Source organism: Ruminiclostridium cellobioparum subsp. termitidis CT1112 (assembly GCF_000350485.1).
In the GTDB taxonomy this organism is placed as follows: Bacteria; Bacillota; Clostridia; order Acetivibrionales; family DSM-1351; genus Ruminiclostridium; species Ruminiclostridium termitidis.
In genome coordinates this window covers 1-57,671 of the sequence record NZ_AORV01000052.1, presented here as the reverse complement: position 1 = coordinate 57,671, position 57,671 = coordinate 1, and the positions used below count along the sequence as shown (strand labels likewise).

Genomic DNA, 57,671 nt, shown 5'->3' with positions numbered 1-57,671 from the left:
CATAATATTTTTTCCTTAATTTTCTTTATCATAACTCCGATAATATAATAGGAGCTTAAAATTTTTTAGGGAAATTTTAGTCTTCGTCCATCTGTTCGGAGCTTTAATGAAAAGAAATTCGTCTTTTATATATTATCATAGGAGGCAGATATTATAACATACTGAATCTAATATATATAATATCTGAAGTTTTAATATGGAGTTAACAGGTTGTTATTCCGAACTGAAAGCTTCTCTTGAAGCATTGAGTAAGGAAAATATTAATGATTTATCATATTTGTATGACAGGGTCATGGTCAAGCTGCAGCTGTTCATGTACACTTACAGGATTGAATTGGACGATCATGACAAGTTAAAAATCACCCTGTCGTCTGAAATAGATAATCTGGATACGAGTGATTCTATAGCCAGGGTGAGCGGAGTATCCTCATTAACTATTTCCGGACTGGCTTTGATGTTTATTTTGATAGCTCTTATGCAAATTGGGATAAGCACTATTTTTATTTATCTTTTATTTTGCGGAGTTGTGATATATATATTATGTCTATTGGATATTTTTTCGACGTCACAACAATATGATAAAAGAAAAAAAATAATTTTTAAAATGTGTATTGAAATACTTGATAAGGAAAAAGAGAAATTAGATATGTTGATATGACCCTTTTATCACTGATTTTGATTGAAGTGGGGTAACGGGTAATGGACAGGAGAGAACAGATTCAAATGAAAGAGCGGTTGGCCGGGGCTATCAAGCAATGCATGAAAACAACCGCCATAGAAAAAATCACTGTGCAGCAAATTGTGGAAGTATGCGGTACTACAAGGCAGACCTTTTACCGTTATTTTCAGGACAAGTATGATTTGATAAACCGGTATTTTGAAATGCTGCTGCTTGAATCCTTTGCTCAAATGGGCAAAGGCGCTACAATCTATGAGGGGCTCGTCAAAAAGTTCAGGTTTATAAAGCAGGAGCAGGAATTCTTTAAAAAAGCCTTCAAGCTGGACGAACAAAACTGTCTTAAAGAATATGATTTCCACCTGATATTGCAGTTCTATACAGATAGAATCCGGGAAAGAACCGGGAAACCTCTGGAGGAGGATATGCAGTTCCTGCTGGAGATGTACTGCCAGGGCTCCATTTACATGACTGTGAAATGGGTGATGGAGGGCATGAAAGCGTCGCCGGAAGAACTGTCAGGACACCTTATCGGTGCAGTTCCTGAAAAATTGGCCCGGCTGTTTAAAACCCTGGGACTCATTGAAAATTAAGCAATTGTAATATGTTACAACTCGGCTGTTTTGTAACTTTATAATTAATATGATTATGGATATAATGATGGCGTATATAGCAGCTGCTGTAAAGTAAATATAGCGAGGTGGAATATATCATGCCATATAGAATTATGTTAAATGAAACATCCTACCATGGGTCAGGTGCGGTTAATGAAATTGTAAATGAAGTTAAAATAAGGGGCTTTTCCAAAGCCTTTATATGCAGTGACCCGGATTTGGTCAAATTGAATATAACATCAAGAGTTACTGGTTTAATGGAAGCAGCAGGCTTGAAATACGAAATCTATTCCAACATTAAACCAAACCCCACAATTGAAAATGTACAGAGCGGTGTGGCGGCATTTAAGGCTTCCAAGGCAGATTATATAATTGCAATAGGCGGAGGGTCTTCCATGGATACCGCCAAAGCTATCGGTATAATCATAGCCAATCCTGAATTTGAAGATGTGAGAAGCCTGGAGGGAGTGGCTCCAACTAAAAAGCCGAGCATACCTATTATTGCGGTCCCTACCACTGCAGGTACTGCAGCCGAGGTTACAATAAATTATGTTATTACCGATATTGAGAGGAAAAGAAAGTTTGTCTGTGTTGACCCGCATGATATGCCGGTCATAGCAATCATCGATCCCGATATGATGTCCTCCATGCCCAGGGGGCTTACCGCTGCAACAGGTATGGATGCGCTGACCCATGCCATAGAAGGTTATATTACCAAAGCTGCATGGGAAATGACCGACATGTTCCATATCAAGGCAATCGAAATTATAGCAGGGAATTTAAGAGGTGCTGTTGAGAACACCAAAGAAGGCCGCGAAGGTATGGCATTGGGACAGTACATAGCCGGAATGGGCTTTTCCAATGTGGGCCTGGGTATAGCCCACTCCATGGCACATACACTGGGTGCTACATATGACACACCTCATGGAGTTGCCTGTGCCATGATGCTGCCTTTAGTTATGGAATACAATGCCGAGTGCACCGGTGAAAAATATAAGGCAATAGCAGCGGCCATGGGAGTTGAAGGTACCGGCTCCATGACCCGGGATGATTACCGCAGGGCTGCAATTGAGGCAGTGAAGAAGCTGTCTGCCGATGTAGGCATTCCGGCAAAACTGGACGCCATCAAGGAAGCTGATCTCCAGTTCCTTGCAGAGTCGGCATATGCGGATGCATGTCGTCCGGGCAATCCGAAGGATACCTGTGTGGAAGATTTGATCGGCTTATTCAGAAAGCTGATGTGAAGCTGATATAAATTTAATGTAATGAAAACTTTATATGGATAATTTTAAGGAGTTTACATATGTAGACTCCTTATTCATTTTTCCGACCTCTAATTCTTTCGGTGCATGGCAAATACAAACCTGTGGGATATATTGTTTTCCTATATGGTAATATTTAACAAAATATGATATAATTATCAAATAAAATGCATTTTATTAATAAGCTAAAGAAAGGAGGTGTGAAAAATGAAACGGAAAATGACGGTAACCACACGGATCATAATGTGTTTTGCCATTTTACTTTCCATGTTTGTATTGAATGTACATGCGGCAATAACAATCACCTCAAATCAAACCGGCACAATTGACGGGTACAACTATGAACTGTGGAAGGACAGCGGGACAACCAGCATGACTCTCAACGGCGGCGGGACATTCAGCTGCCAGTGGAGCAATATCAATAATGCACTGTTCCGGACAGGCAAGAAATACAATGAGACCCAGACGCACCAGCAGCTTGGTAATATAACAATGAACTATGCCTGCAACTACCAGCCCTCCGGCAATTCATACCTGGCTGTCTATGGGTGGACCACCAGTCCCCTTGTAGAATATTACATAGTAGAGAGCTGGGGCAGCTGGAGACCGCCTGGAGCAACGTCAAAGGGCACCATTATAGTTGATGGCGCAACATATGACTTATACGAGACCACGCGGGTCAACCAGCCATCCATTAAAGGCACTGCAACTTTCCAGCAGTATTGGAGTGTCCGGACATCAAAACGCACCAGCGGAACCATATCTGTCAGCGATCACTTTAAGACATGGGAAAGCCGGGGAATGCAAATGGGGAAGATGTATGAAGTCTCGCTTGTGGTTGAGGGATATCAAAGCAGCGGAAGAGCTGATGTAACCAGCATGTCGATTAATATCGGCAACCCTCAGACAAAAGGTGATTTAAACGGGGATGGAAATGTCAATTCGCTTGACTTCGCAGCACTTCGGGCACATTTGATGGGCGCCGCTCCGCTTACCGGAACAAATCTTGCCAATGCAGATGTCAACGGGGATGGGCAGGTAGATGCACTGGACTTTGCAGTTATGAAAAAATATTTGTTGGGCATGATAACTAATTTCCCGGGCTAAGTACGGCATAGAAGCCGTATGATGAAAATCCGCAGGTAATGTTCTTTAAAGCGTATTGACGGACTATGGTTAAAAAATGATAGGCAATTTGATTTTTTTTACTGCATACTTTTGAAGGGTATGCAGTATTATTATGCTGTCGGGGGATTTTTTGAAGTGTTGTTAAAAACAGAAAATTATGACTTTGCACGTCTCCAGACAACAATTTAATAATTCAGGGCAGATCCATATATAATGGGGCTTTAACTCCAATAATGGCATTTGACACAATATTATAAATTCTCTTATAATTATTATTTTGTAGGATATTTTTTTCAGGACAGTTTAAAAATGGGGTTAATGATGAAGAAAAAATGGTACAAACTAAACGCTAAAGCGGATAAAGAAATCATATCTATGGCCTGGCCTTCAATAACAGAACAAATACTTGAAATGATGGTTGGAATGGTTTCCACAATATTCATGGGCCGTATAGGCACATATGCAGTTGCCGCGGTCGGCATGGTTAATATGCTGATGGGGTTCATGCAGACGGTTTTCTCGGGCTTATCAATAGGTACAACGGTGGTTATCGCCAGAGTCACAGGTGAAGGCAACAGGGAAGATGCCAAGAGAGCACTTATACAATCGGGCTACATGGCAATTCTTGTGGGATTGATAATGGTAATCCCGGGCAGGTTGTTTTCATTTAATATTCTGGGTTTGTTTTTCGGGGGAGCCGAAAAGGAAGTTTTAAAAGCAGGAATGAGCTATTTTAATATTGTGCTTTTCAATTTGCCGTTTCTTGTGCTTGATATCATAATATCAGGAGCCATGAGAGGGGCCGGGGATACAAAAACTCCAATGGTCATTACAGGCGGAGTCAACATTTTGAACATAATATTAAATACCGTACTTATATTTGGCGTTCCGGCACTTCATATACCTGCCTACGGGATAGTCGGCTCGGCTATAGCCGTAACAGTTTCAAGAATTGTAGGTGTTACGGTGCGAGTGCTGGTTTTGTACAACCGTAAAAAGCTCAAACTCAACCTGAGTTTGAAGGATGACTACACAATCAGGCCCGAAATGATGAAGAGGATAGTCAGTATAGGCGTTCCGGGCTTTATAGAGCAAGCCGTCATGCAGGGAGGATTTCTTGTGCTCCAGATCATAATCGTCTCCCTTGGAACGGTTGCTATGGCTGCATACCAGATAGGATTAAACATAAATGCCCTTGCTTTCTTCCCCATATTCGGGTTTGCCATTGCCAACACTACCCTTGTGGGACAAAGCCTTGGGGCAAGGGATTATGAAAAGGCAGAAACCTACGCTTATGACAGCTTGAAGATAACAATGGCTGTGGGTTTTGTCATAGGCATACTCATGGTCATATTTTCAAAACAGCTGGCGGCCATGTACTCCAATGATCATCTCGTAATAGAGGAGTCGGTGGCCATAGTTTGCACATTTGGCTTAATAGAGCCGCTACTTGCGGTTTTGAATCTGTGCTCGGCAACCTTGAAGGCGGCGGGTGACATCAAGTATGTTATGGTCACTTCCTTCGTAGGACTCTGGACGTTCAGGGTGGGTTTGTCCTTTGTACTCATCCACTTTTTCGGAATGGGCTTGTTTGGAGTTATGGTCGGTATATTCTTTGACTTTTGCATAAGATCGGTCATGTATCTGGTAAGGATGAACAGGGGCAGATGGAAGTATATGAATGTATAGGTTATAAAAATAATAATAACTGCAAAAAAACATTGGTATAATCTTTGAAGAAAGCACATTACAAATAATTTGGAGATGCGACATGAAACATGCTGTACTTATTGGAATAGCCGGCGGTACCGGCTCCGGCAAGACCACTCTTGCAAAAAGGCTGAAGACTACTTTTGGCGACGATGTAGTTCTGCTGTGCCAGGATTTTTATTATAATTCCTTTGACCACCTTTCCTATGAGGAAAGAAAACTGCTTAATTTCGACCATCCCGGCGCTTTCGACTCAAAGCTCCTGATAGAACAGTTAAAACAGCTTAAGAGGTTTGAGTCTGTGGAAAGACCCACCTATTCTTTTGTGGAATACAGAAGGCTGGATGAGACCGTCAGGGAGGAGCCCAAACGTGTCATTATACTGGAAGGGATTTTGATTTTTGAGAACCCTGAATTGGCCGATATTATGGACATCAAGGTATTTGTAGATACCGATGCCGATATCAGGCTGGCCAGAAGGCTCATGCGGGATATTCACGAAAGGGGCAGAAATCTGGATTCGGTGATCAACCAGTACCTGAATACGGTAAAACCCATGCACGAGGCCTTTATTGAGCCCAGCAAAAAAAATGCCGACGTTATTATTCCTGAGGGCGGTATGAACAATGTGGCTTTTTCAATGCTGGTGGACAGGATCAATAACATTATCTGTAACTGGGAAAAACAAGCTGAATAATATTTCATTTCCATATTTGTATTCTACTGGTTTATATATTATACTATTGTTGGGAACAACACCTAAATGTTTAAAAACGACGGAATATTCCGGCTGAATGGATGTTTGAATGAAACTGAAAAACTTATTTTTTTTCAGATGAGGAGAAATCTATGAAGCAGACCGCCAAAGCTGCCATAGCTGAAGCATTTAAACAAATTATTAAAACCAGATCCATAGATAAGATCACGGTAAAGGGGATTTGCGAACATTGTGACTTAAACAGGCAAACCTTTTACAATCATTTCAACGATATTTTTGATATCTTTAAATTTGTGTTCTATGGAGAAATCACAAAGGAAATTGCCCAGAACAGGACGTTTGATACATGGAGCGGCGGATTTCTGGCTACAATGAATTATCTGAAAAGAAATTCAAAAATGATACTGCATGTGTATTATTCTTCCTACAGGTCAGAGGCAAATACCTTTTTTATAAACATCTCCAACAGGCTGCTGGATGACGTAGTGGAGGAATGCATCGTCAAACTCAAAGTAGAATTAAAGGACAATGACAGAAGGTTTATCGTGAATTTTTACAGGCATGTGTTCAACGGCTTGATGATGGAATGGGTAAATGAAGGAATGGAAGAAGAGCCCGAGCTCATACTCAGGAAGCTGCTTGTCATGATAACGGGGAGTATCCCCCGTTCGGTTGCCGCCTTTGCGGAAGAGGGAAAAATGGGATAAAGCCTGATATAAAAGTATTGGTCTAACGATTGATCTAGAAGCGTATGCAAAAAGAAAGTGTGAAATAGACACTTTCTTTTTTTTGTCTATTGAACAGTATTTGGATGAAATTATACAATGAATTTGAAATAATACTAAAAATTAATAAAATTGGGGGTTGTAGTATGTTTGTGTTCAACTATGCGGACGGTGCAACGGCATTAGGCGTATGGGGTGTCTGGATAATCGTCTTTGCGGTACTTTTTGGCTTCAATGAAGCAGCACGGAGATGGAAATATGTTGGATTTGCAAGTTTTGTTATTTTACCTCTGATCCTGTCAATACTTTGGTTTACAGTATTAAGTGATACGACCTATACAGACTGGTTCCACCTGGCCAAGGTATACTCTTCCACAGCCGGTTGTATAGGCTTCTGGTGCATCAGACATGTCAGCTTCAAAAACAAGCATACCGGCAGGGAATGGAGATTATCCGACAAGAAATGGGCCTTGTGCTTTCCGCCCCTGATTCTTGCCATAAATATTCTTGAGGCGGTACTGCGGGATTTCCAGGTGGGGATCCAATACCGCGGGGGCGGAACACTGGCTGACGAAGCCATGTATGTTCTGGGCGGACCCTGGAATTTCATGAACGGTATTGCCGGAATCCTGAATATCATAACCATAACCGGCTGGTTGGGGATATGCATCAGGAAGAAGACTGCAAAGGACGGCAGCAGGGACATGCTGTGGCCCGACATGCTGTGGTTCTGGATAATAGCCTATGACCTGTGGAATTTTGACTATACATACAACTGCCTGCCGGGCCACTCCTGGTATTGCGGTTTCGCTCTCCTTCTGGCAGCCACACTTTGCTCCTTTACCGTCGGAAAGGGAGCTTGGCTCCAGCACCGTGCCCAGACGCTTGCCATCTGGTGCATGTTTGCACAGACTTTCCCAGCATTTATTGATAAAGGTGCCTTTGCCGTGGCGTCCTCTTATAGTGAAGTGCCGTTGTACGCCTTCAGCATAGCCGCATTGGCTTCAAATATAGCAGTATTTGCCTACATGATTTACAAAGTGTTCAGGACAAGGAGAAATCCATATCTTGGAGAGCTCTATACCGATTTGAAGCAGTATAAGGAAATAAAGGCACTCGCGGAGGCAAACCTGCCCCAGGCCGTGAAACTGCCGGCAGAGCAGGTTTAATGAGGTGGTGATGCAATGGAACAATATAAGGTTATAGAGATAAAGAAAAGTATTTTTGAAGACAACAACCGTCAGGCCGATCTGTTCCGGGAGGAATTGAAAAAGAGAAAGACCTTTTTGCTGAATTTAATGTCGTCTCCCGGTTCAGGCAAGACAACGACAATTCTCAGAACTATAGAAGCACTGAGGGAGGAAATGAAAATAGGAGTGCTGGAGGCCGATATTGACTCCGATGTGGATGCCGGTACCGTGGCCGGTGCAGGCACAAAGGTCATACAGCTGCACACCGGAGGGATGTGCCACCTGGATGCCGATATGACCAGACAGGGCCTTAACGGGCTTGAAGCAGAGGGGCTGGACCTTGTGATACTGGAGAATATAGGTAATTTGATCTGTCCTGCCGAATTTGACACCGGAGCCGTAAAAAATGCCATGATTTTGAGTGTGCCCGAAGGGGACGACAAACCTCTAAAATATCCTTTGATGTTTTCTGTTGTGGATGTTTTATTGATCAATAAAATAGATGCAAAAGACTATTTCAATTTTGATTTTGAGGCAGTGAAGGAACGTGTAAAAAAGTTGAACCCGGATATCCGGGTCATACCCGTCTCGGCAAAGACAGGAGAGGGTATGGACGAATGGGCAGCCTGGTTGCGTGAACAGGTGGAGAATTGGAAAGACAGGGGGAATTGACATGGTAAAACCAAAAGTTTTGGAGCTGGCGAACAAGATTGCCGGAGGTGTTACAGGCGGGCTGGTAAAAGTCAAGCCCACAGACCCGGAATATAAAATCCTCGAGCCGGTTACCACCGATGAAATGGCAGAAGTGGCACTATGCCTTGAAATACGGAAACCCAGGAGCATCGGGGAAGTGGCTGCGCTCTGCCGGAGACCTGAAGCCGGGGTGGAAAAAATATTATACAGGATGGCTGTGGACGGCTCGGTAAAGTTTGAAAAAGAAAACGGTGAGGATAAGTATTTTCTGGAGCTTTACGTTCCGGGTGTAATGGAATATATGGTTGCAAACAAGGAAAATGTTGCAAAGTATCCTGTGATTGCAGAGTGCTTTGAGGAATACACAAGAAAACTGGGTGTGGTGCTGGCTGGAAACCTCCCGGTGGGGATGGGAGTTATGAGGGTTATTCCCATTGACAGTGCCATTGAAGCCGACACAAGAAAAGCCTCCTATGAGGAAATTACCGAGCTGCTCAATAAACATGAGATATTCTCGGTTACCGACTGTGCCTGCCGCACCTCCATGAGGGTCATGGGACAGGGCTGCGGCCATACCATTGAAGAAATGTGCATCCAGCTGGGACCTGCCGCCGATTTCTATATCCGCACAGGAAGGGGCAGGCAAATCACAAGGGAAGAGGCAATCGCCATCTGCAGGCAGGCTGAAAGAGAAGGCCTGGCCCATCAGATACCAAATCTCTCAGGTCCGGGAAAGGCTCTTGCCATTTGCAACTGCTGCGGCTGCTCCTGTTTTGGGCTGAGAAATGCCAACCTGTACAGAAACCCTGATTTTTCAAGGTCAAATTATGCTGCGAAGGTGGACAGGGACAAGTGCGTCGCCTGCGGTGAATGCGTAGAAAACTGTCCGGTAAATGCATTGAAGCTGGGTGAAAATCTGTGCAAAGAGCAGAAGCCTGCCGGGGCCCGGGAAAAAGACACACCGTATGATACGGCCTGGGGGCCCGACAGGTGGGATCCTGATTACCGGCACAGGAAGGTGGTCACCGAGGACGGCACCAGCCCCTGCAAATCGGAATGTCCGGCACATATAGCCATCCAGGGCTATATCAAAATGGCATCCCAGGGCAGATACCGGGAGGCTCTGGAGCTCATAAAGAAGGAAAATCCCTTTCCTGCCGTCTGCGGGCGCATCTGCCCCAGAAACTGCGAGTCGGCCTGTACAAGAGCAGGTGTTGATGAGCCTCTGGCCGTGGATGAAATCAAAAAATTTATCGCAGACCAGGATCTGAAGGCAGAGCACCGGTATATTCCCGAAAAGAGACCCGGCAGGCAGATAAAGATAGCCGTGATAGGAGCCGGGCCTGCCGGACTGTCCTGCGCCTATTTCCTGGCGGTGGAGGGTTATCAGGTCACTGTATTTGAAAAGGAGATAATACCGGGGGGAATGCTGACACTGGGGATTCCTTCCTTCAGGCTGGGAAAAGAAGTAGTTAATGCCGAGATAGACATTTTGAAGCAAATAGGAGTTGAATTCAGGACCGGTGTCGAGGTGGGCCGGGATGTTACCATACCCGAACTCAGGAGTCAGGGCTATAAAGCATTCTATGCCGCCATAGGAGCCGGGGCCGGCAGAGGCCTGAACCTGGAGGGGGAGACTGCCGAAGGGGCCATGACCGGAGTTGAATTCTTGCGGAGGGTAAATCTTGGCGATGCTCTGAAGCTGGAGGGACCAACCATAGTTATCGGCGGAGGGAATGTTGCCGTCGACGTGGCAAGAACTGCTGCCAGAACCGGAGCAGCCCGGGTGGATATGTACTGCCTTGAAGGCCGCAGTGAGATGCCTGCCCTTGACGAAGAAATCCAGGAGGCCCTGTCGGAAGGAATTATCATAAACAATTCCTGGGGGCCAAAGAGAATTCTTACAGAAAACGGGCGGGTTTCAGGTGTGGAATTCAAGAAATGCACATCAGTTTTTGACAAAGACGGGAAATTCAATCCCTCTTTTGATGAAAATGAAACCACTGTAGTCCAGGCCGGAAATGTTTTGATTTCAATAGGTCAAGCCATCGAATGGGGAGATTTGCTGAAAGACTCAGCAGTGGAACTGAAACCCAATAAAACGGTCAAAGCCCATCCCGTGACTTTCCAGACAGGCCAGCCCGACATGTTTGCGGGAGGAGATGCTCTGACCGGTCCCAAATTTGCCATAGATGCAATAGCCTTGGGCAAGCAGGGTGCCGTTTCCATTCACCGCTATGTCAACGGGGACAATTTGACCATAGGCCGGGAGAGGGAATATCATGCACTGGACAGGGAGCAGTTAAACCTTGAGGGCTACGACCGTTTGCCAAGGCAAAGGGCTCTGCACATAGACGGCAGTGAAGCCAGAGAGACCTTTGAGGACTTGCGGCGGACCTTTACCGAAGAGCAGCTCAAAAGGGAGACAGAACGCTGTCTGGGCTGCGGTGCCGTGGTTGTGGACGAATATCAGTGCGTCGGCTGCGGTGTCTGTACCACCAGGTGCAAATTTGACGCTGTTTTGCTGGTGAGGAAATATGACAGCGCAGGTGTTGAGTTCAATAAAATGAAACCCATTGTCATAAAGCATGTTATTAAACGGCAGGGAAGGATTGCCGTTAAAAAGGTAAAACGGTCCTTCAAAGCTGTTTTTGCAGGTCAAAGCACGGGCAGGGGAAAGTAAAGGACAAATACGGCCGGCCGGGAGAGCTTATCCAGGCCGGCTTGGATACCCACAGGAGGGATGGCAGGTGCACGAGTTGGGAGTTATACTTGAAGTTATTAAGACAGTAGAGAACTTTGCCAAAAGCAATGGATTGACAAAAATTGATACGCTGGTTATCCAGGTCGGTGAACTGTCGTCAATGATTCCGAAATACATTGAGGCTTGTTATCCTGCTGCCGTTGACGGTACTTTATTGCAGGATACCAAATTAAAAATAGAAATTCTGCCCGGCAATGCCATTTGTACAAAGTGCAGCAAGGTATTCAGACTTGTTGAAAACAGCAGCAAATGCCCTAAATGTGGCAGTACCGACTGGGAGATTCTTTGCGGAAAAGAATTCGTGATTAAGGAAATCATAGCCTGCTGATCTATACCCGATTTGCTGTAATTTGAATATTAGTTTTCAGTCTGGTAACTTCATGAAACAGGCGCACCAAAAACAATTACGAAAATTGTTTTTAACCATGCATCCTGTTTCATGAAGTTGTCCTCACGTTACCAGCTGATATAAAAAATTACACAGGTAAAGAAATATGAGTCTAAATATTATAAGTGAGTTGGCCCAAATATTTAACCGGGCAAAATGAAGTCCATGCTTGTTCTGATTAGGTATAAATATATTAATTGGTAGGTATTTTAACACTTTTAAGAATGCCATAAATCTGTTAGGTGCTATAATAATGTTATGTCGATAATAAATATGGGAGTGGTTCTGTGTTATCTAAAAATAATAAATTGAAATTACTTATCCTGGGCGGCAGTGGTTTTGTAAGCGGCCATCTTGTCCAAAAAGCACTGGAATACGGGCATGAAGTATGGGTGTTGACCAGAGGCAGCAAACCTGTACCGGCCGGGGCCATTTCCCTGCAGGCCGACCGTTCCGACTGCCGGGCCTTCAAAAAGGTGATTGAGGATGCCGGTATCAGCTGGGACGCTGTCCTGGACTGCATATGCATGAATGCCGAAGCTGCCAGACAGGATGTGGAGGTGTTCAGGGACAGAACAAAGCAGCTTCTGGTCATTTCTACCGATATAGTATATGAACCGGCGGCAAGAAAGTTCCCCCAGGCAGAGGAATGTGAAAACTGGGTTGCGGATGGCTATGCGGGAAACAAACGTCTCTGTGAGCTGGAGCTTTTAAATGCCGATACAGGTGGAATGTCCTGGACCATACTCAGGCCGGGGCATATATTCGGGCCTGGTTCACAGCTTGGCTGCCTGCCTCTGCACCAGCGTGATCCCCAACTGATTAAAAGGCTTATGGCCCATGAACCAATATCCCTGGTCGGGGGAGGACATTTCCTTCTGCACCCGGTATATGTGACTGACCTGTGCGAGCTGATGCTGGACCTGCTTGGGAATCAAAAAGCCCGCAACCGGATTTTTTGCGTGGGCGGCCCGGAGGTAATAGAGTGCAGAAAATATTATCAGATTATTGCCGATATTTTAAAGGTTGATATTAAAATTGAGGATATCCCTATTGAGGATTTTTTACCTTCCCACCCGGAGGCAGTGCCTTCGGTATGTCACAGAATATATGACCTTTCAGAATTGAAGGCCGCAGGGGCAAAAATGCCCGGGACCTCTGTCAGGAAAGGACTGAAGCTGCACGTGGATGCATTGCTGAAATAACATACTGTTAACATGAAATTAATTGCAATATAAAATCAATAAAATACGATTATTAAAACAGAACTTAAAAATGCCGATTTATTGTAAAGGGAAGTCAAAACTATGGAGGATTTACAGATGGATATACGGCGGGTTAGCAGATTCAACATTTATTTAATATGGATATTTACTCTTCTATTGACAGCTCAGGCCTTTGCATTAACAGGAACAGACAGAGGGCTGCTTGTGTTTGCCGCAACGGCAGGTGCAGGTGTGGTTGCTTCTGCCGTCCACCTATTCAGAGTGCATACCAGGGTGGCAGCAATAATCATTCCACTGTGTCCGGCTGTGGCGGTAACCATTCTGACAATTATAGAAGGCGGTTCTCTGAGGATTTTTATTGTCTACATGGTCACCTGTTGTATGGCGGCACTATATTTTAACAGGATGACACTGATGATATATATTGTAATACTTGATATTATGGTTGTTACATGTAATTTTGCTTTTAACAGTCCCCTGATGGGAGGTACAATTCCGGCAAAGGAAGCAATTATTCAGCTGGGCATGATAAATATAGGTATGATTGTCCTGTATTTTCTTACAAAATGGGGGAATGACTATCTGAAATCGGCTTCCAAAAACGAGGAAAAAGCCATGACTTTTTATGAAGAACTGAAGAAGACTTTTGATATGGTTGAGCAGACAGCGGTTACCCTGAATGAAAACCTTTCAAACTTTACAGGTTATACAGAGCTTGCATTACAGAGCAGTGAGGCTGTGACGAAGGGCATGCATGAAATGGCCAAAGGCACCGAGGAGGAAGCCAATGCTGTTACGTCAATTTCCATTATGATGAAGCAATCCCGTGATAAACTTAAATACATGTATGAGCAGTCCAAAGCCATTGAAACCATATCCAGGGAAGTTGACGGCATTGCACAGGAAAACGGCAGAGAAATTGCCGATATGAAGGAGCGCATGGGAACAATTAATTCGGCGGTGGAGCAGGGGCTGCAAACAGTCAGTGAACTGGGAGAGAGCATGGAGCACATACGCAATTTCCTTTCTTCAATCACAGGAATTGCAGAACAGACAAATCTGCTGGCGTTAAATGCTGCAATCGAAGCCGCCAGGGCGGGAGAGGCAGGTAAGGGATTTGCCGTTGTGGCTGATGAAATACGCAAACTTTCGGATGAAAGCAATAAAACCGCCAATGAAATAGGTCAAATTGTAACGGCTTTGCAAAAGAAAGCGAGTGTTGCAGTGGAAACGGCACGTATGGGAAATGCATCTGTAATTGAAGGAAGCACTGCAGTGGAAAAACTTAACCATAGTATTGATAATATGGTGGAGTCTTTTGGAAGGATGCAGAATTACATACAGTCTGAATTTGAATCTGTAAATGAAATTGCCGGTTTATTCAGTGAAATAGATTTGCATCTCGAAAATAATGCGGCAATAATGCAGGAGCATTCTGCAACCACTGAAGAGATCACCGGAACTATGGATGAACAGAATATGAAAATAGGTGAAATGGTAAATATAATAAAAAATATTGAGAAATTGAGTGCCGACATGAGAAAACTTGCCGGACAAAAGTAAAGCTACCTTTTCCTGCTGCTTCGGAATTCTTTAGGGGTCATGCTGCTGTATGCCTTAAATACCCTGTTGAAATTTCTGATACTTTCAAAACCGCATTCCAGGGCTATGTTGGAAATGCTGGAATCTGTTCCGGTTAACAGGCTCTGGGCCATGTTGACACGAAGTTTATTTACATAATCATTAAACTGTTCTCCGATCTTGCTGTTAAACAGGCGGGATATGTGAAACTTACTGAAACCCAGGTCTTTTGCAATACTGTCAAGTGTAATATTTTCGTTGAAATGGCTGCCAATGTATCTTAATAATTTTTGGATTGTTGTGTCATGCAGCTGCCTGCCGTCCTTAAATACAAAAATCCTGTCCAGCTTGCCGAAAATGGTATATAGCAGGCCTTTTACAACATATTCATTTCTATTGCCTGAATTTTCTGCAACAATCATGTCGAGCAGGATATTAATGTCGTCACCGAAGGAACCTTTTTCAAAAAAGGGGTACTCCAGAGTCTTGCCGGTCCGTTCGCTCAAATATCCCCTTATAATATCCGGAGAGAAAATAAGAATCATTAATTTTGACGGGGCACTGCTGTTATAGCTGTGGATATCATTGGGAAAGCATACGGCTATATCACCTTTTTCCAGGTCCTTTCTGATGTCGTTTACCCAGACCGTCACTTCACCTTCAAGAATGTATACAAACTCCATGTGGGAATGAAGATGGGCGGGAAAAGTAAAGTTTTCTTCAAATATTATGGTGAAACCATCAGGTTCCCTGGTACTTATCGTCTCATAATAGGGGTACATGAATTACCTCCGTTGAATGGCTTTTAAAGGCCCATTTACTTTGTCTGCTGTATTTTAAATATACCATTGCACAGCAATGTATGTCCATATCATGTTAATATATTGCGAGATAGTTTATGAAATTGAAGCTATATTAATTATATCAATGATTTTTTTAAGGAGGATACCAGATGAAGTGTAACAAGGAGTACCGTTTAGGATTCACTGAAAAAGCCCGGACAATTCTGTCAGGCTTGACTCTGGAAGAAAAGGTCTGGCTGATGAGCGGGCAGATAAAGCTGCAGGATGAATTGGCCAACATACAAAAAGATCCGGATAATCTGCACTATAATTATTTTCCGTATCCGGCAGGGGGTATTGAGCGTGAGGAGCTTCCGCCCATGCTGTTTTGCGACGGACCCAGAGGTGTGGTATGCGGCAATGGTAAAACCACCTGTTTCCCTGTATCCATGTTAAGGGGTGCAAGCTTCGACACCGAACTGGAAGAGAGGGTAGGGCATGCCATAGGAAAGGAAATCCGGGCTTTTGGAGGTAATCTTTTCGGAGGGGTTTGTATAAACCTGCCCTACAATCCGGGTTGGGGCAGAAGTCAGGAAACTTATGGGGAAGAGTCCTTCCATCTGGGACAGATGGGTTCGGCACTGGTTCGCGGCGTGCAGGAAGAGGATGTAATAGCCTGTATCAAGCACTATGCCTTTAACCAGATGGAAAATTCCCGCTTCAAGGTAAGTGTGGAGTGTGACAGGAGAAGCGAACGGGAGGTTTACCTTGCCCACTTCAAGGATTGCATTGACGCCGGAGCCGCCAGTGTAATGAGTTCCTACAACCTGTACAAGGGTACCCAGTGCGGCCATCACAATTATCTTCTCAACGAAGTACTGAAGGATGAATGGGGTTTTGACGGTTTTGTCATGAGTGACTTTTACTGGGGTGTAAAGGATACCGTTGAGGCGGCAAATGGCGGTCAGGACATTGAAATGGCACATACCATGTACTTTGGGGATAAACTTGTCAAGGCAGTAAAGGATGGCCTGGTACCCGAAGAGAGGATAAACGATGCGGCATTGCGTATAATCCGCACCCTGCTGGCATTTACCAGCCGGCATGAAACAGCTGCAGACCAGTCGGTGCTGGCATGCAGGGAGCATATTTCACTTGCTCTGGAAAGTGCGAGAAAGGGAATAACGCTGCTCCAGAACAAAGACAATGTTCTTCCGTTCAATAAAAAGCAGGTGAAGAATTTGTTGGTACTGGGAGCACTGGGCGAACTGGAGCCTATAGGAGACCACGGCTCAAGCTGGGTACGTCCCCCATATGTAATTTCACCCGTTCAGGGTCTGCAAATGGTTTCGCCCGAAACACAGATTGCCTATGACAGGGGAGATGACCTCGAAAGGGCTAAAGCGCTTGCCGGGGAAGCAGATGCGGTAGTATTTGTGGTAGGTTACGACCATAACGATGAAGGGGAATTTGTTTCAGAGGATGAAGCTGAAGGCTATACGGGCACAATGGGAGGAGACCGCAGATTTTCACTGGGACTCCACCCGAACGAGATTGACCTGATAAAGGCTGTAGGACCGGTAAACAGTAATTCGGCCGCAGTATTGTTCGGCGGAAACATGATAATGATAACGGAGTGGAAGGACTGTGTCAGCTCAATACTTATGGCATATTACCCGGGAATGGAAGGGGGAAGGGCTATAGCTGAAATCTTGTTCGGCGATGTCAATCCAAGCGGAAAGCTCCCCTTTGTTCTTCCTTATAAGGAAAGTGACCTGCCAAAGGTTGAGTGGGATACCACCTCCCAATATTATGACTATTATCACGGCTATACAAAGCTTGAGAAAGAGGGTGTCAAACCGCTCCTGCCATACGGCTTTGGAATGTCCTATACCACTTTCAGCGTATCGGATGCCTCTTTTGGGGCCGAAGGCAATAAGGTGTCCGCTTCCTGCAGGCTGAAGAATGCCGGAAATCTGGAAGGAACAGAGGTTGTCCAGCTGTATGCGGGTTTCAGGAATTCCTCCGTAGACAGGCCGGCAAAGGTTCTCAGAGGGTTTGCCAGAGTGACGCTGAAGCCGGGCGAGGAAAGGCATGTAAGTATTTCCTGCCCTGTAGAAAAGCTGTGCTACTTCAATGAAAAAACAAATCAAATGGAACTTGAACACATGGAATACGAATTGTACATCGGAACAAGCTCCTGTGATGAAGATCTGGTAAGGGGGACTGTCAAGCTTTAAACCACATGAACTAATGGCAAATCAGCTTGCTGCGGCAATACGCAGTGATTTGGCCTGGTAAAAGAGAAGGTTGTATTCGGCCGCATTTTTGTTTATAATTGTTATGGCCGTGAGCCCATGAAACAGCAAACCGGTGCAAGATATTGCATAGATGTAATTCCAGCAGATATGATCAAATATAATATGTATTGGAATTGGATTTATATAAAGTAATGATTCGGAGTTAAAACGGGGAGAAATGTAAATGAGTGAGAAATACAGAAGAGTTGTAATGACCGTGTTCGGTGTGCTGACAGCGGGCTTTAGTGTGGGAATGTTCAATTTTTCAGCTTTTGGGATGGATCCGTTCCAGGTACTTGCGCACGGTATTTCAATGCATATGCCGCTGGGTTATGGGACTTTTTATTCAATTTTGAATTTACTTATGTTAATTGTTATATTTTTTGTGGACCGGCGTAAAATCGGTCTTGGGACCTTTATAAATATTTTTTTATTGGGATATGTGGTACAGTTTTCATCCTGGTTATTTGATTCATGGATGCCCAATCCGTCATTGGGAATCAAGCTGTTGTTTTTAATTATCGCTGTAGTGATCATGTGTTTTGGTTCTTCCTTATACTTTACAGGCGACCTTGGAGTTTCGACTTATGACGCGGTGGCGCTTATCCTGTCCGAAAAGAAGGTTGCCAGGTTTCAGTTCTGCAGAATCGGTTCAGATTTCATCTGCACCGTATGCGGATACTTATTTGGTGCAACTGTGGGAATAGGGACGCTTATAACTGCTTTTTTCATGGGACCTGTCATTGCGGTATTCAACCGGAAGGTTGCCATTCCGCTCAGGTACGGAAGAAACAGGGAGGAGTGAAAGGTAAAAGGTTTAAAACCATAGGAAACAAAGCTTTGAATATGGAATCAAAATATGGTAAAGTTATAAAAGCCTAAATTATATATTAATAATCCAAATTTAAGTATCAAAGGAGGCTTTTTTTATGCCAATGCTGGATATGCCGCTGGAGGAGCTCCGGAGCTATCAGGGGAGTACGCCCAGGCCCAGGGACTTTGACGAATACTGGAGCAGGGCAGTGGAGGAGATGCACCGAACCGACAGCAATGTGGAGCTTGTTCCGGCTGAATTTAAATCTCCATATGCAGACTGTTACCATTTATATTTTACAGGTGTTAAGAATGCAAGGGTTTATGCAAAATTACTGATTCCCAAAAATGTACAGGGCAAGTGCCCTGCGGTACTGAATTTCCATGGATATACCGGACATTCGGGCGACTGGTTCGACAAGCTGCCCTTTGCCGCTGCGGGATTTGTGGTGGCAGCTCTTGACTGCCGCGGACAGGGAGGCAGATCGGAGGATACGGGAGGAGTCAGGGGAAATACCATGCGCGGACATTTCATCAGGGGTATTGACGGAGAGCCTGACAATATGCTGATGCGCAATATTTTTCTGGATACGGCCCAGCTTGCAAAAATCCTTATGGAAATGGAGCAGGTTGATGAAACAAGGGTCGGTACATATGGTGTTTCTCAGGGAGGAGGGCTTTCTCTTGCCTGTGCAGCCCTGGAACCACGCATCAGCAGAAGCGCTGTGATGTATCCCTTTCTGAGTGACTACAAACGGGTGTGGGACATAGATCTGGCAAAGGATGCCTATGAGGAGCTGCGGACACATTTCCGTTTTTTTGACCCGCTTCATACCAGAGAAAACGAAATTTTTGAAAAGCTTGGTTATATAGATATTCAGAACCTTGTGCCGCGTATAAAGGGTGAAGTGCTGATGGCTATTACATTGATGGACAATATTTGTCCTCCGTCAACCCAATTTGCCGCATTTAACAAAATAAATTCAAAAAAGGAAGCGGTGATTTTCCCGGACTACGGGCATGAGACGCTGCCCGATCAGAACGACCGCAGCTTCCGGTTCCTGATGGAGCTGAAAAAATAAATACTTGAGTTTTATACGAATTATACACGAAAGTGCCGCAAAATGATTGTTTTAGTTTTGCGGCGCTTTCTCTTTATTCAGAAGTTATTCGAAAAAATTATCTCTGCCATACATAATTTATGATAAAATTTCAATAGATAAATATAGAAATATGGAAAGGGATTAATCAAAAATGGATTATGGAATGATAGAAAAATATGCACAGCTGGTGGTAAAAGCCGGTATAAACATTCAAAAGAATCAGGTATTATTCATCAATTCACCCATAGAGTGTGCCGATTTTACAAGATTAATTGCCAGGACAGCCTATGCTGCCGGTGCCGGGGATGTAGTGATCAATTGGAGGGATGAGCTTTTTACAAAAATCCGGTTGGTGAATGCTCCTGATAAGGCACTTGAACAATTCCCTGAGTGGAATAAAGAGCTATACATGTCCTATGCCCGGGAGGGAGCTGCGTTTTTAAGCATTTCGGCTTCCGACCCCGAGCTTATGAAGGATGTGGATTCAGAACGCATTGCCAGGGCAAATAAAGCTAAAAGTACCGCTCTTAAGGAATATTCCAACAGATTGATGAGCAGTAAGAACCCCTGGTGCGTCATATCGGTTCCGACAATTGAATGGGCCAAAAAGGTTTTCCCGGGAGTACCGGGAAAAGAGGCGGTGGAAAAGCTCTGGGGTGCCATACTGGCTTCGGTTCGGGCAGATGTGGCAGATCCCGTTGCAGCATGGGAGGAACACAAGCTGAAGCTCAGCAGAAGTCTGGAATTTTTAAATTCCAATAATTTTAAATACCTTGTTTATAAAAATTCTCTTGGAACTGCTTTAAAGATTGAGCTTCCCAAAAATCATGCATGGATGGCGGGTTCGGAGAATACTCCCGAAGGTCAGGTTTTCATTCCCAACATGCCCACCGAAGAGGTTTTTACACTGCCTGTAAAGACCGGGGTCAACGGTGTGGTTGTGAGTTCAATGCCTCTGAACTATAACGGAAGCCTAATTGAGGACTTCTCCCTCAGCTTTGAGAATGGGAAGATAGTGGATTTCTCTGCAAAAAAAGGATATGAGGCCCTTAAACATCTCATTGAAACCGATGAAGGCTCACATTATCTGGGTGAGGTGGCTCTGGTTCCCTATGATTCACCCATATCAAATTCCAAAATCTTATTTTACAATACACTTTTTGATGAAAACGCCTCCTGCCACCTGGCCATAGGGAAGGCATATCCCTGCTTCAAAGATGCTCCGGAACTGAATGAGAAGGATTTGGAGGAGCGGGGAGTGAATGACTCTCTTGAGCACGTGGATTTTATGGTAGGGACAGCCGATCTGGAGATTACCGGAATAAAATCCTCGGGCGAAGAGATACCGGTCTTCCGCTCGGGCAACTTTGCCTTTTAAATAAGAAATTTGGCAGCAGTCAGCCATGCCCGATCAGAAGGAAAAATCAGATCCGGGCATGGCTTATAGGCATCATCGCAAAGGAGTGCCGCTCCAGCCGTCCGGGGAGCAGAGGATTTGGTTTACAGCCTGCAGATAATTGGCAGAGGTATGACATTTCTTTATCTTTTTCATAAGCTTGCCGTCCCTGTCGGTGTGAACCGAAATATACGACCAGAACTCTTTCATCTTGTCACACAGATGTTTGTCTCCCGAGAGTATGTTTTGATAATACATGTAAATTTCATCGTGAAATTCCTTTATCATGCTCATTTTATGGGCGGGAGGAACGGTTTTTCCCTTTATGAGAGCCGGCAGAAACGGATCACTCAGCGCACCTCTGCCCAGCATAAAGTTCTTTATATATGGGAAGCGTTTACTTACACGTATATAGTCATCATAAGTGAATATGTCGCCGTTATAGGTTATCTGATGTCTGCAGGCCGAGGCAAGAGCCTCAAAGGAATCAGGGTCAACGCTGCCGGTATACATCTGGATACCGGTGCGGGCATGTATGATGACACCTCCCAGAGGATAGCGGTTGAGAATTTCCATTACGCGCAGCCCTTCTTCGGAACTTTCTAACCCCAGCCTCATTTTAACTGTCAAAGTATAGGGCTTGCGGGCACAGACAATATCAAGAAAGTTTTCTATCATATCAGGATAAGGCAGGATGCCCGAACCCTTTTTTTTGTTTGTTACCATGGGAAAGGGACAGCCGATATTCCAGTTTATTTCTTTATAGCCCATTTCATATATGGCCGAGGAAAATATACTGAAATCGTCTCCGTTGTTGCCCAGAAGCTGGGGGATGACCTTGACCTGGGCAGCATTATGTTCAGGAAGAATATCCTTTAGTAGTGAAGTGCTGATTTTTTTGTGATCGGCAGTGGCAACAAACGGTGAATAAAACTCGTCAATACCGCCGAATATCCTTGCAAATGCATTTCTGTAGCCTGCTATGGTCATTCCCTGAACCGGGGCCAGATAAAGGTTCATATGTTGTTGTTACTCCTCTGATTCTAGAATTAATTCATTCTAAATGATATACAGTTATCGGGATAAAAACAATAGTCAAAAAAAATTTCATATATTTTTCATTTTCCCTAATAATTTCAAGATTAGTGGTCATACTAAACATTGGTAAATACCATAATATTTAGGAGGTATTAAATATGAAAAATAGAAATTTATTGGTCGCAGCAGTATTAGTACTTACAATTTCGTTATTTTCAGGTTGTGCAAAGAAGGAACAGCTGCCCGGTACTTCAACCACTCCGCAAACAACAACGCCGACAACAGCAGCAATTACCACAGCTGCAGGTTCGACAGCAGCAGGGTCAACTTCGGCAGCTACCTCTACCGCCGATGCAATAACTTCCGCTTCTATAGTGGATAATGCGGCAGCCTTTGAAAAGGCCATAAGCAGTGGCGGGACCTGGATTATTGCAATTACAAAGGATCTCACCATAAATAAGGACATCTCGCTTGACGGTGAGTACAAGAACGGAAAGAAAGATACCGCCGGTAAGGATGTTATACAGAGAAAGGTTGCTTTATATGCTCAGGATAAGGATCGTAAAATTACTGCAAGGTACACCCTGACAGCACCGAAGTTTACAATAAACAGCCCGGAAGCCAGTATTCAGCACGGGACCTTCAAGGGAGATCTGTATGTTACCGTTAAGAATTTCCAGTTAGTAGATACGAAAGTTGAAGGCAATGTTTATTTTACCACCGAGGAAGCCAAGAAAACGTTTAAAATGGATGGTGACAGCAAGGTCACAGGAAAGCAGGAAGTAAAGAAAACCTGATAAAAATTTTCAACTAACAAAATAAAAAGACAGGAGCCGTTCTAAGACTTCTGTTTTTTTATGCAATAAAGGCTGGATTCTCTGGTTATGAGGAAAAATATAGCTGCAGTATGTGAAAATTTTACCAAAAAACAAAATAATTTGTAATTGTATGTTAAAAATGGTAATATATTGGTATATAAAAGATATTATTCCTTTTCTTAGTATTGACTTAAATCTTTTACTACAACTTGTATATAAGAAATGGTTGAAAGTGGTTCTAGAATGCAATATTAAAATGAGAGGAGTATACATATGATAACACTGCAGCCGGTAGATGAAATTTTCGCTTCATGGAGGAGATGCGTAAATATTGGGGTTGATAATTCAGCAAGTGTTATGAGCAGCAGTATTAATGAGGAGGGTTTACAAAATGCGCTGAATGAAAACAAAGAACTGGTATCAATATTCGGAAATCTTGAAAGCGATTTCGAGGATTTATCCCTCGAAAGAAATTTAGTCCTTTTACTTGTTAATTCTGAGGGTTTACTATTAAAAAAAAATGCTGCAGGGAGTTAGGAAGAAAAGTTGAAAAACTGGGAATTAAAGAAGGAATGTCTTTTTCAGAAAGGGCAATCGGCACAAATGCCATTGCATTGTCAATCAAGTTAAAAAAAGTGGTTTATACTATTCCTCAGCATCATTATAGTGATCTGCTGAAGGAATTTTTCCTTTATGCTGTTCCGCTGTTTTTTAAGGGAGAGGTATTGGGATATCTGGTACTGTGCAGATTAAATGAAAAAATAGAAATCGATCTTAAGATTGTTACCGATTATACGGCTTACAAGCTGGTCAATGAGTTTAAAACTCAAATGAACAATTCTCTTATTTCATCCGAAAAAACTTATTCCCTGACAAAAAAAGAAGTGGAAATTCTAAAGCTTATGGCTACAGGTCTGCCTGACAAGATTATCGCCTCAAATCAGGCTGTAAGCATAAATACAGTTAAATACCACAAAAAATTTATATTTAAAAAACTGGATGTGGAGTGCACTGCCCAGGCTGTTATAAAGTGTATCAAACTAAACCTTTTAAGTATAGATGAGATAGATTGTTAATGAATTCGGAGTATTTTGAGCCTACCTATAAGAGTAGTTTTACGTACTTTTTGCATTTAACTACCCGAATGCATAGTGGCGGTGAACACGATTACTGTTAAAATATGTATTAACAAACATAAGTTACAAAATTATGCAAGAGTAAACATATATTTTCAAGAAACCTTTATTTTAGCAAATCAAACCGGCTTTTATAATAATAAGGGAGAGAAGGATGTCGAAAATGCCGCTAATCGAAGTAAACAACCTTGTAAAGGATTATAAGCTGAATGTGAGAAAAAAAGGTTTATTAGGCTCAATACACAGCTTGCTTGTTCCGGAATATAAAATGAAAAGAGCAGTCGACAACATCAGTTTTTCCATAAATAAAGGTGAAATGGTGGGTTTTATCGGACCCAACGGAGCAGGAAAATCCACAACGGTAAAGATGCTGACAGGGATTCTGGTGCCCACTTCCGGTCAAATTTCAATAGGAGGGCTGTCACCTCACAGGGACAGGAGAAAAAATGCCATGCGGCTGGGTGTGGTATTTGGTCAGAGAACGCAGCTCTGGTGGGATTTGCCTGCAATCGATACTTTCGAACTGCTCAGGTACATATATAAGATACCTGAGAAAATCTACAGGCAAAATATGAACTTATTCAACGATTTGCTGGAGATCAATGAATTCATGTCACAGCCGGTCAGACAGCTCAGTCTCGGACAGAGGATGAGGGCAGATATTGCGGCGGCGCTGCTGCATAACCCCGAGATAATATTTTTTGATGAGCCTACCATAGGGCTTGACGTCATAGCAAAGGAAAAGGTACGGGAATTTATCCGGTATATCAACAGGGAAAAAGGAACAACAATGCTTTTTACCACTCATGATATGCAGGATATAGAAAAAACCTGCCGGAGAATGATTATCATTGACGAAGGAACTACAATATATGACGGTACGGTGGAGCATATAAAGGAAAGCTACGGTACCAGCAGGACTCTCGTGGCAGATTTCCCGGAAGTCATCCACAGCATTGATATACCTGGTGTTGAGGTGATAGAGGAGAAAGGCAGGAAAAAGTGGCTCAGATTTCAAAAGGATGAGGTTCAGGTTTCCAATCTTATATATGAACTTACACAAAAATACGGGATCATCGATCTGACAGTCCAGGAACCGGAGATTGAAGGTATTATCAGAGAAATCTACCAGGGAGGAATAAAGATTGATGAGAGCCTATGTAGAGTTTGCTAAAAAAGCTTTCCAGAATAATATTGCTTACAGAGCCGACTATGTAGCCGGAGTAATTAATGCAATCGTAATGATATTTGTAAATATCTGCATCTGGAAGGCAATTTACGAAGATGAACAGACTGTTGACGGAGTACAGTTCAAAATATTGATCACCTATGTGGTTATATCCTTTCTCATGCAGTGCATATATGCGATGGATGAATACCATATTGAATACAAGGTGCGGTCCGGGGCCATTGGTCTGGACTTGCTGAAACCCATGAGCTTCAGCGGTTACATTTTTTCATACAATATCGGAATACTGGTATTCAGAGTGGTTATGCAGCTAATACCTGCATTGATAGTATCAATCGTTCTTTTTAAAATGTATCCGCCCTTCTCGTTATCGATGGCAATATACTTTCTAATAAGCACAATATTGGGGTATCTGGTTTTGTATAATTTAAATTTTATAGTGTGGATAAGTTCTTTCTGGTTTTACTGGACCTTCAGTCTCGTTACCATAAAGGACGCAGCGGTAATGATACTGTCGGGAGCTCTGCTTCCTCTCTGGTTTATGCCCCAGGCACTGGTGGACTTTATAAACCTGACACCGTTTGCTTCCATATACTATGTACCAATAACCATATATCTGGGACAGGTACCCATGGAAGAGATAGCGTTGGTTATGGCAAAACAGCTGATTTGGGCACTGGGCTTGTTTATAGCTGGGAAGCTTTTATGGAAAACCGCTCTGAAAAAACTGGTGGTACAGGGAGGATAAACAAGTGGGTAAAAAACCATTATTCAATATATTTGAGTTATTCGTTCTACTGCTCAAATATGCAAAACTCAGCCTGAAATCCATTCTGGAATACAAGTTTGACAGAACCTTTATAACAATTGCCATTGTTTGCAGGGAAATGATAAGTGTAGTGGTCATGTTTCTTATTCTGGTAAGGTTTGTACATATAAAGGGCTGGGAATATAATGAAATGTTCTTTCTTTACAGCTTTCTGTTTTTATCCTACAGCATCTTTGTACTGTTTTTTGCAGGCATGAGAGATTTCGCAGAAATGATTTATTCCGGGGAGTTCGACCGGGTCCTTACCAGACCACTCGGACTGATGTACCAGATCATAGCCTCAAAAATTGATTTGAGCGCAGGTTTGGGACATGGAATAGTGGGAGTGATCCTTTTTACCAAAACTGCTTTTTCGGTGGGTATTGACTGGAATATAAAAAATATCGTTTATTATATTGTCATTTTAATCAGCGGGGCCGTCATTCAGGCATCGATATTCCTGTTTGCATCCTGCTTCAGCTTCTGGACAGTTAAAACCGACAATCTGCGGAATATGATATTTTTTAATGCAAGAAGATTTTCAGGATATCCCATAAGCTTTTACCCGGGAATAATTCAAAAGCTGTTGATGTTTGTAATTCCTTTTGCATTTGTCAATTATTTTCCGGCACAGTTCTATCTTAACAAGGCTGAAATAAATTCTTTCTGGAATGGTTTCCTGTACCTCTCTCCGGCGGTTGGAGCAATAATGTTTGTTCTTGTATATATGTTCTGGAGACAGGGAGTCAGGCATTATTCCAGTACCGGGACCTCAAGGTGATTGTTAACCTGTTTATTCATCTGTTGATTTTCATCTGTTAACAAAAATCGATTGCTTTTTCACAATTATATGCGTACTTTACCTGGAGAGTGGCACGCAGATGGGAGTATAAAATGAAAAGCTATAAAAATCTTATAATAATCGGTTTGCTGCTTCTGGGCGCAGCGGTATTCCTGGTTGCAAAATTCGTAAACCTTGATTCTGTGCTTGTGAACGCGGGATACTACCAGGAGAGGATAACTATTTTAAGTACTGCCGATATACACGGACATATAGTTTACGATGAGGAGACCGGAGGTTATTATACCCTGGATGAAGTCAGCGTAATGATGGGTATGCCCTTGATGAAGCATATAATCGATGAGGTCAGAAACGAAAATAAAAATACTCTTTTGCTGGACTCGGGGGATTTGTTCCACGGAACAAACGAAGCCAATATCGAGAAGGGAAAAGGTGTGGTTGAAGTAGCCAATCTCATGGGGTACGATGCAATGACACCCGGGAACCACGATTTTAACTTCGGGTTTGACAGGTTGCTGGAAATAAGGGGGCAGCTCAATTTTCCCGTACTCTCGGCAAACATATATAAAGACGGCAAGCCGGCTTTTGACGAATACAAAGTTGTAAATGCAGGGAATAAAAGGATCGGTTTGTTTGGTTTGACCGAAGTTGGAGCTCTTATAAACACCAATTCAAGGGATAACGAAGGTGTGACCCTGGAGGACCCTGTAAAATGCGCCAGGAGGATTATAGAAGAACTGAAGGACAAGGCGGATGTGGTCATTTTGATATCACACCTGGGAGATGATGTAGACAGAGAACTTGTAAAAAAGGTTGACGGTATAGACCTGATTCTGTGCGGGCATCACCATTTCCTGTATGAAAAAGCCGATAAGGTGAACAATACATACCTTGTGGAGTCGGGCGGATACAGTACTCATGTGGGCCAGGCAGATATGTATTTCAAGGACGGCAAACTGGCCAAGCTTGACTGGACCCCAAAAAATATCAAGGATAAATCCAAAGCCGATCCCGTTTTGGATGCGGTTGCACAGAAATATCATACCATTGCTTTTGAGTCTGCAAAGGAAGTCGTGGCAAAAACCAAAGATAAGCTTGACGGCTTCAGATCCAATGTCAGGACCAAAGAAACAACTCTTGCCGATTTGCTCACAGACGCCATGCGTGAGACGGGCAAAGCCGATATAGCCCTTATGAACGGGGGAGGTATCAGAGAGAGTATACCGGCCGGGGATATAAATCTTTATTCAATAGGCAAGGCGCTTCCATTTGTAAATTCACTGGTAACAATAGAAGCCAAAGGGGAAGACATATACAGTGCCATAGAAAGGGGCATCAGACTCTATCCTGATGGCGGTTCCAACGGAGGTTTCCTGCAGGTTTCAGGAATAAAATATGAGTTTGATGCATCAAAGCCGGCCGGAAAAAGGCTGGTGAGCATTACCACCTCCGACGGCAGAGCACTGGATAAGGACAAATATTACAAGGTGGCCACAAATGATTACCTTTACAACGGCGGAGACGGCTATGAGGAACTGAGAAAAGCCAAACTCCTCAACAAGGGGGAACTCTTAAAGGATGTACTGTCCAAGTATATCAGGGGTAAAGGTGAGCTTGACATAAAGGTTGAGGGCAGAATAAAGGCTGTAAATGAACGATACAAGTAGCATTTGATTTACCTTCTAAATATAATTTTCTAAGAAAAGGAGTAATAATTTATGCAGAAGCACGAGATTGAAACAAAGGTATGTGAGGCAGTCAGCAGGCTTGGGCAGTTTAATAATGACAATGTTCAGATTGACAGCGATTTGAGAGACAACTATGGAGTGGACTCAATAGTATTGGTAGAACTCCTTGTAGAGATAGAGGAAGTTTTCGGAATAACCTTTGACAGCAGTTTTTTAACTTATGAGACATTCTCAACGGTGCGTTCAATCACCGATTATGTTTACAACAAACTAAACTCTGATTGTGTCAGCATTAATTAAGGGTGCACCATGAAAAATAATTTAACAGAGAAGGTACCGAGATATTTTGAGCCTTATGTAAATGATTGCTTTCATAATGCCTATGCGGCAGTGCTTGAGTATATGGGGTTGAACACCAGACTGATTCTGGCGGATTATCTTTCTTTTATGTATGACCCGGTCAACGGCAATATCGGGGTGAATTATCCTTACCGGATGAATACCTCGGTAGAGTTTACAGAGGAAGAACTGAACACCTCAATGGAATTTGTATATTTGCCGGCTACAAAAATTTACAGCGGCCCGGCAGGAGGAATTACCGGGGAAGTCAGGTATAAAGACAGGATAAACATCAACATGTATATAGACGACAATACCGACATGGCCTACTCAAGGCTAAAGTTCCTGGTCGACAGCCGAAAGCCTGTGATTGCAGCAGTTGATTTGTATTATATGAGTTATCACAGGGCATATATGAAGGAACATGGTTTACATTGCATAGTTATTACAGGCTATGACGAAAAGGAGGGCTGGTTTGAACTTTTCGACAAATTCAAACTTTCCAGCAGTGATTTTGACGGCAGGATTTCAATTAAGGAGGTCAACCAGGGCAGAGCATCTGAAAATCCCCTTGCCCTGTCAAATAATATTCTTAAAAGACCTGTTAGAAATCTCTGGATAGAAATTTATGCAGAAAACGATTTTAAAATATCAAATGAGAAGTTAATGAATATTCTGGCTGAAAGCTGCAGCAGAATGACAGGACAGAAACGGGTACTCGGACAGGAGTGCGGACTTAAGGCATTGGATTCCTTTATTAACGATTTGCTCCTGAAAAAGGAGAAAGGGCTTGAAAATGCGGATATAGACTGGTACAGGACTTATTTGAATATGAGTTTTAAAAATATTGTCCGAAACAGAAAAAGATTTATGGTCTTTGTAAATGAAATAAGCAGCTTGCTTCGGGAAAATCTTGCACAGGAGGTATGCAGATACCTGGACGAGTCTTCAAAACACTGGGATATTTCCGCAAGTATTGCACTGAAGCTGGGAATCAAAAAATCACTTGATTTAACCGATGAACTGGTTAAACAGCTCAGTGAAGTTCGTAATCTGGAGAGCTGTCTGGTAGAGGAACTTGAAAATTATATTGGCAACAGGGTTTGACATAAATAACTTCAAGAAGATTTCCTAAAAATATTTATATTCGCACGCAAATAAAAGGAGAGGTATAAGTGGAGAAAAGAGACTATTCACCATGGAATATGTTTTGCGGCAGCTGTGAGAAATACGGTGATAACACATTGCTGATATATAACGACAATAAATATACCTATAGTGAAATATACCGCAAGGTACTCGAGTTCTGCGGCCTTTTTGAAAAATGGGATTTTACAATAGGAGGGGTTTATCTCCCAAATTGCACCGAATTTCTTACAGGTATGCTGGCCCTGAACAGGATGAAAAAAGTATTTGTATCTTTGTCATACCAGCTCAAGGGAGAAACATTGACCGAGTTGATAAACTATACCGATGTGGAGCTTTTAATCACAGATGCAAAAGGCTTTGCAGCATTACGGGACGGTATGGCTGCAATGAACATAAGGATTGTACTTGTTTTACAGGAAAACGGCTCCTTCATCATTAATAAATATGAGAACAAAAAGTTTAGGGATTTGCCTGGGATTTCAGAAGATACCTTTGGTATATGCTTTACATCCGGTTCGACATCACGACCAAAGGGAATAGTATTGTCCAACTCAGCTATAACCGGCAATGCACTTGCTGTTGCCGAACATCTTGGTTTTTCATCAGAAGAAAGGACAATTATTCCGAGATCACTGGCCCAGGCGAGCCCTATTTCAGGAGACGTTCTAATGGCCATAAGCCGGGGAGGAGGTATCATACTCCTGAATAATGTATTTCATCCTGCAATATTCCTGAAGGCTGTACAGGAATACCGGGCAACGAATTTTTATATCGTCAGAACCATGCTCCTGCAAATACTTGAGTATTCCCAATTAAAAAACTATGATCTGAGCTCCGTAAGGAGAATACTTATAGGAGGAATGGTAAATCCGCTGACAATATATCAGAGGACAGCCGCCGCCTTTCCCGGGGTGCGGGTATTTAACGCATATGGTACCTCGGAAGCTTCTGCCAGAGTTACCTTCGGAGAGCATGAGGATGTGGTTTCCCTGCCCTGTGTGATCGGAAAGCCAATGAGGGGCTGCGGCATCAGGATTTACAGGGAGGACGGAACTGAAGCTGCCGTCGGAGAGACCGGAGAATTGTACATAACAAGCGATTATATGATGGACGGTTATTACAAATCGGCTGAGCTGACCGGAGAAGTACTGGGACCTAAGGGCTTCCGGGTGAGAGATCTGGGCTACAGGGATGAAGAAGGCAGGTTTTTCGTGCTCAGCAGGAATGACGACATGATAATGCAGGGAGGGAGCAGAGCTTATCCCATCGACATTGAGGAAGTGCTGCTGAAAAACCCTGCTGTAAAGGAAGCTGCCGTTATAGGTGTCGACGACGAAAGACTGGGGCAGAAAATAGTCGCTTTGGTGGTTTTGAAGGAGCAGTGCCAGGCAGAGGTAAAAGACATATATAAATGGTGTGTGGCGCAGCTTGAAGACAGGAAGGTTCCAAAGGAAATATATATTATTCCCGAAATACCGAGAAATGTAATAGGAAAGATCAGCAAGAAAGATATAAAAGACCTTTACCCTCTATTGACAATGTACAATACGTTTTTGAGTGGTTAATAACCAGACAGGAGGCTATGTAATGAGGAAGGAAGATATATCAATCGAAAGACAGTTGGTGCTTTTGACAGCGGTGGAAATGGAGGCTTCCCAGGAGGAGGTTCTGAAGCGCATACTATCAGGCAACATAGAGTGGTCTGAGGTAATATACCAGATGATAACTCACAGGACTTTAAATATGTTTCGCTATAATCTGAAAAAATTCAACCTGTACGATAATCTTGAAAAGGAACTTCAAAGGCTGATGGATACACAGTGGGCAGTGTTCGGAGAACGTAACAGCTGTTATCTCCAAAAGCTTCAGGAGATTTTAGGGGAGTTTGAAAAACGTAAGCTTATCATACCTGTTTTAAAAGGAAACCTTCTGGCGAGTATTGTTTACCCTGAAATTGAAACAAGGATCTTCAATGATCTGGATATGCTGATGAAGCTTGAAGACGTTGTACCTGTTGTTGAAGCTCTTGAGAGTCTGGGTTACATTCAGGGGAACTATGATGAAGAAAAGGAGGCCATAGTGGAGGTTTCCAGAAAGGAAAAAGTACTTCACCAGATGGCTACCCATGAAATACACCAATTTCTTAAGCTTAGCGATAATAAGTTTGCAAAGCTGGTGGAGGTGGATGTGAATCACGATATTCTCTGGAAAGGAAACTGTCCTTATAAGGTTCAGACAAAGGATTTGATCCAGAGAGCCGTTCCGGTGGATATCCATCATATAAAAGGCTATATGCTGGATTATATAGATAACATCATTCAACTGTGCTGCCACCTGTACAAGGAAGCCTGCCTCATGATATGGATAGCCAGTTTGAAAGATTTGAAACTCTATAAGTTTGCCGATTTGTACATGTACATACGCAAGTTCTCCGAGAAGATAGATTGGAACATGCTGGTGGGCAGGGTCAAGGAATATAACCTGGACAAGATAGTTTACTATAACTTCCATTACATTGAGCTTATGTTCGGAGAAATAGTACCGGAATTTGTAAAAGACAGCTTTAAGCCTGACGACCTGTCCTATCTTGACGAATATGCAATTGAGAATAAAGAACCGTCCAAATGGCAATTTGATTTCTTTACACGTCTATTTGACGTAAATAGAATTTTGAGTATAGATAAAAGCAAAGCAGAGGGTATGAACAGATTTCTTGACGCAAAATTCGGTTAATTAAAAAAAACTATGAACGCGTTTTAAGTCAAGGAGCGTGAGTAAATGGAAAAAAGAACTGTTACGATACTCTGCTCAGGCTTTGGACTTGGGTTATACATACCCGGTCTGCTGGCCGCCCGGAGACTTGAGGAAAAGAACGTTCCAACCTGTGTGGAAGTTTTTGAGAATCTTATTTCCGAAGACAAGAGGGAGAATATACGAAGGAGCAGGAAGGCATATCATGGCAATTTCGCGTTGGCGCAAATGTCGGCCAGAATGCCTATGGACATACGTAAAAGTATGGACCGAGAGCTTGTTGACCGGCTTCTGGAGGTTTGGTTAAAAGAGGACAGACGAGATTTCATCATTCTTTCAGGGCACTGGCTGTATGTTATGGAAGAATACAGAACCAGATCGGCACCTGGTACCCTAAATGCTGAAATACTGTACGTAGACTGTGATTTGCCCCCTTCATGGAAGAGCCTGCAGCAGTATGTTCCCGATTATAATACCCGTTTCAGTGAATTTTGGCTCTACGATTTTGAAAACATGAAACTTCAATACCAGATTCCTGTTTCAAAAGAGGAACCATTACCCTATTCCCGGAGGCCGGATAGATTTATTATCCATGGAGGCGGCTGGGGAATGGGAACCTACAGGTCCAAAATTCCACAACTCCGGAGCAGGGGATTGTCCCTGGACATTGTTGCCTACGAGCTGCAGGAAGCCATGGACATTACACCCGGAGACAGATGTTTTATGGTTGATCCCAACTGGTGTGCCTGGAATAAAAACAAAAAAGGTGTATTTGAATTTCCTCCCATAGGTGAAATATGTCAATCCAGGCCACCGTTTTTTTCTAATAAGTACGAATACCATGACCTGTTTGATGTAACGGCAACAGCCAGGGCCATCGTGGGAAAGCCCGGCGCCGGTACAATGATGGACTCACTTGCTTCAGCAACCCCGTTAATTATGCTGGAACCTTTCGGCGAGCATGAAAAAAAGAACACCGGCCTGTGGGAAAATCTTGGTTTTGGCATCTCCTACACCAATTGGGAGGCAATGAATTTTTCCATGGAAATATTGGAACGGCTTCATGAAAATCTGCTGATTGGCAGAAATGCTGCTGTTGACTTTACCGAGGCATATAAACTCAGAAATAATCTTTGACTATTACAATTTTGTTATGAGAGGCTTTGATGAAGGAAAACTTAAAAATCAATGGAGGCAGGGGTATTTTAATAGTTTTTGAGGGCATCAGCGGCTGCGGTAAAAGCGAGAATGTCGCAAGCCTGCGAAGCCATCTGGTGGGAAAGGGGTATAAAGTAGGCTTAATTGAGTGGAATTCAAATAAGCTTATCCGTGGAATAATCAAAAGGATGGATTCCGTCAGACTGCTTACCCCTGAAATTTACAGTTTTTTTCAATGGTTTGGCTTCATGCAGGATTACTATTTTAAAATACTTCCTTTATTAAAAAAACAATATATATTACTGGCAGACAGGTATGTTTATACAGGTCTGACCAGGGATAACGCCAACGGGACGGGAGTTAAGCCCGGCAAAGCAATATATGGCAGAATATTGAAGCCTGACCTGGTATTTTTTCAGGATATAGATCCAAGGATATGCTACAAACGAATTCAAAAACGCGGAAAACCCTTGTTCTACACAAATAGAGTCATTAAGAAAAGCGGCATGATCAAAAACAAGGACCTGTTTTATCTTATGAAATTGAGAAAGGAATATTTGCTGCTGTTTAATAATAACACAGTAAAAAATGATACAAACATAATCTGGCTCAGAAACAGTGATGACAGTGTTATAAAATATGCAGATGACTATATTTCTGACAAGGGGGAGATGAAGGAATATGTCAAAATATTCAATTAGCGGCGTTCCGCGGTACTTTGTGCCATATGTCGCCGATTGCTTTCAAAATGCATACGGAGCACTTGTTGCATATTTGAATTTAAACCCTGATATTATTCTTGCCGACTATCTTTCCTTTATGTTTGATTCTGAAACCGGGTACATAGGAATCAATTTTTTACATAAACCCTCCAAATCCTTCTTATTCACCAGAGAGGAATTAAATACATCTCTGGAATACGCTTGTTTCCCGGCAGTCACCTGCTTTGACAAGCGTATTCCAGAAAATGTAGATCAACTTCCGCCGGATAAAATAAAGATTTCCATTTACATGGAGGATGATGGGAAAACAGCATATGAAAGGCTAAAGGAATTGATTCATATGGAAGTGCCCGTTGTAGTAGTTGTGGACCTGTACCATATGAGATATCACCGTGCCTTTCAAAAAGAACACGGAGCACATGCGGTGGTTGTAACAGGCTATAACGAGGAAGAGGGCTATGTTGAACTTTTTGACAAATACAGCCTTTCCAGCAGCGATTTTGACGGAAGAATACCATTGGAGGAACTGCTGCTGGCACGGAGTTCCGAAAACTGTCTCGGTTCGTATTCCAAGCCAATAAGGAATATGTGGATGGAAGTCGGCAAGAGCAGCCGGTTTTATTACAACGATATAAGATGGAAGACTGTTATTGAAGAAAGCTGTAAGAGGATGCTGGGTGAAAAGGACATCCTGGGTTGCAGCTGCGGGCTTCAGGTTATTGACAGCTTCAGAAGGGAACTTCTTTTAAAAAAACAGGAGCTTCCGGAAGAAGAAATTTTTCAGGAGTACAGATACTATTATAATTTTGCTTTTAAAATACTATCCCGGAGCAGAATACGCTTCGGAGTTTTTCTAAGGCAGCTTGAGGAAAAACTCCCCGGTAAGCCTGTCAATGAGGCGAACATATACCTTGAGGAGTCTGCCAGAAGATGGGAGATAATATCAAATCTCTCACTGAGGCTGGCAATTACAAAAAATGCAGGTTCAATCGATAACCTGTGCAGTCAGCTGGAATTGATAAGGGATAATGAAAGCCGGGCGGTGGAAAAGCTGCTTTGTCTGAGATAAAGTTAATGGACGGGGTGACTTAAAATAATGCAAATATTGGTATGGAGGTTATAATGAGTGGCATCAAGCTTTTTTGTTTACCCTATGCGGGAGGTTCTGCGGCAATTTATTCAAAATGGAGCAAATTGCTGGACGGAGCAATAAAGCTTTATCCTTTTGAACTGGCAGGAAGAGCAGGCAGATACCGGGAGCCTTACTATAATACCGTTAATGAGGCAGTTGCCGATATAGTCGAAATGCTTGAAGAAGAGTGCCGAGACAGTGAATATGCTGTCTGGGGCCACAGTCTGGGCAGTATTTTAGCCTATGAGACCATATGTGTGCTCCAGGAAAAAAATTTAAGACTGCCGGTGCATGTTTTCTTTTCAGGAAGATATCCTCCCTGCATCAGGAAAGAGGATAGAAACCTTCATAGCCTGCCTGAACCCGAGTTTGAAAAGGAGGCTCTGAAGCTGGGAGGAATATCTGATAACCTGCTGAAAATGAAGGGACTGCTGAAATCGGCGATGCAAACCTTAAGGGCGGATTATAAACTCCTGGAAACCTATGAGTCAAAGGCTTTGAAAAGAAGGTTTGATTTTAATATTTCAGTATTTGCCGGTAAGGAGGATGAATTGGCTCAACCGGCCGATATGGATAAATGGAAAAACTATTGCGGCGGGCAATGCAATTTTTATTATTTTGAGGGAGGACATTTCTACCTGCATAAACATGCCGGGGAAATAACCCGGATCATAAACGGTACACTTGTCGATACCGGACGGGAGGGAGCATATGGAGGATAAAATACTGGAGAACATTGCAGTCCGATACGGTACTCCGCTTTATGTGTATGACACAGACAAAATCATTTCACAGTACGGGATATTGAGAGACAGCCTGCCAGAAGAGTTCGGAATATTATATTCCATGAAGGCAAACCCGCTGCTGGGAATGTGCCAGCTGTTCAGAAAGCTGGGCAGCGGGATAGAGGTGGCATCTTCGGGAGAATTATATACGGCCCTTGCTGCAGGCTTTGCACCTGACAGTATTGTTTTCACAAGTCCGGGAAAAAACTGTGAAGAGCTGGAGTATGCCATTGAAACAGGAATCTGCAGCATAAATGTGGAGTCGGTGGAAGAGGCTGCACTGATTGATGAGCTTGCCGGGCAAAAGGGCAGGAAAGTCAATATTTCAATACGCATTAATCCGGATTTTGATGTGGCAGGTTCAAACATAAAGATGACGGGTGTGCCCACTCAATTCGGAATAGACCGGATAGAAACCGAAGCCGCTCTGGAATTCATAGGTTCACTTTCAAATATAAAAATTGTCGGGATACATATCTACACAGGGACACAGGCCTTGAATGCACATAACATAATTCTCAGCATGGAACAGATCATCAAGCTTTCACTTGAATTATCAGAGAATTGCAGCCTTGAATTAAAGTTTTTAAATCTGGGAGGCGGTTTTGGAGTACCGTATTTCAAAGACGACTCTTCCCTTGACATGGATGCTTTTAAAAACGATTTTTCACTGATGTGGGAGGGATACAGGGAGAAGCTTTCCGGGACAAAGGTATTTGTTGAAAGCGGAAGGTTTCTGATGGCCGAGGCCGGAACCTATCTCACCAGGATTCTATATAAAAAGGAATGCAAGGGCAGGAGATATCTGGTTTGTGACGGGGGTTCAAACCAGCATGCGTCTTCCGCTTTCCTTGGGAGATATATCCGCAATAATTTCCCCATGCACATTCTGAATAAAACCCAAAATGAAGAGCAGGTAAATGTTGCAGGGCCATTATGCACGCCCACCGATATTATAGGACAAAATGTGCTGCTGCCTGAGGCAGTCCCGGGAGACATACTTGCAATCGACAAGTCGGGAGCATACGGAAGCACCCAGAGTCCCGGTCTGTTCCTGAGCCATCCCCTGGCGGCAGAGGTACAGTACTGCAAAGGCAAAACGTATATTCTGAGAGAAAGGTGGGGAAGGGAAGATTTCATAAAAGGTCAGAAAGAGCTGGATGAATTCTTCAATACATATGGATGGGAAATTTATGGATAAGGATTTTAATTTGATCAGATACGTGACAAAGGACAGGGATAAAGGTATTATTGTGTGGCTGTGCAACATTGGTGCCGAAAAATACTGGAATAAAACCGGCAGCGGTATTGTGGACATAAATGAAGACATCCCTGTAAACCGGATAGAAGAAATGAACCTGCTTATCTGCAGGGAGCAGGATATTATCATACTGAGAAAAATGCCTGATCAAAAGTATCTCAGTGATTTAAAAGGGCTTGGGTTCTCCATACCCTCCATACTGACCCCCGAAAATGCCGATTTGCTGACTCCTGTTTCAGAGCTTGTGGTAAAGGATGAAAAGTTATTGCAGAGGCTGAAGGAAATAGCTTCAGGAAACCAAAACGTCTATTTTGTTCCCTATGCAGTAACTTATCTTGAAGAAGAAATAGCAGAAAAGGCCGGTTTACGGCTGATGGGAGCTCCATCCCATGTAAATGCCAGGATAAATGACAAGATCTTCAACAGAGAAGTATCTGAAAAGCTTGGGTTCAATGTCTGCAAGGGGAAAATCTGCGGTTCGGTTGATGAAATCCGGCAGGAATATGAAGAACTGACAGGCAGTAAGCCTTTTTTTGAGAAAGTGATTGTGAAAGAGCCAAACGGAGCTTCGGGCAAGGGGTTGTACATAATAGAAAACAGGGACAAGCTTGAGCCGGGACTTCGGATGATAGCCAGGTTTTCCCGGGGAAGGACCAATCCCAAATGGCTGGTTGAGGGCTGGTATAATAAAAAGTTTGACATAAACTATCAGATATATGTGTCTCCCGGAGGAGAGGTGGAGGTCTTTTCGGTCAAGCAGCAGTTGCTGAGGGATACGGTCTATATAGGCTCTGTTCTGCCTCCGGATATAGAGGCCGATATCATGGATTCCTATATGGAATATGGAAGGAAAGTGGGGAAATACCTTTTTGAAATGGGTTTTACAGGTGTTGCGGGGATTGATTCAATAATCACCGACAGGGACGAGATCATTCCTATCATCGAAATAAATGGGCGCTTTACTTTATCCACCTATATTTCCTTTCTGGAACATAACCTCGGCGGCAAAAAAATATTATCCAGGTATTTCAGACTGCTGCCCGATAATGCGGTGGGATACGGGAATATCTGCAGGGCTCTTGACAGAGAGGGCATCCTGATAAAACCTGAACAAAGGGAAGGTGTTCTGGTTTATACTGCGGGCACACTCCCGTACCAATTGAACGAGGGTTCCGATTATTACGTGGGCCGGGTATTTGTATTGGTAGTTTCAGACAGCCGGGAGAAAATTAATGAATACAATTTAAAGCTTGAAAAGGTTATACATTCGTTTTCACGGGTTTAAGCATCCAATTGGGAAGGAGAATATTATTATGGAATTGGAAGAGAAAATTGAAAATATTATATTGAACGTTTTAAAAATCCAGCCGGAAATTATAAAAGAATTATCGCCGGATGAGACCTTAAACAGAATAGGTGTGGATTCGGTTAATTTTATTGAGATTGTTATCAGTCTTGAAGAGGAGTTCAATATTGCCTTTGAGGATGATGAACTTTTGCTTCAAAATCTCAACACCGTCAATAAACTAAAAAGCGTTATCAGTAATAAACTGAATTAACGTGGTGTGCCGGCTAATTTAAATTTTGCTTTACCTGTGTAATTTTTAAATCAACTGGTAACTTCCGCACTAACTTCATGAAATAAAGACGCACCCAAAACAATTGCAATAAATTGTATCGACTCAGTTAAAGCGGTTTTTCCGCCGCTCAAACTCGACATCCTGTCTCGGTTTGAAGCTCAAAGCAGCGTCCTGCTGCTTTGCCGGCAAAACCACTTTACCTTTGTCGACAATTTATTGCAATTGTTTTTAACCGTGCGTCTTATTTCATGAAGTTGTCCTCGCGTACCAGTTGATTTAAGGTTGAATCTATCCGTAAGCAAAATAAAAATATTAATTGGCGCAAAGCGTTAAATTAACTCTCAGCATTATAGTTAAATCCGGTAAAATCGCAATAATCTATTTGACTGCAAAGCTGAAAGCTGATTTTAACCGACAACGTTAATTAAGGAAAATAGCGTGCAAAAGAGGTAAAATGTACCCTGCGGAGTCGACACAGAGAACATTTTACCTCTTAATTTTTTCAAAGGACATAAAAAGGATATATTACAGCAGAACTGTGAAATACTATACCTTGTAATTCTAAAATTCGTTTATGCCAGGCAAAATTACAACTATTTCGTAACTTTCAATTATTGTAAACAATTATCTTGAGGTATTAACATGGAGAATGTATTTGATTATGAAGATATCCAGCTGATTCCCGCCAAATGTATAGTTGACAGCAGGACGGAATGTGATACGTCGGTGCAGCTCGGAGGAATAAAGTTCAGACTGCCGGTGGTACCTGCAAACATGCAGACTATTATTGATGAGAATATATCTGAGTATTTGGCTCAAAATGGGTACTTCTATATTATGCACCGCTTCTGTCCTGAAAAGCGGCTAGCTTTTATTAAGAATATGAAGTCGAAAGGGTTGTATGCTTCGGTCAGTGTCGGGGTAAAAGAGGAAGAACATCAATTTATTCAGCAGCTGGCGGATGAAAGACTTTCACCCGAATATATTACCATTGATATTGCACATGGGCATTCCAATGCCGTATTGAAAATGCTCCGGCATATAAAAAAGCTTTTGCCCGGCAGCTTTGTTATTGCCGGAAATATTGGGACTCCGGAAGCTGTCAGAGAACTGGAACATGCAGGTGCTGATGCCACCAAAGTCGGAATAGGTCCCGGAAAGGTGTGCATAACAAAAATCAAGACGGGTTTCGGGACCGGCGGCTGGCAGCTGGCAGCACTCCGGTGGTGTTCAAAAGCTGCCAACAAGCCTATTATTGCCGACGGTGGGATCAGAACACATGGCGACATAGCTAAATCTATAAGATTCGGCGCAAAAATGGTAATGATCGGTTCTTTATTTGCGGGACATGAAGAATCCCCCGGTGAAACAATCACTATTGACGGAAAACTTTATAAGGAATATTTCGGTTCGGCTTCCGAATTTCAAAAAGGAGAAAGGAAGAATGTAGAAGGCAAAAAAATGTTTGTTGAATACAGAGGACCGTTGAAAAATACATTGACAGAAATGGAGCAGGACCTTCAGTCATCTATTTCCTACGCAGGAGGAAATTCACTCGAGGCGCTTAGAAATGTCGATTATGTGGTAGTAAAGAATTCAATCTTTAATGGCGACCGGGTTTATTAAGCTCTTGATATATTGCATAAAAAATGGTATAAGTCAGATATTATGTTTTCATGTAGGAGGAAATAAATGAGCAGTATTTCACAAAGAATCGACAGACTGCCTGCTACTCCCATGCTTCGGAGGGTATTGTTTCTAACCGGTTTAGGCTGGATGTTTGATGCCATGGATCAGGGTATGGTGTCGGGTGTTATGGCATCAATCGGAAAAGAATGGCAGCTTTCTGCCACAGATCTGGGTTTGCTGGGAAGCGCTTCGGCTGTGGGTATGGCTGTGGGGGCCGCAGCAGCCGGTATGATATCCGACAGATGGGGCAGGAGGACGGTGGTTACCTATACGCTTATATTGTTTGGGATAGCCAGTGCCATGTCTGCATTTGCGCCGAATTTTGGACTTCTTCTGTTTTTCAGATTTTTGACAGGGCTTGGTTTGGGGGGAGAATTGCCTGCCGCTTCAACACTTGTAAGTGAATTTTCTCCGGCAAAGGCAAGGGGAAAAATGGTGGTGCTTCTGGAAAGCTTCTGGGCCTGGGGATGGATTGTGGCCGCATTGATAGCTTACCTGCTGCTGCCGGTATACGGTTGGAGAATCGGGTTCTTGCTGGGAGGGATTCCTGCCTTGTATGCGGCTTACCTGAGAAAAGGAATTCCGGAATCTCCAAGATATCTGGAACAAAAAGGACTTTTGAAGGAAGCTGATGAAATAGTAAGTAAAATGGAACAGCAGGCCGGAATCCAAAATGAGGGTACAACACCCCAAAACCTGAATAAACAGGACAAAAAGCAGCGGGTAATGTTACGGGAATTATGGTCCAGGACATACTTAAGGCGGACTGTTGTTCTGTGGATACTATGGCTGGGTATTAATTTCGGCTATTACGGTTTTGTATTGTGGACGCCGACTCTTCTGGTCGGCAAGGGCTTCAGCCTTGTAAAGGGCTTTGAATTTACATTGATAATGTGTATTGCCCAGCTGCCCGGGTACTACAGCTCAGCCTATTTGATAGAAAAAATAGGACGTAAGCCGGTTTTGGTCATTTATCTGGCAGGTACTGCTTTGTCTGCTTATCTTTTTGGCCATGGGGAAAGCGTAAATGCCATACTTATTTCAGGCTGCCTGTTATATTTTTTCAGTCTTGGAGCATGGGGGGCGGTGTATGCCTATACTCCCGAAGTGTATCCGACGAAAGTGAGGGGCAGCGGAACAGGCTGGGCTGCCGCCATAGGCCGTATCGGCGCAATTGCGGCCCCCTATATTGTGGGAAGGATTTATCAGGAAAACGGCAACCAGGCAGGGTTCAACAACGTATTTCTGATATTGACAGCCGTATTTGCCATAGTGGCTGTTGTTGTTGCCGCAGCGGGTATTGAGACAAAGGGCAGGACCCTTGATGAAATCAATTCATAAAACGGGAGAAAGGCCTGGAGCATATATTTATGCATAAAAGCTGGAAGCATATAAAAAACTGATCGGATAACCAATCAGTTTTTTATATGCTTCCAGCTTTTCCCGTTTTACTTGACTATACATATGCTAACAGGCTAAAATTTAAATTACACATATGACTCTTTAAGATATTTATAAATTTGGTAATGTTTATATTAATTTACTTGGAATTTTTTATCAAAATCAATGTAAGGAGCAGTTACAATGAATGAAAAGGGTAAGAAATCCATGTTTCACATCCGTACTTTGAGGCAGAGGATGAGCTTGATTCTGAGTGTATGTATGATATTATGCTTTTTACTGGTAGTATCGGTATCCTATATATCCTTGCAGGCAGCTGAAAAAAACCGGATAGAGACCACAATGCAGGCTGATCTGCTTCAACTGACCGGGCAAATTGACTCGGACTACTATACTTTGGTGCAGCTGTCGCAGCAGATGTCACTTGAGGGCAGCGTTGGCAGGCTGGTCAACAATTATGTCACTCAAAGCGGCGGATATGAACGTATAGAAATATCGGGGAGAATCACAAGCGATATAAATACCATGCTGTTCAGCCATGAAAACATATCTCTTGTCGGTTACTTCAGCGACGGCACGGCAGTGGATAAACCCGAAAAAATGTTGTTTTTCAGTTTGCCTGTTAAAGAAAATTCAAATCCTATGAAATTGGGTACGATTGTTCAAACAAATACAATAAGTCTGAATTCAATACATAGGAGTCTTAATTATTCGTCGTCAAAGGATGTGGTTTCTCTTACCCGCAGGGTGCGTTTCAGTGATGACAAGGATTATCTTATCTATGGGGAAATTTTTACGGGTGCGAAAAAAAACATCCAATCCCTTTCACAAATCCGTAAGGTGTCATATGATTTGCTGCAGGTTGATAATAACGGCCGGATATGTTTCAGCAGCAGTGATGCATTCAAGGCCGGAGACTCAATCAATGTGGATAAGAATGCCAAAAACGGTACTGTTCAAGCAATCGGCGAGTTCACATATCTTTCGGCCGTTAGCAAGTTTGGTTTTAACAATGTACTGCTGGTACCAGAAACCAGCTATCACCAGCAGATGAATTCCTGGCAGTTAAGTGTCTTCTTTGTTTTTATCGCCGCGGTGATACTTGTGTCAATTACCGGGTTTTTGCTGGTCCACTTGATTTACCGGCCCCTGCAAATCCTTGGGCGCGATATGCTGGAGGTTGGAAAAGGCAATATTGTTCCGGGAAAGCATTCATTTCAGATTGATGAATTTGACAATCTTTTCAATAGATTTGATGACATGAAACAGGAGGTTGTACAGCTTTTGGAGAATGTGCGTCAGCAGGAAAAGGAAAAACAGCAGCTGGAAATAGACAAACTCTATTATCAGATCAATCCTCATTTTCTAATGAATGTACTGCATTCTGTCCACTGCATGGCAACCATAAATAAGCAGCCTGTAATTGAAAGGTTCATATATAAATTAAATTATATACTTGGCTACAGCCTTGGAAAGACAAATGCAAAAGCCACATTCCGGACAGAACTTAAATATTTGAAGCTGTATCTTGAACTTCAAAAGGAAAGATATGATTTCGAAGTCTGGCTCAACATTGAAGAGGGGGATTATCTTGACGCTCCCTGCGCGCGTTTTATAATGCAGCCCCTGGCTGAGTGCCGTATGCCATAATATCAACGAATTCGGCAACTTATGGATTGAAATCGGGCTTGAAAACGAAAACTATGTCATGATATCCATAAAGGATGACGGACATGGGTTTAATCCTGAAGGGTACCGGAATGATATGCAGACGGCAGGTAGTTTAAACAAGGGTATTGGTCTCAGGTATGTGGAGATGAGTCTGCTTTCCTTCTATGGAAGTGATGCGAAGCTAAATATAAAAAGCGAGCCTGAGGAAGGGACGGTCGTAACTCTGTTATTGCCTGTCCGGAAAGGAAACGAGCCATATGTATAAGGTACTGATCATTGACGATGACAAATTGGCACGAAAAGGCCTGATTTCAATGGTGCCATGGGAAAAATGCGGAATGACTGTTGTGGGGGATGTTGCAAACGGTTTGCTTGGACTGAATTTTCTTAAGACGCAGGAAGTGGATCTTGCTGTTGTGGATCTTTCCATGCCTGTATTAAGCGGACTGGATTTTATAAGGGAAAGCCGTAAAACCTACCCGAAACTGCAATATGTTGCCTTAAGCTTTCATGAGGATTTTGAGTATGTACAGAGTGCTCTTCGGCTGGGGGCGCTGGATTATATATCCAAGCTCAGAATGGAAGAAGAGGATTGCACCGAAATCTTTCAGAGGATAGGAAAAATCATGGGTAAAACTGATGAAATATCCCATGCCACGATTGAGGCTGAAGAGTTAACAGTTATAAACCCGGAAGGCTTTGAGCCCGAGCAGTTTGAAAAAATGCTTGCCTCATGGCAGGGCTGCCGGTGGGTTTATGATGAAGGCCTGTTTATACAAAAAGTGGATGAGGTGGTCAAGTCACCCATCAGTCTGAGGCAGATGGAGAGGCTGCTTATGCTGATTTCCCAGGAGATTGAAAGAGTATTTCAATTTACCAACAGGGTACCGTTTCTTTCAAAGAAATCTGAAGGGGTGGACTGGCTAACCGGCTGTTATGAGAATTTGTATGGGATAATTGACAGCATCACGGATTTTTCTGTTCTCCCGGTATGTATGCTGTACGCTGTTAAGTACATAAAGGAACATCTTACCGAACGCCTGAAAGTAGAAACGGTTGCCCAGAAAGTAAATATGAGCCGCAGTTATTTCTCTACCAGCTTTAAAAATGTTACGGGCTATACTTTTAATGATTTTGTCCGTTATGAAAGAGTGGAGCTTGCAAAAAAATTGCTTCAGCAGCGGAAGGTAAAACCGTCAGAGGTGGCAGAAGCCGTTGGTTATGAAGACAGTAAGTATTTTTCACATATTTTCCTGACACAGACAGGGGTCAATTGTTCTGAATACATAAAACAAATGTCCTCCAAATTAAAAAAGGATGAGGATTATTAACAGGATTTAGGTCAATCATATATTAAATTCCTACAAAAAACTGTTAAAACTGAATATCTGTTTTGTGCAAATGGTACAAATCCAAGTTGTTCCCCCATACTTTTTTTGTTATCCTTTACTTGCCATAAAAAAAAGGTTCAAGGAGGAATTTAGATGTCTACGTTTTACAAAAAGCTTGGTGCATTTATAGTGGCTTCTGCCATGCTGACTTCTGTTTTCGCAGGCTGTGGCAGCAGTAATGATTCCGGAGCTGCAGGCACCGGTACTGCCGTCTCATCTTCCGGCAGTACGGCAGCAGCAGATGAAAAGACTGACCCGTTCATGAAGTTTGACAAGCCGGTAACTATTCACGTCGGCCAGCAGGCTTACCCGACCCAGAAGTTCCCGGAGGGTGATACAAATGAAGATAACGTGTTTACCCGCTATCTGAAGGACAACTTTAATATTGAAATTGTCGTAGACTGGTCAGCTGCTACAGGTAACGATTACAATCAGAAGGTTAACCTTTGTATAGCCAGCAATACCTTGCCTGACGGCATGCAGGTTGACCGCAAGGCATTTTTAAGCGCAGCCAAATCCGGTATGCTGTATGATTTCACAGAGATATTCCCAAAGTATGTCTCTCCACAGGTAAAGGCCATCATGGATTCCGGTGACGGTATTGCCTATGAATATGCAAAATATAACGGAAAACAGCTCAGTATGGTTGGGGTGGACGTTGCTCCGTCAGGACAGTCCATGCTTAACATCCGTCAGGACTGGCTTGATAAGTACAATCTCAAAGCCCCTACAACCATTGACGAAATTGAAGCGGTGGCAAAGGTATTCAAGGAGAAAAAACCCGCAGGAAACTCTACTATTCCAATAGCCGGACCGGATAAGAAGAGCTCGGTATATACAAACTTCCTGCAGGCCGGTGTTATGTTCGCAGGTTTTGAACCTGTATTTGCAGCTTATGATGCCTATCCGGGGTACTGGATCAAGGACGGAAGCGGCAAGGCGGTATATGGAACCAATACCGAAAACAGCAAAAAAGCTCTCGAACGGCTGGCCGACTGGTACAAGCAGGGCCTGATCGATCCTGAAATGGGTGTCCGTGACAGTTCAACCGAGTTGGTTAACTCGGGCAATGTTGGTATGTACTTCTGTGCATGGTGGTCCATTGGCTATGGTACTACCGATGCTTACAAGAAAACCCCCGGTGCAAATTGGCAGGCATACCCTGTAAAGGCCGATGACGGTAAATGGTATACACGTATGCAGTGCCCCGTTGCTTCCTATACTATTTTCAACAAGAATATTTCAGAAGATATTGCGAAAGCGGCTGTCATTATAAATAACATTTGGGTCCGTGATGAAAACAAGCTGGGAAGTCAGAATACCTCCATATACTGGTATCCCCTGAGGAATTCCATGGGTGCTCTGGATGAATGTGAAACTTCATATAAAAGTCTGATAAAGGTTCTTGACGGTGAAGCAAAGGCCGAAGATTTCAACGATCCTTCAAGTCCTTACAAGCTTCTGTATAATGATGCTAAGAATGTAACAACAGTGGTAAAGGACTATTCAAAGGAGAAGCAGCTTTCAATCTCGAATTTTGACGTCAACAGTCCTGATTTTGCCCGCCTGTATTCAATACTTATAGGTGCCCGCCCCACTGCATTGGCTACACCGGATAAATTGATCTACAGCGAGGTTTACAGCCAGACTCCTGCTATGGAAGCCAAATGGGCAAACCTGGAGACCGCCGAGAAGGAAATGTCTCTGAAAATTATTACAGGTAAGGACAGCACCAGTACTTTCGATGAGTATGTTAAAAAGTGGAACAATGAAGGCGGAGCTGAAATACTTGCCGAGGTGCAAAAGGAAATGGATTCAAAAAAATAGTTAACCGGTAATTACTGATCTATCCCACAGACAGCTGTTCTGCTTGAAGAAGTGCATGAACAGCTGTTTGTATATGAATGAGGAGTGAAAATTTTGAACAAGAGAATGTCTTCTTTAAAGCTGCAGACCCATTACTCAATTATGGTTATACCAGGTGTTCTCTGGATGATATTATTTAACATTGTTCCAATGACAGGTGTTGTGATGGCGTTTAAAAATTACAACCCGGGGCTGGGGTTATGGAAATCTCCCGGTGTGGGCCTTGAAAACTTCAAATATTTGTTTTCCATGAGCGATGCACAGCGTGTAATAATCAACACCTTGATTATTGCATGCTCGAAGGTTGTATTGAATATTGTAATTCCGCTGGCATTTGCTTTGCTTTTGAACGAGGTTACAAATATGAGGTATAAAAAGTTTGTGCAGACAGCGGTATATCTGCCTCATTTTCTATCCTGGGTTATTCTTGCCAGTGTTATATTGAATATCTTCAGTCTGGACGGAATTGTCAATCAAATTACAGGAATATTTGGTGGCAAACCGGTTATCTGGTTCAGTATGGCCTCTTATTTCCGCCAATTGGTTATCGGGACGGATGTATGGAAAGAGTTTGGCTTTAATGCAGTAATTTTTCTGGCAGCACTTACAGGCATAAACCCGAATCTTTACGAAGCTGCTACCATTGACGGCTGCAGCAAGTGGAAATCCATATGGTATATTACCATCCCCGGTATTACGGGAACAATTGTACTTCTGGGAGTCCTGGGTCTGGGTAATGTGCTTAACGCAGGGTTTGACCAGATATACAACCTTTATAACCCAATGGTTTATTCAACCGGTGACATATTGGATACATGGGTTTACCGTATTGGTCTTGTCAATCTTCAATTTTCCTTGGCAACCACTGCCGGTTTATTCAAGTCTGCCATCAGCTTCATCATGATTGTTGTTTCCTACTGGGCTGCTTATAAGCTGGCAGATTACAAAATATTTTAGGGAGGGAGAATTTGAATGGTTCAGAGTAAAACCCTGGGTTCAAAGATTTTTAAGGTTTTTTTGTATATATTGATGGCAGTTTTGACACTTAGCTGTCTATATCCTATCTGGTATGCTTTCTGTCTCTCCATATCGTCAAAGGTGGCTTCAAACTCAGGTATGGTAACACTGTATCCCGTAGGATTTTCACTGAGGTCCTATACCGAGATCATGGGGGACTGGAAGTTTTTTCATTCGTTCTGGGTGTCAATCCAGAGAGCAGGTCTTGGAACCGTTGTATCCATGCTTGTAATGATTTTGATGGGCTATCCGCTCTCAAAGACAAAGGAACAGTATAAGCCGCGCAATATACTTATGTGGGTGGTAATATTCTGTATGGTGTTTAACGGCGGTACTATCCCATGGTACATGACCATGGTTAATTATAAAATGATCGATAATATCTGGGGATTGGTTCTCTGCGGCGGTCTGCCGGTGTTTAACCTCATCCTAATAATGAATTTTTTTCGCAATTTGCCTCAGGATCTGGAGGAGGCTGCGGTTGTGGATGGCGCAGGACCCTGGAAAATCCTTTTCGGAATTGTGGTACCCTGCTCCAAGCCGGTATTGGCTACCATTGTACTATTTACAAGTGTGGGTTACTGGAATGAGTTTTTTCAGGGACTGGTGCTTTCCAGCGGTGACAAGCATTACCCGCTGCAAACATATATCCAGCAAATGGTGGTAAATGTCCAGGCTGCCAGTATGTCCCCTGATCAGGCCAAACTGATGAATGAACTTTCAAACAAGTCCCTGGATGCGGCAAAGGTATTTATTGCCATGATCCCCATGCTGGTTGTTTATCCGTTTTTACAAAAATACTTTGTAACCGGAATAATGCTGGGGGCGGTTAAAGAATAGTATTATTTTCAGGAATATTAGTTGCAAAAGGAGATAACGAATATGCTCAGACAAGAAAATAACAGGCTGCTTCGCAGATCGGATGCAGAATTGCTTTGTATTGAACCCTGGGGAGAAAACAGTTTCCGTGTCCGTGCTTCTCTCCAGCCGGATATACTGCCGAATGAAGATTTTGCACTTCTTCCGGAGCCTGATGAAATACCTGCTCAAATATCCATAAATGGGAACCGTGCATCCATTATAAATGGAAAGCTTCGCTGTGAAGTATTCCCGTCGGGAAAACTTGGATTTTATAATCAAAAAGGTGAGCTGCTTCTGGAGGAATATGACCGTAACCGCTTCCGTGCCGATGATGAGGGCTTCAACAGCGCCCTGGAAATATTGCCCCGTACTTTTGTTCCAATATCAGGGACCGATAACTACAAGCTGTGGGTACGTTTTGAAGCAAAGGATGAAAAATTATACGGTATGGGACAGTATCAGCAGCCTGATCTGGAACTCAAAGGCTGCATTCTTGAACTGGCCCAGAGAAATTCCCAGGCCAGCGTACCGTTTGTGCTTTCAAGCCGTGGTTATGGTTTGCTGTGGAACAACCCTGCCATAGGAAAAGTCACCTTTGGGAAAAATCTGACCGAATGGTATTCGGGGTCCACAAAACAAATGGATTACTGGATAACCGCCGAAGATACTCCCGCCGAAATAGAGGAAGCCTATGCAGACGCGGCAGGCAAGGTGCCAATGATGCCGGATTACGGAACCGGCTTCTGGCAGTGCAAACTCCGTTATCAGACCCAGGAAGAACTGATGGGTATTGCCCGGGAATATAAAAAACGTGATCTGCCCATCTCGGTTATTGTCATTGATTACTTCCACTGGCCGCACCAGGGAGACTGGTGTTTCGATCCGGAGTATTGGCCCGATCCTGCAGCCATGGTCAGGGAACTGAAAGAAATGGGTATTGAGCTTATGGTTTCGATCTGGCCTACAGTGGAGCGGGGAAGTGTCAATTATGAGGAAATGAAGGAACTGGGTTATCTGACCCGTACTGAAGCAGGTTCTAGAATGAATCAGCTGGGAAACATGTGTTTTGTGGATATGACAAACCCTGATGCCAGGGAGTATGTCTGGTCAAAAATAAAGGAAAATTACTATAAATACGGCATCAAAGTTTTCTGGCTGGATGAAGCCGAACCCGAATTTACAAAATATGAATTCAGCCATTACCGTTATCAGCGGGGAGCTGATCTGGAAATCGGCAACCTTTATCCGCGCTGTTATTCTGAAATGGCATATAAAGGTATGAACTCAGAAGGACAGAAAAATATACTTAACCTGGTGCGTTGTGCATGGGCCGGTTCCCAACGTTACGGTGCGCTGGTCTGGTCTGGAGATATAGACTCCAGCTTTCGTTCTCTGCGATATCAGCTGGCAGCAGGTTTGAATATGGGTATTGCCGGTATACCCTGGTGGACCACAGACATAGGAGGCTTCCACGGGGGGAATATAAACGATCCCCAATTCAAGGAATGCCTTGTACGCTGGTTCCAGTTCGGCGCTTTTTGTCCTGTTTTCCGCTTGCATGGTGACAGGGAGCCCCATAAGAAACCATTGGGTACCACAGGCGGGGGAGCTACTCCAAGCGGGGCCGAAAACGAGGTCTGGTCTTATGGTGAAGAGGTTTATACAATCTGCAGGAAATACATGAGACTCCGTGAAAGCCTCAGACCTTATATTGCAAATACCATGAAACAGGCTCATGAAAAAGGTACACCTGTAATGCGTACCCTGTTTTATAATTTTCCGGAGGATATGGATACATGGAATATTAATGATGAATTCTGCTTTGGAGATGATATTATTGTATGCCCCGTCCTGTACGAGGGTCAAAGAAGCAGGGCGGTGTACCTGCCAAAGGGCTGCCGCTGGCGTAATCTTAATACGGGAGAAATCCATGAGGGAGGGCAAACTTTCACTTCCAGCGCGCCCATAGACGTTATTCCGGTATTTTTCCGTGAAGGGGCTTTAACCGAAATATCCTTCAAATAACTGTTTAAAACAAAGGGTTGATAAAATGGAATACATTACGTTTTGTGAAAATGGGATATATATGGTCTTCTCGGTCTCCGCGGAGCATTGTCTCAGCCTGTTGTATTTTTCGGCACTGCCCTACGGAAATCTGGAATTTAATGACTTTGATTATAGAAATTTTAATCCGGTGGAGTTTGTGGTATCAGAAGCTGAATACTACGAAGAACAAAAAACTAAAAGGATTAATGGCCTGATACATAATAACGGTCTGTGTTACTGTTATCATACCGATATGAGGAACCCGACGGGGAGAAAAATTGAGTTTGTCACAATTGATGAAGAAAAAGCTCTTGAAATAACACTGCATTTTCAATTCTATAATGATATTTCTGCGGTCAGGTGCTGGAGCGAGGTCTATAACGGAGGGACCCGGTCAAGCATTTTGAAATATATCTCATCCCTGCACCTGCACTGGCCTAAAAGCTGTAAATTAAAATCATTCGGTGAAAAGCCGCATTTATGCCTGTTTCCCGATTATGTAAAAAATGGCCTGGGTTTGCTGGTGCACGGAAAAGAACCAGAAGGCTTATGTTTTCAAAGTTGTGATAACAGCCTATGGCATTGGGAATTCGGAGAATATAGTGAAACCTTTTATCTAAGGGCGGGAGAGCCCGGTTGCCATTCAGGATGGCAGAAAATTATAGCTCCAGATGAGCGCTTCAGCAGTACTCCGGTAATGGCAGCTGTAAAACCCGGAGGCCTGAATTCCGCCGTTGACGAATTGATGCGGGTTGGGAGATGACCGGATGACCTCAGCCTTCACTTCTGTATTTGCCGGGCGGACAGCCTATGGCCTTTATAAATTCTCTGTTGAAATAGCTGATATTGTTAAAGCCTACACTTTTGGCAATATCAGCTATTTTTCTATCGGTATCCATCAGAAGGGTGCAGCTTTGCAATATCCTGTAACGGATTACATATGCAATGGGCGGTGTATTCACAACCTCCTTAAAGGCATGACAAAATTGGCCTTCACTCATTGGTATGATTCGGGCCAGGTCCCTGAGAGCAATGTCTTCCCTGTAATTTAAATGAATAAAATCCAATACCGGCTGCATCCTTTCCAGCTTGTAGTTCCTTCTGCCTTGACGGTGAGGGGCTTCGGAGGTTGAATTTTTAAAGCACAGATGCCATATTTCAAACAGCTTGCTCTTCAATAACAATTCATTTTCCGTAATATTTTCATTTCTCATAGCGTCTATTTCAGTAATACGTTCAATTACTGATTGCTGCCATTGTCTTGATTTAAAATGCTTCTCAAATATCATTTTACCGTTAAGGATGGGATAAACAAATTTTGAATATGCCGTACCCTGCTTGTTTTCACCGAACAGGCTGGGATGGAACAGAACAACACATGCCTCGCAGGGCATGCCGTTACAGGCCCTTGCCGCATGCAGCTCATTTGAATGCACGAAAAGTCCTTCTCCCGCCATTATGCAATATTCCTGCTCTTCCACCGTATAAACAACTGCGCCTTCAAGTACTGCAATAAACTCAAATTCATAGTGCCAGTGAAGGTAAAAGAAAATATCCTCATTGGGACCATAGCTTAAATGGTGTATTGCAACCGGAAGTAAAGCCGTACCATGGGTAACTTTTTCTTTTAACAGTATTTTTGCTTTCAATTTATCTCCTCTTTTCAGATCTCATTTCAGTTTTCTAGCAATATTGTGTTAATAATGGTCAATTTACTTAAAGTATGGGGACTGAATAATGAATATAATACAATTATAGCATTAAGTGTGAATAATATTCATTACTATTTTGTGGCCGCAATGCGGCTCAAAGCCATAGTATGGCTTGGGAGGTTAGCTTGAAAGACTTCGCTGCACTCGTCTTCCAAACTAACCTGTGAATTTATGGCCGTGCGAAATATTCAAAGTATTTTAGCAATACTTTGAAAGCGCACATGGCCAATTAACCTCCTTTATTCGCACATTGCGATAAGGGATATAGGTTTTCATTACATTTTGTGGCCACAAATGTGGCTCATGGAGGTTAATATGAAATTTACGCAAAACGGAAATCGCCTGATTGGCAGGGCTGGTGTTGAAACCATATGGGTGGAACCCTGGGGACAAAATTCCCTGCGTGTCAGGATGACAAAAGAAGCGATTATGGACCCAAATGATTGGGCACTTGTAGATGCCCCTGAAGTTGTGGAAACCACCATTGTTATTGAAGATGTCGAACTGGTGGAACCCTGGGTCGATGAGTCTGAAAAGGGGGAAAGAGCATTCAAAAGCCAGATTGCATCAATTCAAAACGGTGAGATTACAGCCTGTTTTAACGCCGAAGGCTGGCTGACCTTCAAAAACAGTGAGGGGAAAATACTGCTTGAAGAGTACTGGCGTGACAGAAACCGCATTGACAGATACTGTGTTCCGCTTCGTGTCGAAGCAAGGGAAATGAAACCTGTCACCGGAACAAGCGATTATACCCTGACAATGCGGTTTGAAGCATATGAGGATGAAAAGATATTTGGTATGGGACAGTACCAGGAAAAAGTTTTAGACAAAAAAGGTGCCGCTTTGGAGCTGGCACACCGCAACTGTCAGGCCAGTGTTCCCTTTATGCTGTCAAGCCGCGGGTACGGCTTTCTGTGGAACAATCCTGCCGTCGGAACAGTTACCTTCGGCACCAACCGCACAGAATGGACCGCCAGAAGCACGAGGAAGCTGGACTATTTTATAACAGCAGGCAAAACTCCGGCTCAAATTGAAGAACAATATGCCAATGCGGCAGGAAAGGCACCCATGATGCCAGAATACGGGATGGGCTTCTGGCAGTGCAAGCTCAGATACCGTACACAGGAGGAGCTGTTGAATGTGGCCAGGGAGTATAAACGCCGCGGTGTTCCCGTTGATGTTATTGTTATAGATTTCTTCCACTGGACCAAACAGGGGGACTTCAAATTCGAGCCCAGGGATTGGCCCGATCCCGATGCGATGATTACCGAATTAAAGGAACTGGGCATGGAACTTATGGTATCGGTTTGGCCTACAATTGACAGCAAGTCGGAAAACTATCCGGAGATGGCTTCAAGCGGGTACCTGATCTCTTCCGACAGAGGTATGAACATAAATATGAACTGGATGGGTGAAACTGTATTTTTTGATGCGACACATCCGGAGGCAAGAGATTATGTGTGGCAGGTTTGCAAAAAGAATTATTATGACAAGGGTGTCAGGATTTTCTGGCTGGACGAAGCAGAACCCGAGTATGGCCCGTATGATTTTGATCTATACAGATATCATCAGGGTCCCGCGCTGCAGTGCACGAATATTTATCCTGCTATGTATGCAAAAGGTTATTTCGACGGTATGACGGCAGAGGGTCAAAAAAACATATGCAATCTGGTCCGTTCGGCATGGGCCGGAAGTCAGCGCTATGGAGCACTGGTATGGTCCGGGGATGTATCCTCCACCTTCAGGGCTATGAGAGAGCAGCTGCAAATTGGTCTTAATATGGGTATTGCGGGAATTCCATGGTGGACCACCGATATCGGGGGCTTTTTAGGGGGCTTTGTGGAGGACAAAAATTTCCACGAATTACTGCTCCGCTGGTTTGCGTTCGGGGTGTTTTCACCGGTATTCCGCCTTCATGGAGAACGTGTTCCTTACATTAAGCTCGAACAGGCAGTCATTGACGGAGTTGCCCAGATGTCTTCGGGCAGTTCAAATGAAATATGGAGCTATGGCGAAGAGAATTATGAAATTATGAAAAACTACATATTTATGCGGGAAAGATTGCGTCCATATATAAGGGAATGTATGAAGGAAGCACATATTAAAGGCACACCTGTAATGAGGACCATGTTCTATGAATTCCCTGAGGATGCACAATGCTGGAATACCGGATCGCAGTACATGTTCGGACCTGATATCCTGGTAGCTCCCGTATTTGAGCCGGGACAGAGAAGCCGTGAGGTTTACCTGCCTGAAAAGCAGGCCTGGAAAAATGCAAAAACAGGTGAAGTATTTGAAGGCGGTCAAACTGTTACCGTTGACGCACCGTTAAATGAAATACCTCTGTTTGTGAGGGCTGAAAAGCATTATCCGATTTATTGATTTCCTTCAAATTATTATGTCAAAGAGAGATTATACCGATATATTATATGGATTTAGTGAAAATATTAATGATTTTATTCACTAAACGGCATCATATGACGCATAATAAGTAAAGCAGGGGGTAAACAATGGTTACATGTAAAAATCTCTTTGAGAACAAAAATATTGAGGTGATTGAAAGCAAGGGGGCTGTCAAGGTACTGGAATACAAAAAGGATATCAGCGTAAATGCGGCTAATGCAATGGCTATGTACTATGCATCCGAAATGAACGTAAGAAAGAGACAGGTCTTGATTGAACTGAACAACAGTGCGTATACCATAAGCGCCGGAGCTATGCAGTGGACTGCAGGTGCGGTCAGCATGGCTGCCGATGTCAAGGGTTTGGGTGACCTGTTGGGGAAAGCCCTGTCCTCCAAAGTAACAAAAGAATCGGCTATAAAACCCAAATATCAGGGTAACGGCTTTTTAATGCTGGAACCCACATACAGGCATATCCTGCTGGAAGAGGTATCCGACTGGGGCGGCCTGGTACTGGATGACGGTCTTTTTCTTGCATGTGAATCCGGAATACATCAAACAGTAGTTGCAAGATCAAATCTGTCCTCGGCTGTTTTGGGAAAGGAAGGCCTATTCAACTTATGTCTCAGAGGAAACGGGGTTGCAGTGCTTGAGAGTCCGGTACCCAGGGATGAGCTTATGGAATTTGTTCTGGAAAATGATGAACTGAGAATTGATGGAAATTATGCAATAGCATGGTCGGATACTCTTGATTTCAGAGTTGAAAAGTCAAGTAAAAGCCTGATTGGTTCGGCTGTTTCAGGCGAAGGGTTTGTCAATGTGTACCGTGGAACAGGAAGGGTATTGCTGGCTCCTGTATGCTGATAATTCACTCTTGACACGAACGTATGTTCGGTATATGATATAAGTATCATATTAAGCAGGTGATATTTATGGTGAATTATTTTCTTAAAGCTTCACTTGAACGCAACCAGCCCATAACCATTATTTATATGAAGGATGATGAAATTACCGAAAGAAATATAAAGGTATTTGAAATTAATAATGGTAATGTCAAGGCTTTCTGCTTCCTGAGAAATCAAAACAGGATTTTTAAAATTAAAAATATATTGTCGGCCTCCTTTAGTCAAAATGGCTATAAAATAGCCAAATAGCAGCATGCAGATACAATGCAGGAAGCAGCAATAAATGTTTTTAAGTAAGCTGTTAATTATTTAATAAATATTCCGATATTTAGTAAAAGGCAATAAATAATAAATGTTGGAGTGAGATATCATGAATATAGATCAAAAGAGTTTGAATGACCTGTTATCCATAATGCGGCCTAAGAATTCTTTGGACACGCTGAGAGAAAGACGGGAAGCCTTGTTAAAAAGAATGGATCGGAATACGCCTGTGGCTGGGAATCCCAGTGAAGGTGATAAAAATACCGGTGATATAAAGCAGGTTCTTATGGAATTGGGTGAGATTGACCGGCAGATACAGGCGGAAATCTATGAGGAAAAAACCCGAAAGCTGGAACTGGAAAGATTGAAAAGAGAGGAAGCCGCGGCAAAGAATCTGCGGGAGAGGGAAAAAATTCTGGCCAGGCATGAAGGTGTGCTTTACAGGTACAGTTTCAACAAATTACTTTCGGCCGACGGAAAAGCCCGTGAAATGAGAACCATGGTCGGACCGGGAGTTTCGGTTACTTTGTCAGGAGGGATTTCGGCTGAAGGCAAGGCTCACGGAGATAAGCTTGTTCAGAAGCTGGAGGATATCGACAGGGATCTCAAGGAGTCAAGGGAATTCGGTATTGCCGCCGCAGAAGTAGCTGCCCGCAGAAGACGCAACAGAATGAAGCAGGAGATTGAAGAAGCGGCATTGGCTAAAAGCAGAAACAGGAAAATCAAGGCTAAAAAGCATATAAATGTTGTTTTATGATTGTTTATCAATAGTACTCCGGATACCTTAACAAATGACAGGTATCCGGTTTTTTATTTTTTCTGTTACACATTTCTTATTAATTAACCCGCTATGCTGGTCAAATTATCTCTCAATACTGCCAGAGTTAAAAATAACAAATCTTTTAAGTATTAAACACCGGCTTCCTTGGAATGTTATAAATGGAATAAATTTTGCATTTCTAATATTTGAAAGTTGGTGATTACTATAACAAAGCCCCAGGAAATTGATGTAATGAAACCTGCC

General features: G+C 43.1%; 52 protein-coding genes. 49 read left to right on the top strand and 3 right to left on the bottom strand.

The window, feature by feature from the left end; translation table 11 throughout:
• Nucleotides 1–196: 196 nt before the first annotated feature.
• The 13 genes from CTER_RS18705 to CTER_RS18645 all read left to right on the top strand — a co-directional run bounded on the left by CTER_RS18705 (nt 197) and on the right by CTER_RS18645 (nt 14,657).
• Nucleotides 197–658, top strand: coding sequence for a hypothetical protein (locus CTER_RS18705; RefSeq protein ID WP_004628197.1), 462 nt, complete (start codon nt 197–199; stop codon nt 656–658).
• Nucleotides 659–699: 41 nt separating this feature from the next.
• Nucleotides 700–1,269 (top strand): TetR/AcrR family transcriptional regulator C-terminal domain-containing protein, encoded by a 570-nt coding sequence (locus CTER_RS18700; protein WP_040761627.1) that lies wholly within the window; start codon nt 700–702, stop codon nt 1,267–1,269.
• A gap of 119 nt (nt 1,270–1,388) precedes the next feature.
• Entirely contained in the window at nt 1,389–2,534 is a 1,146-nt protein-coding gene (gene fucO, locus CTER_RS18695) for a lactaldehyde reductase (protein ID WP_004628133.1), read from the top strand.
• Nucleotides 2,535–2,759: 225 nt separating this feature from the next.
• Nucleotides 2,760–3,659 (top strand): glycoside hydrolase family 11 protein, encoded by a 900-nt coding sequence (locus CTER_RS18690; RefSeq protein WP_004628154.1) that lies wholly within the window; start codon nt 2,760–2,762, stop codon nt 3,657–3,659.
• 330 nt (nt 3,660–3,989) lie between these two features.
• On the top strand, nt 3,990–5,369 hold the full coding sequence (locus CTER_RS18685) for an MATE family efflux transporter (RefSeq protein WP_004628152.1): 1,380 nt from the start codon (nt 3,990–3,992) through the stop codon (nt 5,367–5,369).
• A gap of 82 nt (nt 5,370–5,451) precedes the next feature.
• Nucleotides 5,452–6,087, top strand: coding sequence for a uridine kinase (udk, locus tag CTER_RS18680; protein ID WP_004628185.1), 636 nt, complete (start codon nt 5,452–5,454; stop codon nt 6,085–6,087).
• Between the two features lie 152 nt (nt 6,088–6,239).
• Nucleotides 6,240–6,815, top strand: coding sequence for a TetR/AcrR family transcriptional regulator C-terminal domain-containing protein (locus CTER_RS18675; protein ID WP_004628125.1), 576 nt, complete (start codon nt 6,240–6,242; stop codon nt 6,813–6,815).
• 164 nt (nt 6,816–6,979) lie between these two features.
• The gene (locus CTER_RS18670; RefSeq protein ID WP_004628134.1) at nt 6,980–8,002 is read left to right on the top strand and encodes a DUF5692 family protein; all 1,023 of its coding nucleotides are present in this window, start codon (nt 6,980–6,982) and stop codon (nt 8,000–8,002) included.
• A gap of 15 nt (nt 8,003–8,017) precedes the next feature.
• Entirely contained in the window at nt 8,018–8,695 is a 678-nt protein-coding gene (gene hypB / locus CTER_RS18665; protein ID WP_004628171.1) for a hydrogenase nickel incorporation protein HypB, read from the top strand.
• A gap of 1 nt (nt 8,696) precedes the next feature.
• Nucleotides 8,697–11,399: an FAD-dependent oxidoreductase gene (locus tag CTER_RS18660; RefSeq protein ID WP_004628155.1), complete on the top strand. Its 2,703-nt coding sequence runs from the start codon at nt 8,697–8,699 to the stop codon at nt 11,397–11,399.
• Between the two features lie 67 nt (nt 11,400–11,466).
• Nucleotides 11,467–11,808 (top strand): hydrogenase maturation nickel metallochaperone HypA/HybF, encoded by a 342-nt coding sequence (locus CTER_RS18655; protein ID WP_004628187.1) that lies wholly within the window; start codon nt 11,467–11,469, stop codon nt 11,806–11,808.
• Between the two features lie 347 nt (nt 11,809–12,155).
• Complete coding sequence (locus tag CTER_RS18650) at nt 12,156–13,073, top strand: NAD-dependent epimerase/dehydratase family protein (protein WP_004628159.1); 918 nt, start codon at nt 12,156–12,158, stop codon at nt 13,071–13,073.
• A gap of 117 nt (nt 13,074–13,190) precedes the next feature.
• Nucleotides 13,191–14,657 (top strand): methyl-accepting chemotaxis protein, encoded by a 1,467-nt coding sequence (locus CTER_RS18645; RefSeq protein ID WP_004628126.1) that lies wholly within the window; start codon nt 13,191–13,193, stop codon nt 14,655–14,657.
• Nucleotides 14,658–14,659: 2 nt separating this feature from the next.
• Here the strand turns inward: CTER_RS18645 and CTER_RS18640 are convergent, their stop codons facing one another.
• On the bottom strand, nt 14,660–15,457 hold the full coding sequence (locus CTER_RS18640) for an AraC family transcriptional regulator (protein ID WP_004628153.1): 798 nt from the start codon (nt 15,455–15,457) through the stop codon (nt 14,660–14,662).
• A gap of 170 nt (nt 15,458–15,627) precedes the next feature.
• On the opposite strand from CTER_RS18640, the gene CTER_RS18635 reads away from it, so the two are divergent.
• The 4 genes from CTER_RS18635 to CTER_RS18620 all read left to right on the top strand — a co-directional run bounded on the left by CTER_RS18635 (nt 15,628) and on the right by CTER_RS18620 (nt 21,051).
• Entirely contained in the window at nt 15,628–17,697 is a 2,070-nt protein-coding gene (locus CTER_RS18635) for a beta-glucosidase family protein (protein ID WP_004628194.1), read from the top strand.
• A 244-nt stretch (nt 17,698–17,941) separates the two neighbouring features.
• The gene (locus CTER_RS18630; RefSeq protein ID WP_004628123.1) at nt 17,942–18,562 is read left to right on the top strand and encodes a YczE/YyaS/YitT family protein; all 621 of its coding nucleotides are present in this window, start codon (nt 17,942–17,944) and stop codon (nt 18,560–18,562) included.
• Nucleotides 18,563–18,686: 124 nt separating this feature from the next.
• Nucleotides 18,687–19,652, top strand: a complete 966-nt coding sequence (locus tag CTER_RS18625; RefSeq protein WP_004628149.1) for an acetylxylan esterase — start codon at nt 18,687–18,689, stop codon at nt 19,650–19,652.
• 172 nt (nt 19,653–19,824) lie between these two features.
• A complete protein-coding gene (locus tag CTER_RS18620) occupies nt 19,825–21,051 on the top strand; it encodes an aminopeptidase (protein ID WP_004628179.1) in 1,227 nt (408 codons plus the stop codon).
• A gap of 72 nt (nt 21,052–21,123) precedes the next feature.
• On the opposite strand, the gene CTER_RS18615 is transcribed toward CTER_RS18620, so the two are convergent.
• Complete coding sequence (locus tag CTER_RS18615) at nt 21,124–22,089, bottom strand: tRNA-dihydrouridine synthase family protein (RefSeq protein ID WP_004628210.1); 966 nt, start codon at nt 22,087–22,089, stop codon at nt 21,124–21,126.
• A 176-nt stretch (nt 22,090–22,265) separates the two neighbouring features.
• Between CTER_RS18615 and CTER_RS18610 the strand changes: the two genes are divergently transcribed.
• The 28 genes from CTER_RS18610 to CTER_RS18475 all read left to right on the top strand — a co-directional run bounded on the left by CTER_RS18610 (nt 22,266) and on the right by CTER_RS18475 (nt 52,130).
• Nucleotides 22,266–22,904 (top strand): hypothetical protein, encoded by a 639-nt coding sequence (locus CTER_RS18610; RefSeq protein WP_004628192.1) that lies wholly within the window; start codon nt 22,266–22,268, stop codon nt 22,902–22,904.
• A gap of 294 nt (nt 22,905–23,198) precedes the next feature.
• Nucleotides 23,199–23,462, top strand: coding sequence for a hypothetical protein (locus CTER_RS18605; protein WP_004628124.1), 264 nt, complete (start codon nt 23,199–23,201; stop codon nt 23,460–23,462).
• Nucleotides 23,463–23,497: 35 nt separating this feature from the next.
• Nucleotides 23,498–24,001, top strand: coding sequence for a helix-turn-helix transcriptional regulator (locus CTER_RS18600; protein ID WP_051066635.1), 504 nt, complete (start codon nt 23,498–23,500; stop codon nt 23,999–24,001).
• A gap of 223 nt (nt 24,002–24,224) precedes the next feature.
• Nucleotides 24,225–25,235: an ABC transporter ATP-binding protein gene (locus tag CTER_RS18595; protein ID WP_004628177.1), complete on the top strand. Its 1,011-nt coding sequence runs from the start codon at nt 24,225–24,227 to the stop codon at nt 25,233–25,235.
• The gene (locus CTER_RS18590; protein WP_004628156.1) at nt 25,210–25,998 is read left to right on the top strand and encodes an ABC transporter permease; all 789 of its coding nucleotides are present in this window, start codon (nt 25,210–25,212) and stop codon (nt 25,996–25,998) included. The genes CTER_RS18595 and CTER_RS18590 overlap by 26 nt, the downstream gene beginning before the upstream one ends.
• A 4-nt stretch (nt 25,999–26,002) precedes the next feature.
• Nucleotides 26,003–26,839 (top strand): ABC transporter permease, encoded by an 837-nt coding sequence (locus CTER_RS18585; protein WP_004628120.1) that lies wholly within the window; start codon nt 26,003–26,005, stop codon nt 26,837–26,839.
• Nucleotides 26,840–26,952: 113 nt separating this feature from the next.
• Nucleotides 26,953–28,527: a bifunctional metallophosphatase/5'-nucleotidase gene (locus CTER_RS18580; protein WP_004628138.1), complete on the top strand. Its 1,575-nt coding sequence runs from the start codon at nt 26,953–26,955 to the stop codon at nt 28,525–28,527.
• Nucleotides 28,528–28,578: 51 nt separating this feature from the next.
• Nucleotides 28,579–28,848 (top strand): acyl carrier protein, encoded by a 270-nt coding sequence (locus CTER_RS18575; protein ID WP_004628143.1) that lies wholly within the window; start codon nt 28,579–28,581, stop codon nt 28,846–28,848.
• 9 nt (nt 28,849–28,857) lie between these two features.
• Nucleotides 28,858–29,994, top strand: coding sequence for a BtrH N-terminal domain-containing protein (locus CTER_RS18570; RefSeq protein ID WP_004628130.1), 1,137 nt, complete (start codon nt 28,858–28,860; stop codon nt 29,992–29,994).
• 68 nt (nt 29,995–30,062) lie between these two features.
• On the top strand, nt 30,063–31,601 hold the full coding sequence (locus CTER_RS18565; protein WP_004628203.1) for a class I adenylate-forming enzyme family protein: 1,539 nt from the start codon (nt 30,063–30,065) through the stop codon (nt 31,599–31,601).
• A 22-nt stretch (nt 31,602–31,623) separates the two neighbouring features.
• Entirely contained in the window at nt 31,624–32,769 is a 1,146-nt protein-coding gene (locus CTER_RS18560; protein WP_004628169.1) for a nucleotidyltransferase domain-containing protein, read from the top strand.
• A gap of 45 nt (nt 32,770–32,814) precedes the next feature.
• Nucleotides 32,815–33,924, top strand: coding sequence for a hypothetical protein (locus tag CTER_RS18555; protein ID WP_004628115.1), 1,110 nt, complete (start codon nt 32,815–32,817; stop codon nt 33,922–33,924).
• A gap of 29 nt (nt 33,925–33,953) precedes the next feature.
• Entirely contained in the window at nt 33,954–34,646 is a 693-nt protein-coding gene (locus CTER_RS18550; RefSeq protein WP_004628116.1) for a dTMP kinase, read from the top strand.
• Nucleotides 34,627–35,736 carry a BtrH N-terminal domain-containing protein gene (locus CTER_RS18545; protein WP_004628142.1) on the top strand — a complete coding sequence of 370 codons (1,110 nt, stop codon included), beginning with the start codon at nt 34,627–34,629 and terminating at the stop codon, nt 35,734–35,736. Before CTER_RS18550 ends, CTER_RS18545 begins: the two co-directional genes overlap by 20 nt.
• Before the next feature lie 53 nt (nt 35,737–35,789).
• A complete protein-coding gene (locus CTER_RS18540; RefSeq protein WP_004628202.1) occupies nt 35,790–36,521 on the top strand; it encodes a thioesterase II family protein in 732 nt (243 codons plus the stop codon).
• Nucleotides 36,511–37,785, top strand: coding sequence for a type III PLP-dependent enzyme (locus CTER_RS18535; protein ID WP_004628127.1), 1,275 nt, complete (start codon nt 36,511–36,513; stop codon nt 37,783–37,785). The genes CTER_RS18540 and CTER_RS18535 overlap by 11 nt, the downstream gene beginning before the upstream one ends.
• On the top strand, nt 37,778–39,130 hold the full coding sequence (locus CTER_RS18530) for a preATP grasp domain-containing protein (RefSeq protein ID WP_004628135.1): 1,353 nt from the start codon (nt 37,778–37,780) through the stop codon (nt 39,128–39,130). Before CTER_RS18535 ends, CTER_RS18530 begins: the two co-directional genes overlap by 8 nt.
• Nucleotides 39,131–39,158: 28 nt before the next feature.
• Nucleotides 39,159–39,404 (top strand): acyl carrier protein, encoded by a 246-nt coding sequence (locus tag CTER_RS18525; protein WP_004628189.1) that lies wholly within the window; start codon nt 39,159–39,161, stop codon nt 39,402–39,404.
• Between the two features lie 663 nt (nt 39,405–40,067).
• On the top strand, nt 40,068–41,051 hold the full coding sequence (gene guaC / locus CTER_RS18520; protein ID WP_004628140.1) for a GMP reductase: 984 nt from the start codon (nt 40,068–40,070) through the stop codon (nt 41,049–41,051).
• Between the two features lie 66 nt (nt 41,052–41,117).
• Entirely contained in the window at nt 41,118–42,455 is a 1,338-nt protein-coding gene (locus tag CTER_RS18515; RefSeq protein WP_004628136.1) for an MFS transporter, read from the top strand.
• Between the two features lie 243 nt (nt 42,456–42,698).
• Nucleotides 42,699–44,165, top strand: a complete 1,467-nt coding sequence (locus CTER_RS18510; RefSeq protein WP_040761621.1) for a sensor histidine kinase — start codon at nt 42,699–42,701, stop codon at nt 44,163–44,165.
• A complete protein-coding gene (locus CTER_RS18505) occupies nt 44,146–44,451 on the top strand; it encodes a sensor histidine kinase (protein WP_341349544.1) in 306 nt (101 codons plus the stop codon). The genes CTER_RS18510 and CTER_RS18505 overlap by 20 nt, the downstream gene beginning before the upstream one ends.
• Nucleotides 44,444–45,517, top strand: a complete 1,074-nt coding sequence (locus tag CTER_RS18500; protein WP_004628183.1) for a response regulator transcription factor — start codon at nt 44,444–44,446, stop codon at nt 45,515–45,517. The genes CTER_RS18505 and CTER_RS18500 overlap by 8 nt, the downstream gene beginning before the upstream one ends.
• 153 nt (nt 45,518–45,670) lie before the next feature.
• Nucleotides 45,671–47,404 carry a type 2 periplasmic-binding domain-containing protein gene (locus CTER_RS18495; RefSeq protein WP_004628175.1) on the top strand — a complete coding sequence of 578 codons (1,734 nt, stop codon included), beginning with the start codon at nt 45,671–45,673 and terminating at the stop codon, nt 47,402–47,404.
• A gap of 93 nt (nt 47,405–47,497) precedes the next feature.
• Complete coding sequence (locus CTER_RS18490) at nt 47,498–48,400, top strand: ABC transporter permease (protein ID WP_004628132.1); 903 nt, start codon at nt 47,498–47,500, stop codon at nt 48,398–48,400.
• A 15-nt stretch (nt 48,401–48,415) separates the two neighbouring features.
• Nucleotides 48,416–49,300, top strand: a complete 885-nt coding sequence (locus CTER_RS18485; protein WP_004628117.1) for a carbohydrate ABC transporter permease — start codon at nt 48,416–48,418, stop codon at nt 49,298–49,300.
• A 42-nt stretch (nt 49,301–49,342) separates the two neighbouring features.
• A complete protein-coding gene (locus CTER_RS18480) occupies nt 49,343–51,346 on the top strand; it encodes a glycoside hydrolase family 31 protein (RefSeq protein ID WP_004628200.1) in 2,004 nt (667 codons plus the stop codon).
• A 25-nt stretch (nt 51,347–51,371) separates the two neighbouring features.
• A complete protein-coding gene (locus CTER_RS18475; protein WP_004628165.1) occupies nt 51,372–52,130 on the top strand; it encodes a hypothetical protein in 759 nt (252 codons plus the stop codon).
• 10 nt (nt 52,131–52,140) lie between these two features.
• On the opposite strand, the gene CTER_RS18470 is transcribed toward CTER_RS18475, so the two are convergent.
• On the bottom strand, nt 52,141–53,016 hold the full coding sequence (locus tag CTER_RS18470; RefSeq protein ID WP_004628121.1) for an AraC family transcriptional regulator: 876 nt from the start codon (nt 53,014–53,016) through the stop codon (nt 52,141–52,143).
• Nucleotides 53,017–53,394: 378 nt separating this feature from the next.
• On the opposite strand from CTER_RS18470, the gene CTER_RS18465 reads away from it, so the two are divergent.
• The 4 genes from CTER_RS18465 (at nt 53,395) to CTER_RS18450 (ending at nt 57,404) form a co-directional block, all read left to right on the top strand.
• Nucleotides 53,395–55,461, top strand: a complete 2,067-nt coding sequence (locus CTER_RS18465) for a glycoside hydrolase family 31 protein (RefSeq protein ID WP_004628131.1) — start codon at nt 53,395–53,397, stop codon at nt 55,459–55,461.
• 128 nt (nt 55,462–55,589) lie between these two features.
• On the top strand, nt 55,590–56,345 hold the full coding sequence (locus tag CTER_RS18460) for an AIM24 family protein (protein WP_004628157.1): 756 nt from the start codon (nt 55,590–55,592) through the stop codon (nt 56,343–56,345).
• Nucleotides 56,346–56,413: 68 nt separating this feature from the next.
• Nucleotides 56,414–56,635, top strand: coding sequence for a WYL domain-containing protein (locus tag CTER_RS18455; RefSeq protein WP_004628173.1), 222 nt, complete (start codon nt 56,414–56,416; stop codon nt 56,633–56,635).
• Between the two features lie 121 nt (nt 56,636–56,756).
• Nucleotides 56,757–57,404, top strand: a complete 648-nt coding sequence (locus CTER_RS18450) for a hypothetical protein (RefSeq protein WP_004628163.1) — start codon at nt 56,757–56,759, stop codon at nt 57,402–57,404.
• Nucleotides 57,405–57,671 lie beyond the last annotated feature (267 nt).

What these genes read in the sequence shown, in the direction of transcription:
- CTER_RS18705 (WP_004628197.1), top strand. Translation starts at nt 197, where the DNA reads ATGGAGTTAACAGGTTGTTATTCCGAACTGAAAGCTTCTCTTGAAGCA.
- CTER_RS18700 (WP_040761627.1), top strand. Translation starts at nt 700, where the DNA reads ATGGACAGGAGAGAACAGATTCAAATGAAAGAGCGGTTGGCCGGGGCT.
- fucO (WP_004628133.1), top strand. Translation starts at nt 1,389, where the DNA reads ATGCCATATAGAATTATGTTAAATGAAACATCCTACCATGGGTCAGGT.
- CTER_RS18690 (WP_004628154.1), top strand. Translation starts at nt 2,760, where the DNA reads ATGAAACGGAAAATGACGGTAACCACACGGATCATAATGTGTTTTGCC.
- CTER_RS18685 (WP_004628152.1), top strand. Translation starts at nt 3,990, where the DNA reads ATGGGGTTAATGATGAAGAAAAAATGGTACAAACTAAACGCTAAAGCG.
- udk (WP_004628185.1), top strand. Translation starts at nt 5,452, where the DNA reads ATGAAACATGCTGTACTTATTGGAATAGCCGGCGGTACCGGCTCCGGC.
- CTER_RS18675 (WP_004628125.1), top strand. Translation starts at nt 6,240, where the DNA reads ATGAAGCAGACCGCCAAAGCTGCCATAGCTGAAGCATTTAAACAAATT.
- CTER_RS18670 (WP_004628134.1), top strand. Translation starts at nt 6,980, where the DNA reads ATGTTTGTGTTCAACTATGCGGACGGTGCAACGGCATTAGGCGTATGG.
- hypB (WP_004628171.1), top strand. Translation starts at nt 8,018, where the DNA reads ATGGAACAATATAAGGTTATAGAGATAAAGAAAAGTATTTTTGAAGAC.
- CTER_RS18660 (WP_004628155.1), top strand. Translation starts at nt 8,697, where the DNA reads ATGGTAAAACCAAAAGTTTTGGAGCTGGCGAACAAGATTGCCGGAGGT.
- CTER_RS18645 (WP_004628126.1), top strand. Translation starts at nt 13,191, where the DNA reads ATGGATATACGGCGGGTTAGCAGATTCAACATTTATTTAATATGGATA.
- CTER_RS18640 (WP_004628153.1), bottom strand. Translation starts at nt 15,457, where the DNA reads ATGTACCCCTATTATGAGACGATAAGTACCAGGGAACCTGATGGTTTC.
- CTER_RS18635 (WP_004628194.1), top strand. Translation starts at nt 15,628, where the DNA reads ATGAAGTGTAACAAGGAGTACCGTTTAGGATTCACTGAAAAAGCCCGG.
- CTER_RS18630 (WP_004628123.1), top strand. Translation starts at nt 17,942, where the DNA reads ATGAGTGAGAAATACAGAAGAGTTGTAATGACCGTGTTCGGTGTGCTG.
- CTER_RS18625 (WP_004628149.1), top strand. Translation starts at nt 18,687, where the DNA reads ATGCCAATGCTGGATATGCCGCTGGAGGAGCTCCGGAGCTATCAGGGG.
- CTER_RS18620 (WP_004628179.1), top strand. Translation starts at nt 19,825, where the DNA reads ATGGATTATGGAATGATAGAAAAATATGCACAGCTGGTGGTAAAAGCC.
- CTER_RS18615 (WP_004628210.1), bottom strand. Translation starts at nt 22,089, where the DNA reads ATGAACCTTTATCTGGCCCCGGTTCAGGGAATGACCATAGCAGGCTAC.
- CTER_RS18610 (WP_004628192.1), top strand. Translation starts at nt 22,266, where the DNA reads ATGAAAAATAGAAATTTATTGGTCGCAGCAGTATTAGTACTTACAATT.
- CTER_RS18605 (WP_004628124.1), top strand. Translation starts at nt 23,199, where the DNA reads ATGATAACACTGCAGCCGGTAGATGAAATTTTCGCTTCATGGAGGAGA.
- CTER_RS18600 (WP_051066635.1), top strand. Translation starts at nt 23,498, where the DNA reads ATGTCTTTTTCAGAAAGGGCAATCGGCACAAATGCCATTGCATTGTCA.
- CTER_RS18595 (WP_004628177.1), top strand. Translation starts at nt 24,225, where the DNA reads ATGCCGCTAATCGAAGTAAACAACCTTGTAAAGGATTATAAGCTGAAT.
- CTER_RS18590 (WP_004628156.1), top strand. Translation starts at nt 25,210, where the DNA reads ATGAGAGCCTATGTAGAGTTTGCTAAAAAAGCTTTCCAGAATAATATT.
- CTER_RS18580 (WP_004628138.1), top strand. Translation starts at nt 26,953, where the DNA reads ATGAAAAGCTATAAAAATCTTATAATAATCGGTTTGCTGCTTCTGGGC.
- CTER_RS18575 (WP_004628143.1), top strand. Translation starts at nt 28,579, where the DNA reads ATGCAGAAGCACGAGATTGAAACAAAGGTATGTGAGGCAGTCAGCAGG.
- CTER_RS18570 (WP_004628130.1), top strand. Translation starts at nt 28,858, where the DNA reads ATGAAAAATAATTTAACAGAGAAGGTACCGAGATATTTTGAGCCTTAT.
- CTER_RS18560 (WP_004628169.1), top strand. Translation starts at nt 31,624, where the DNA reads ATGAGGAAGGAAGATATATCAATCGAAAGACAGTTGGTGCTTTTGACA.
- CTER_RS18555 (WP_004628115.1), top strand. Translation starts at nt 32,815, where the DNA reads ATGGAAAAAAGAACTGTTACGATACTCTGCTCAGGCTTTGGACTTGGG.
- CTER_RS18550 (WP_004628116.1), top strand. Translation starts at nt 33,954, where the DNA reads ATGAAGGAAAACTTAAAAATCAATGGAGGCAGGGGTATTTTAATAGTT.
- CTER_RS18545 (WP_004628142.1), top strand. Translation starts at nt 34,627, where the DNA reads ATGTCAAAATATTCAATTAGCGGCGTTCCGCGGTACTTTGTGCCATAT.
- CTER_RS18540 (WP_004628202.1), top strand. Translation starts at nt 35,790, where the DNA reads ATGAGTGGCATCAAGCTTTTTTGTTTACCCTATGCGGGAGGTTCTGCG.
- CTER_RS18535 (WP_004628127.1), top strand. Translation starts at nt 36,511, where the DNA reads ATGGAGGATAAAATACTGGAGAACATTGCAGTCCGATACGGTACTCCG.
- CTER_RS18530 (WP_004628135.1), top strand. Translation starts at nt 37,778, where the DNA reads ATGGATAAGGATTTTAATTTGATCAGATACGTGACAAAGGACAGGGAT.
- CTER_RS18525 (WP_004628189.1), top strand. Translation starts at nt 39,159, where the DNA reads ATGGAATTGGAAGAGAAAATTGAAAATATTATATTGAACGTTTTAAAA.
- guaC (WP_004628140.1), top strand. Translation starts at nt 40,068, where the DNA reads ATGGAGAATGTATTTGATTATGAAGATATCCAGCTGATTCCCGCCAAA.
- CTER_RS18515 (WP_004628136.1), top strand. Translation starts at nt 41,118, where the DNA reads ATGAGCAGTATTTCACAAAGAATCGACAGACTGCCTGCTACTCCCATG.
- CTER_RS18510 (WP_040761621.1), top strand. Translation starts at nt 42,699, where the DNA reads ATGAATGAAAAGGGTAAGAAATCCATGTTTCACATCCGTACTTTGAGG.
- CTER_RS18500 (WP_004628183.1), top strand. Translation starts at nt 44,444, where the DNA reads ATGTATAAGGTACTGATCATTGACGATGACAAATTGGCACGAAAAGGC.
- CTER_RS18495 (WP_004628175.1), top strand. Translation starts at nt 45,671, where the DNA reads ATGTCTACGTTTTACAAAAAGCTTGGTGCATTTATAGTGGCTTCTGCC.
- CTER_RS18485 (WP_004628117.1), top strand. Translation starts at nt 48,416, where the DNA reads ATGGTTCAGAGTAAAACCCTGGGTTCAAAGATTTTTAAGGTTTTTTTG.
- CTER_RS18480 (WP_004628200.1), top strand. Translation starts at nt 49,343, where the DNA reads ATGCTCAGACAAGAAAATAACAGGCTGCTTCGCAGATCGGATGCAGAA.
- CTER_RS18475 (WP_004628165.1), top strand. Translation starts at nt 51,372, where the DNA reads ATGGAATACATTACGTTTTGTGAAAATGGGATATATATGGTCTTCTCG.
- CTER_RS18465 (WP_004628131.1), top strand. Translation starts at nt 53,395, where the DNA reads ATGAAATTTACGCAAAACGGAAATCGCCTGATTGGCAGGGCTGGTGTT.
- CTER_RS18460 (WP_004628157.1), top strand. Translation starts at nt 55,590, where the DNA reads ATGGTTACATGTAAAAATCTCTTTGAGAACAAAAATATTGAGGTGATT.
- CTER_RS18455 (WP_004628173.1), top strand. Translation starts at nt 56,414, where the DNA reads ATGGTGAATTATTTTCTTAAAGCTTCACTTGAACGCAACCAGCCCATA.
- CTER_RS18450 (WP_004628163.1), top strand. Translation starts at nt 56,757, where the DNA reads ATGAATATAGATCAAAAGAGTTTGAATGACCTGTTATCCATAATGCGG.